Below are 54,993 nucleotides of genomic sequence, written 5' to 3' on the forward strand. Positions count from 1 at the left end.
AGCCTCCGCGAGGAACTCGCCCGGCGCCGGCTGCACGGCATCTCCCGCTTCATACCGACGACGAACACGACAGCGGCAGCCCCGAGAACGAACCGCCTGCCGTACGAGGGAAAGCAGGGTGCGTCGCCGGACCAGTCCCAGCGGTTCCGCCCGCCCGGGCGTGCGCCGTACAGAACCCGACCGCCGGGGCCGAACCGCCCGAGCCCCGCCATCAGCGCGACACCCGTCAGGATCTCCTCCGCGCTCCAGCCGGCGATGCCGAACAGCAGCCCGCCGAGCGGGCCGCCGACCAGTTCGGCGTCGTCGCAGTACGAGAGCGGGCCCGGGTGGACATGGCCGGCGCCATCAACCCGGCCGCGCAGCAACTCTCCTCACCCCTGCCCACAGGACTCAGCCCCCCAGCCACCACCGACAGCCGGGCCCCGGTGACGCGCACCCATCGCACCTGCCCGCCCCCGGCGGCGCGGGGCCTGCCCAGGGGCGGCGCTGGGCTTGCCCGCGCCCGCCGGCGGCTGGCCCTGCGCAGCGGCACAGGCACGAGAGCCAGCCGGCGGTCTCCCGCCCGGGCACGGCCTGCTCCAGCTCCCGGTCCCGGTCCTGCTCCCGGTCCCGGTCCTGCTCCCGGTCCCGGTCCTGGTCCTGGTCCTGGTCCTGGTCCTGGTCCTGGCGGATCGCGCCCCGCCAGCCTTGCCCCCAGCCGGTCCCGTGCCACTGGTCACACTCCCCGCACAGCCACAGCCACAGCCACCGCTCCGGGATCGCATTCCAGCCGACACACCCGGTCACCCCCCACCGTTCGTCCGTGCAGACGGCACCACACCCGGTGCAGACAGAGCGCCGGGTGTCGCGCCGCAAGTCGTGAGGTCCCGCCTCCGCACGCCCGCCGCGGCGCCCGGTGCTCCCACCTGCCAGCCACCGGGCCGGATGCCGGGCCGACGGCGGTAGCGCGGGCCTTCTGCCTGCAGCCGTCGCACAGGTGCGGGTGGGAGTCCTTCGCGGCTCCCCACTCCTTCGGCTGCACTGCCTGCCTCCCACCGGGCATCGGTGAACTTCGCCCCGCAGCCGGTGCAGACGGGACGGCGGGCCTCGCGCTCAGCCGCCCGCTTCGCCGCCTGCTCCTGCACTGCCCGCCGTACCTGTGCCAGGTCGTCCGCGGCAACGCCTACTCCGTGCCGGTGCGCTTCATCGGCCGACAGTTGCGGGTGCTGCTGCACGCCAACGACCTGATCGTCTACGACGGCCGCACCGTGATCACCCGGCACGAGCGTCTCGGCGGCCGGAACGGCTCCCGTCTGGTCCTGGACCACTATCTGGAAGCGCTGCTGCGCAAGCCGGGTGCCTTCCCCGGGTCGACCGCGCTGGAGCAGGCCCGTTCCGCAGGCCGTTTCACCCCTGTCCACGACAAGTGGTGGACAGCGGCGAAGGCCACCCACGGCGACGCCGCCGGCACCCGGGCGTTGATCGAAGTGCTGCTGTTGGCCCGGCACATGGACCACGAGCAGGTCGTGGCCGGGCTGGCGGCCGCCTACCGGGCGGGGGCCCTGACCGCTGATGCGGTCGTGTTGGAGGCCCGCAAGCTCGCCGAATCGGACGGGGAACCGGCGATGCCGGCCCGCCCCGGGACGAAGCAGGGGGCGGAGGAAGACGAGGGGCCGGCCGCGTCGGTGACCTTCCTCGCCGACTGGCGGCTGTCCCATCTCCCGCCCGAAACCAGGCCGCTTCCCTCGGTGGCCCACTACGACCAGCTCCTGCAACGGCCTGGCCGCACGGCCGGCGAGAGAGAAGGATCATGATGCGCAAGCGAGGTCTGACCGAAGAAGCCGCCACCGCCTCCATCGACCAGGCATGCCGCATGCTGCGGCTGCCTACCATCCGCCAGCAGTTCAAGGACCAGGCCGACGGCGCGGCCCGCGAGCAGATGTCGTATCGGGCCTTCCTCGCCGAACTGCTGATGGCCGAGTGTGACGACCGGGCCCGCCGCCGGTCCGAGCGCCGCATCCGGGCCGCGGCCTTCCCACGCGAGAAGTCGCTGCGGGCCTTCGACTTCGACGCCAACCCCAACGTCGACCCCGCCACCGTCAACACGCTCGCGACCTGCGAGTGGGTCAAGAAGAGCGAACCGCTCTGCCTGATCGGCGACTCCGGCACCGGCAAGTCCCACCTGCTGATCGCCCTGGGCACCAAGGCAGCCATGCAGGGCTTCCGCGTCCGCTACGTGCTGGCCACCAAGCTCGTCAACGAGCTGGTCGAGGCCGCCGACGAGAAGCAGCTGTCGAAGACGATCGCCCGCTACGGCCGCGTCGATCTGCTCTGCATCGACGAACTCGGCTACATGGAACTCGACCGGCGCAGCGCTGAGCTGCTGTTCCAGGTCCTGACCGAACGCGAGGAGAAGAACAGCGTGGCCATCGCCTCCAACGAGTCCTTCAGCGGTTGGACGAAGACCTTCACCGACCCCCGGCTCTGCGCGGCCATCGTCGACCGGCTCACGTTCAACGGCGCGATCATCCAGACCGGGACAGAGTCCTACCGGCTGGCTCACACCAAGGCGCTGGCCGAGCAGGCCGCCGCTGGCTGAAGCCGGGCCCCACACCCGAGGGGCCGCCCGGCTATCAGCCGAAACCCAGGGCAGGCATGGCCGGTCAAGGGTGGCCGAAGGCCATCGCCGCAGGCGACGCCGAAGGCGCCCTTGACGGGACAGGCCGGCTCTCATCATGACCAGGCGGGCGGCCCCGGCCGGTGACCTGCTCGGTCCTCACAAACCACCGAGCCGACCTCCTCTTTCGTGACATCGGCCGTGACGGTCAGCGGACAAGCGACTGAATTGGGCCGACCGCGACGCTTACAAGCGACGCAGCGGCGAGAACACCGCACGTGACCCTGACGGTCACCGGCGTCATCAGCCGGTTCACACCGACGGCGTTCGCCATGAAGCCATGGATCCGCCACGCAAGATCGCGGAAGTTGAATGACACGGCCAAAGCAGCGACCCCGAACACCAAGCCCCACGCAAGCTCAGCCCACATACTCATCCGCCCCCCTCAGACACGCTAAGTGTCCAGTATGAGGTCGGCAGCCCTGACAGGCTGCCGCAGTGACCCCAGTGACATCAATTCACATCGACATTGATCACGCCCAAGCATCGCGGGTGACTCCCGAACTCACGTCGAAACGACATCCACGGGAAGTGACACAGCCACCCCCGCACGCCGGCGAGCGCGACGGTGCGCGAGGCAGTGCGGGCCTGCTTCCGCTTCGACGGGATCTCCTTGCCGGCACGCCGGAAGGCCAGGTGGGGAGCGCCGATCCGCCGGATCTGATCAACCGTGGCCACCTTCAGCGCCCCGAGCACGCGCAGCACGTCGCCGCGGTAGCCGTTCGCCGACCCCGCCGGGTTGTCCTTACGCTTCCCCGCCATCAGCTCTGCTCCCTCGTCGCTCGCGACCGGCCGCCGGCCGACCGGCGCTGCCGGCCGCGCCCGGCCCGGGAGGGCGTCCAGGCCCCCACGAACCCGATGACCTCCTCCACTACGGACAACAAAAGGACGCGGTCGTTTCGAAGGAAGAGCATGCAGGGGTACCCCTTGACCTCCGTCCGACGATGGCCGGCGGCGGGCTGTTTCAAGACATCTCAGGGGGCTAAGAAGTCAAGCTGACCAGGTGAGACCGTAGGGCAGCTCCACTGGGTCAAGATGGTCCTGTGTCGTCTTGGATGCGCGCGTGGAGGTGTTCGTCGTGCCAGCCGTCGGCATGGAGGAGCGCGCTGCGCATCGTCCCTTCCAGGGGGAACCCGGCTTGGGTGGCAACCCTGCAGGAGGCCGTGTTGGCCACGGAGTGTGTAATACGCAGGCGATGCAGTCCGAGAGTGTCGAAGGCCCATTGGCTGACGGCACGGGTGGAGTTGACCATGGCTCCGCGTCCGCGGCCGGCGGGCAACAGCCAGTAGACGAACTCGCCGCTGCCGCCTGGCAGGTCCAGGTCGGCGAGGCCGATCAATCCGACAGGGACGTCGTCGTCCACGGGAGCGATGGCCCAGAGGGCAGCCTCCTCGTTCTGCCACCGCAGCTTCCAGCGCACAATCTTCTCCCGGGCCGTGTCGGTGGTCAGCAGGCCGGGGCGGTTCCAGTGCTGGATGTCCGGGTCGAGGCACGACTGCACCAGGACCTGTGCGTCGCTCTCCCGCCAAGGGCGCAGACGCATGCCCCCGGAGAGTGCGAGGTCGGGCTGCCGTGTCTGCTTCATACGGCCAGGCGGCACCACAGGGCCTATCGGATTGATCATCAATCCATCATGCCAAGGGGGGGCTGTCCGTTGTCGCGAGCATCGTGACAACGGCTCGAAGTGGGCGCTTTCGCCAGCGGTGGCAGACTCCCGGGTCACGCAGGTGCCTGAAGTACTGGTGCGAGGGCGCGTTCTTCGTCGAAATGCTGTCGGGTTTGAAGGCAGTGGTGGAGCTGGCCGAGGAAGCGGTTCAGCAAGTGCCGTTGTGCGGCCGCGTGCCAGTCGCCATGTTCCCGTCGGCGCCGGTAGTGCGCGTTGGCTCCTGGTGAGGCGGTGAGGGCTGCGAAGGCCCAGAGGAAGCCGGCGTTGATGAGGCGGTTGTTCTTGACGAAGCGGCGGCCGACGAAACGCTTCTTGCCAGAGGCGCGGGTGATGGGTGCGGATCCGGCGTACGACTTCAGCGCCCTGGCGTCGGCGAACCGGGCCGGGTCATCGCCCAGCTCTGCGAGCACGCGGGCGCCGAGCATGGGCCCAAGGCCCGGGAAGCTGAGCAGGATCTCGCTGTCGGCATGCTGGTGAAAGGCGGCTGTGGGCCGCCTCCGCGAGGTCGTCCGCGGCCTGGCAGGTGGCGTCCAGCTGCTTGAGCAGGGCCAGGAGCTGGTGACCGAAGGCACCGTCGACGCCGGGCAGCTGGTGGGCGTACTCGGCATGGAAGACAGCCCGCAGCCGCTCGGCTTCCGCGTCGCAGCCGCGGAGGCGGCCACTACGTTTCAGAGCGGCCCGCAACTGGTCAAGGGCGAGCCTCGCGGCCTTGGCCGGGGTCGGGGCCAAAGTGAGGACGATACGAGCATCGGACCTGGTCAGACCGCCTTGCTTGCCCTGGAAGGCCAGCAGAGCAGCGGGGTAGTACTCGCGTAGGAGCGAGCGGACCTGGTTGGCGACCTGCTGCCGGGGCCAGACCGCGTCCTGCTGGGCTCGGGCCAGGACCGTGATGGCCTGGGCGAGTTCGGAATCGGCCGGCAGGGATCGGTGGGCGTGCATGTCGGTGCGCAGGATGTTCGCGAGAACCAGGGCGTCGCCAGGGTCGGACTTCTTGCGGCTGACGCCGTGGCGGTCGCGGTAGCGGGCCGCGGCGAGCGGGTTGATCGCGAAGACCCGACGGCTGCCGGTGCGCAGGCTCGCGACCAGGAGGCCGTGGCTGGTCTCGATGGCCACCGGTATCGGATCGTCTGGGCTGTCACCGTTCTCGGCCAGGAGAGCCAAGAGCTGGTGGTAACCGGCCGCGTCGTCGGTGACACGGGCTTTGGTGAGCAGAGTGCCGGCTTCGTCGACGAGGGCGACGTCGTGGTGCCGCTCCGCCCAGTCGATGCCGCAGAACACGGTCAAGCCGTCCTCCCAAATCCGTTCGTTTGCGCAGGTCACAAGCACATGCGGGTTGCGCAGCGCCCAAATTCAAGGACTCGTTGGTCCTCCATCTCAGTAGCCGTTCGCAACACCAGCGCATTCCAGGGGCTCGATCTTCTGCAGAGCTCGCGGGCTCGCGGATGAACAAGAGGTCGACCCTGGAGCGGGCTCGCGCCGTGACGATCAACGTTTGGCAAGCCGCCGCGAGTTTCGCGGTGACCACGAAGGCGCCGGGGCTGCGCCGCTCTTGACAGAGGCCTCAAAGGCCCGGGGAAACGGAGGCATCAGCCCGGCGCCCGCGTCATCACCGCGAGCCCCGCAACGGACAGCGATGCCGCCCTTTGAGGAGGCCTTGACGACCAGGGGGGATCCAGGCATTCGCTGTCCTGTGCGAGCAGTCGGCCCAGGTCGTTGCAAGGGCCCGAGCCGTCTGCTTACACACTGGATTAGGGGAAACGCGGTGGACGCGTCCAGGCGGCGGGCCCGGACAAGGGATGAACAGCCGGGGCCGGTCTTCGGGCCGCCAGCCGGACAAGAAGGCCGGCCTTGGCCCTGGCAGCCCGGCTCGTCCCATCTCGTGGAGCGGGGGAGAAATCTCTGCCCACAGGCCCGCGGCTTGCCCCTGCTGAAGAAGTCGCCGTGACCCCGCGGTGGCCCTACGACAGGAGACAATAGTGTCCCGGAAACATACCGATGAACTGCGCGCAGCTGACCCCGGCCAGGTACAGCTCGCCTTCGACCACGTGCTGGCGGTCGACGCCGGCGACGACGCCGCGGACCGGCTCGTGGTCGAGATCCTCCCCCCACACCCGTCTGCCGGCCGCCACCGCGCAGGAGATGTCTTCCCGCCGACCGCACGGGCTCCGGACACATGAGTGGTGAGCGTCCCGCCCGACCTGAGACCTGCCGGCGCCACCCACACCATGCCGAGCCGGGACCGCGACCCCGGCGCCAGGGCATCACCGAGACGCGGCCCCTCCGCAACCGCGCCTCCGCGTGGAGGCGAACTGGTCGACAGCCCAGTCCTGCTCGACCGAACGGATCGTCACGGACCCGACAGGGGCAATCAGTACCGGCCCAGACTGCGCGCAGTTCCGGGGAGTCGGCGAACCTGATGGACCAACAGGCGATCGCAGACAGGTAGAGCCGGAGCGGATACCGGGCCGGGGCGGGATGGGGAGGTACGGGCAGCCCGTGACCACGTGCTGAAGCGTTCGCAGGCGGTCAAACCACTCCAGCCCCTTCCGGGAACGCACACGCACGAAAAGCAGCTATCCCGGGCGGCCCACACGACAGGGGCGCCAAGCCACCCGGGCATCATGACCGTCCACGATCTCGGACGGGACAACGACGACACGCTCTACCTGGTAATGAACAACGTCCCCGGCCCGGACCTGGGTGCTGTGCTGAAACAAGATGGCCTGCCGCAGGTCGCGGACACCCCGGCATGGACTGCACAGGCCGCCGACGCCCTCCACACAGCCTTCAGCGCTTCGCCCGGCACCTGAAACGCGACCTCGACGCCGTCACTGCCGGACTCTCGCAGCCGTGGAACTCCGGAGTCGTCGAAGGCCATATCAACCGGATCAAGATGCTCAAGCGCCAGATGTTCGGCCGAGCCGGCTTCGACCTCCTCCGCAAGCGCGTCCTGCTCTACTCCTGAGCTTGCCGTTCAGCCTTCGGCATCCGGCGAAAGTGGCTCGTTTTCGGCGGGGAGGGTGACCTGGGCGGTCCATGACCAGGGCTCCTGAGGTGGATCCCAGCTCACTTCCACGTCGGTGTCGTGGAAGTCACGCGCGAGTTCCGTCACCATCACCGCCGCCGCAGCCCGCGCGTCTTGCGGGTCGGTGTTGATCGGCACGTCCAGCCGCCCGCAGAGATTTCCGCTCTCGGTGACGACGCTGGTGCGCCAGCCCTCCGGCGTCGCAAACAGGAAGATCCCCTTCGGAATGCCCCAGGCGGGCCGCTTCTTCTTCTCCTTCTTACGTCTCACCATGCCGCTATCCAACATCGTCGAGTTCATGGTGATGAGTCTGGGTGGAGGATCAACCGCTGCGGCACGGTTGGGTGCCTGCCTTGCGCGGCAAGCTGGAGTCCTTCAGGACAGATCGTCGATGAGCCCGAAGCCCTCTGGGAACTCCTCCAGGAACTCACGGCAAGCGGGGTTGGTCTCGGCGGCCGCCATCTCTCCGAGCAGGGCGGTCAGCTCCTGCTGCTGATCACTCGACAGCGTGCTAACCACGTGGGCGACGCCCTCCATCACCTTGACCGCGTCGTCCTGATCCATCTGCTCGTCTTCGCTGCCGTCGATGAACCACAGGACATCGACCAACGCCTCGGCCAGAGCGCGAGTCAGGGACGGATACGAAGACGCCACAATGGTCTCCCAGCAGATCAACCGGCAGAGTCCGGCCATCCCACCACACACCACCGACATCACTTTCCGTGAGCCTCCACAGAAAGTGGACCAGAGCCCGCTCCCACCTACGAAGCCAGTGGTGGTGAGCAGCTTCTCGCGCACCACCGCACCGGCTAGGACGACGCACTCGCACTGGAGCGGGATGCGGGGTATCTCCCACTCCCCCGCGTCCTGGCCCGGGAGCCGGGGTTCGGCCGGCTCGCCGGGATCGGCCGGATGCTGCCGGTCCGGAGCGGGCGCGGGGGTAGGCGCGCGGCGGCGGTCGGGGAGGTCGGCGCGGGACCACCGGGCGGTGTAGAGGCGGTAGCCGGATTCCAGGCCGCGCACGGTGTCGGCTCGCTGATGTCCAGGTAGTGGGTGGAGATGGCGGCGGCCACGATTCTGTCGTCCAGGCCGGGGTCACAACAAACGGCCACACACGACGAGGGCGAGGTGACGGCGGGCTTCGGCGAGCAGGTGCCTGCGGTGGAAGCGGCCACCCTCGCTCATCACGAACACCGTCGCGGTGACGTCGACGGCCGCCAGCGCGACGTCTACCACGGCGGCGACCCGGGCTCCCCACGCGCTTCCACGAGTACGACGTGTTCTACGGGCTCACCGGACTCGGGGCACTGCTGCTGCGCACTCAACCGGGCAGTGCGGCGCTCGAACACGTCCTGACCTATCTGGTCGCGCCGACCCGGCCCATCGAGCACATGAGCAGCGGCTGCCGGGCTGGTGGGTGGGCCACGGTCCACACTGGCACGGCGGCGCGTTCAGAGGCTCCCCGCACCTGATTCTCGGGGTGGCGCACGGGGTCACCGGGCCGCCGCTCCTTCTGGCTCTGGCCGCCCGCAAGGGTCTGACCGTAGCCGGCCACCTCGATGCCATCCGAGCGATCAGCACCTGGCTCGGGGCCTGGCAGCAGACCGCGGAAGCAGGTGCATGGTGGCCGGAGACCATCACCCCATCGGAGCTTGCGGTCGGGCAACCCGACCAGCGAAGTCCGACGAGACCGAGCTGGTACTACGGCACTCCCGGAATCGCCCGCGCCGGACAACTCGCCGCACTCGCGCTCGACGACAGGGAGATGCAGCGAGATCACGAGCAGGCCCTGGCCGACTGCCTGAGCGATCCCGCTCAACTCCGGCAGGTCAGCGATTCCGGCCTGTGCCACGGCTGGGCCGGCCTCTACCAGACCGTCTGGCGCGCCGCCCAGGACGCTGCCATCCCCGCCTTGTCCGAGCAACTCCCGGCCCTGGGCACACGGCTGCGCGAGCACGTCGACCGCGGCCATGAGGAGAGGTCGCCCGACAGCGAGGGGTTCCTCAACGGACACGCCGGCACCGCACTCGCCCTGCTCACCCACATGACGAACCGGCCACCCGTATCCGGATGGGACGCATGCCTGCTGATCGACTGACCTCACTCGGCCTCACCCTCGAGCATCGACCGAACCTCGCCGGCGTCGAGGGCGCGGTCCTCCGGGTGCTGGCTGGAACCACCCTGACCGACGCAGCCACAGGCGCCGGACTCGACCCGTCCGGACCGCATGCCGCGGTCGCGGTGTGCCGGCAAGCCGGCCGGGATGCCCTCCGACAGCAGAGCATCCGCACCTGCTGGCAGGCATACGTCGAGTTCACCGACTGGCACACCGCAGAGGGCATCGCCGCCCGGGAGCTCGCGCCCGCACTACGCGCGGCCGAGTCCAGCGGCGCGCGCTGGTGGTTCATCCGCAAGCACCCCTGCTGGCGGCTGCGCATCCACCACGGCACCATCCGCGAGGAGGATCCTGTCGTGGTCAGCGCCGTGTTGGACGCCCTCACCGCAAGCGGAGCCGTCAGACGGTGGTGGCGCGGCGGAGACCTCCGCGTTCGGGGGCAGCCGCTCCACGGCTATCGCCCACGAACTGTTCCACGCCGACAGCCGGGCGGTCCTCGACCGGTCCGACATCGAGCCCTGGCCGCTCGGCCGCCGCGAGTTGTCCGTGCTGCTGTGCATGGCCATGTTCCACGCCGCCGGTCTCGAGTGGTACGAGATGGGTGACGTCTGGCACCTGATCGGCGAGGAACGCCCGCTCCCCCACGACCTGCCGCTCGACCGGCTGCCTCGGATGACCGACCAGATCCGCACTCTGCTCCTCGCCGACACCCAATCCGCCGGAGTTCTGTTCCAGGACGGAGGCCCCGCCGCATTCGCCGCCCCGTGGGCGGACGCGTTCCGCCGCGCCGGAATCCGCCTCGGCTCCCTGGCACGCGCCGGCGAACTTGAGCACGGCCTACCGCACGTCCTCTCCTACCACGTGATCTTCCACTGGAACCGGTTGGGCCTGGCCCCCCGCCCCCAGGCCCTCCTGGCCAAGGCCGCACGGAACGCGGTGCTCGGATCACCCGAGTGAGGGACCGATGAGGGGGAAGACCAGGGGTGATGGAGTTCCTCGGCTACCGCCGTCTCCTGGCTCGCCGAACGCACGCAGCACCGGCTCGTCCCCGTGACCCGGCGCCTCTGCCCCGCGCCGAGTCAGCCGGAAGAGACGAAGTCCTCCGACTGGTCAAGACGGAAAGGAGAACCGGGGCTCTCGGGAGTCCACCCGTTGGCGCGCGCGGTCCGAATGCCGTCACCGACATCGGACGGCAGCACAGGGTCGGCCTGTCTGCCGAGCCAGTTACTCGGGTGGGGCCGGCTGGTCTTGATGACCAGTGTGGTACCGGGGGTCTCGGCGTGTTCGACGGCATAGGTGAGGGGCGACCAGACAAGACCCTGGGTGTAGGTGGGCCTCCCACGAAGCCTCCATCGATACATGACGCCGTCCACGGTGATACGCCGCGATCCCTTCTTCACCAGTGTCACAGGCCAGCTCCCTTCTCAGGGGGAGGGTAGCCAGGGCCGCCGGCCACGTCCTGCGGGTTTCCCGCCCCGGTAGCTTCCTGGACAGGTGTCCATGTAACATGGACACCTGTCCAGGAAGTCTTCGAGCAGCAGGGAACACACTCATGGAAACAATCGCGAACGTGCTGGTCGCTCTCGTGGCCGCGCTGCACGCGTACATCCTGGTTCTCGAGATGTTCCTCTGGGAGAAGAAGCCGGGCCGCAGCCTCTCCGGCTTCGACGCGGACATGGCCCGCGCCACCGCCCCGCTCGCCGCGAACCAGGGCCTGTACAACGGATTCCTGGCCGCCGGACTGGTCTGGGGCCTGATCGCAGAGGACCCGACCGGCTTCCGGGCCCAGGTGTTCTTCCTCTCCTGTGTACTCGTCGCCGGCCTCTACGGAGGCTTCACCGCCAATCGGCGCATCTTCGTCGCCCAGGCGCTGCCCGGAGCACTGGCCCTGGCAGCCGTCCTCGCCGCCCAGTGACCGACGTACAGGCCGACCCCCGGGCGGCAAGGACCCGGGCCAAGCTGCGCCGGGCACTCCTCGACGAGTGCGCCGAACGCCCCCTGGCGGAGGTCACCGTCGCCGCACTGGTGCGCAGGGCGGGAGTCGGCCGCGCGACGTTCTACCTCCACTACGCCGACCTGGAGGCACTCGCCGTCGACGCCTGCGCCGACATCGTCCGAGAAGCCGTGGACGCCCTCCACGCCTGGCGCGGTTCACCCGATCCCACGACCCCGCCACCGGCGCTGCCGGCCTTCTTCGAGCAGCTCGCCCCGCATGCGGGCCTCTACCGGGAACTACTCTTCCCGGGAGGCAGCGGCCCCCTCGGCCGCGTCCTGCACCAGGATCTGCGCACCCGCAGCCGCGCCGAGCGCGCCCTGGCCGGAGCACCCGAGCCCGACCTCGTCGCCTCGGCCGTCGCCGCCACCTTCGCCGGGGTCCTCGCCGACTGGCTGCACGGCCTCATCGAGGCCGCCCCCTCCGAGATCGCGCAGCGAGTCTGGCGTCTGCTCGTCAATCTGCACCGCACCCCTCTGTCTTGACGGACCGCCCGTCCCGCCGGCGCAACGAGCAGAGATGCCGCCGACGGGACCACCTTCGAGCTGGGCGACTCGCTCCATACCGCGGCATCCATGCTCGGACCCCCGATCAATCCCGAGACCGGAAGCGGCCTGCGGCTGGTCGGCTTCCTGCTCCAGGACCACGCCACCGCACGCCTGGGCTCACCAGCATGCGGCCGGGGCTCGAAAAGGGGGCCCCGTGAGCCGGCGCTCGGACGGTCCCGAGGCGGCCTGACCAGCAAGATCCACCTGGCCTGCGAGGGCCGGGGGCGTCCGCTTGCCTTCGTCGTGACGGGCGGCAACACCAACGACTGCACTCAGTTCACCACAGTGATGCAAGCGATCCGGGTGCCCCGCGTCGGACCCGGGCGGCCTCGTATCCGGCCCGGTCACGTCCTGGGCGACAAGGGCTACAGCTCGAAAGCTATCCGCGCCTGGCTCCGTCGCCGCGGCATCCCGCACACGATTCCCGAGCGGTCCGACCAGGTCCGTAACCGGGCCCGGCGCGGTCGCCGGGGAGGCCGCCCGCCGGCCTTCGACCGAGAGATCTATAAGCGCCGCAACGTCGTGGAGCGGTGTTTCAACCGCTTGAAGCAGTGGCGTGGCATCGCCACCCGGTACGACAAGACTGTCCAGTCCTACGAAGCAGCCGTCACCCTGGCTGCACTCCTCATGTGGGCGTGATCTTCATACCCGTCTCCTGTGGTGCCGCCGAGGAGATGACCGCAATCAACGCGTAGCAAAACCCAGACGATTCGGGACATCGCCCATTGTGCAGAGTGCCGTGACCTGCTCCTCCAAACGGCTCAGGGCGTCCGTGAGGGAAAGCTGATCGATCCGCTCAAGATAGAGGATGTGGACATCGGCGCCGAACTCTCCCAGGGGTTGTTCAAGGTCGACATCGACCATGGCTTCGACGACGCACCCAGTAGAGGTGATGGTCACACCTGCCGAGAACCGCAGCTCACTGACATCCGAATCGCCCTCCGCGAAGAAGCCGAAGCGGTGGTAGGTCCTCAGTTCAGGTCCCGCAGCGTGTTTTTCGATCAAGATGGCAGGCACCAGCCCAGACTCATCCCCGAAGTCGTAGGCAATGTAGAGCTGAGTGGTGAAATCGTCCAGCCGCTTGTGCAGCCGATGCATCGTGGTCAGCAAGAGAGCCGTGCTTGCGGCATCGTCCGCGCCGGTGACGTTCAACATCAGTGGATCATCGCCCATGCACAGCAGCGCTGGCACGTGGGTTTCGCTGACCAGGCCGCCCCGTCCTCCACACCATTCAACCCCAACCCCACGGTCCATTTTGACGACACGACCTAGTCGTATCAACGACTCGACTGGGCGGCAGCCATGGCCAGAAGCGCGAGGGGAACGATCCACCCCTCCCTTTCCACTCTCTGCGAACCGCCCAGCGAAGACAAGACTGCAATTTTTGCTGTCAAACCAGGAAACTCGTTCCCGAGCGGAGGTCTGCACCGCTCTCCAACGGGAGGACACTCATGTCAGACGTCTGGGATCCACATGGCAGCCTGCAGCGCGCGCTGTGGATCGGCGGCGCACAGTGGTCCGGCAAGACCACCGTTGCCGAACTCATCGCCAGAAAGTACGGATTGACGGTGTATCACTACGACTACCACGACGCCCGCGGCCACCAGGATCGCCGGATCGCGCGTCGTGTCGCCCTGGGTGAGCCCGTGGAAGATCCCACCCCCGACCATGTCTGGCTGGACCAGGACCCGGAGGAGATGGCTGCCGAGACGCTGGCCGGCTTCCCGGTCCGCTTCGAGTGGGCCTTGGACGACCTGCGCGCACTGTTCACCGACCGGCCGGCGATCGCTGAAGGATGGGGGCTGCGACCGGAGCTGGTCGCGCCGCTGCTCGACTCACTCCGGCGAATGGTCGTCCTCGTCCCTACCGAGGACTTCCGTCAGCACCAACTCCGGACCCTCCCGCGCGCGGGAACCCTCAACGTCCCTGTCACTGACCCGGCCCGCTCCCAGGCCAACCGTCTCGCCCGTGACCGGCTGGTCGCCGAGGACGCAGCACGGAACGCCCGCCGCCTCGGCATCCGCGTCATCGAAGTCGACGGGACGCTCGACGCGGTGGCTGTGGCCGCAGAGGTCGCCGAGCATTTCAGCCCTTACCTCGGCGCGGCGACGGCTGCGTGATCGCTCGGCCCAAGAGGTTTCCGCTGTTGAGCGCCAGGACACTGCCCAGGACTTGTCCGGCCGATCATGTTCGGAGCCAGACGAATCCGGTCCGGCCCCGGACAGGACCGGCTTCGGCGACTTCAGTACCTGTCCCGCCCCGGTCTGCGCCAGGTCACCAGCACGACCGCGGGTCTTGTACGTGCTCTGGCGAGTGCCGGTCCTCTCCCCTGCCCAGGCCGGTCCGGACCAGGAAGCCGGGGTCCACGTCCCACGGCGGCGCAGCGATATGCACCCGCTGGGTGCCGGGGATGCCTACCTCGACGAGGACTCCGCCGCGGAACATCCACAGACCGAACAGGTCGTCGTCCTCGTCGTGCAGCAGGACCTGCACGCAGGCCGGCTCGTTCCACGACAGGGACTCCAAGTCCTTGAGCACGCCGCGGCGCCGGTCCCACCGCTCGAACTCGATGTGCCAGCCCCCTACGAACCAGGGGATCGGCACGAAACAGCCGTGCCAGGTGCGGGCCTCGTCCGGCCGCGTCAGCGGCTCCATCACCTCGTCCTCGTATCGCGCCAACACGATGACCTGCGCCATTCTGCTCATGCCCACATGTCACACCGTGCCGGATACCGAGGGCAATCGGTTGGGGACCCAGAACGTCGGGGCACGTTCCATACGCAGAGTTCGCCGCCGAGGGCTTGCCCGGGCGGTCACGTCCGCAGCCAGACGGTGACGGCTCTGCGACGGTCGCGGTGCCGGGTAGACATGACGGTGTCTGCCGTAGCGGGTAGCGACGACTGGGTGCCGCTTGAGCCGGTTGATAACCCGTTCGACGATGTTGCGTTTCCTGCACCGGTTCTCGTCAAAGGCGGGTGGGCCGTCCACGTGAGCCTTTGCGCAGGCGGGCGGCCTGGCTGCCGGGCTTCTGACGGGACCCGCCCGGCCCGAGTCGGGGGACGCGGATCTTCTCCAGCACCGGCTTGAACTGGGTGCAGTCCGCCGCGGGCACGGGGAGCAGCGCCGCCGAGCCCAAGCTCGCGCTGAAGTGCCGGAACGATCCCCACGCCTGCCGGGAGCAGAACCCGACCCTGTCGAGCGCGACAGCGACCTCGGGTCGATCCCCGCGGGCGCGGGGAGCAATCCGACTGTCCCGGCATCTTCTGCGTCGTGGTGGGGCCATCGGCTTGGCCGCAGCCGCGCAAGAAGCCGCCCCGCCGACCTGATCGGCTGCAGCGTCATGGATTTTCTCGTTGCTCCACAGCGCGGCGATGAGCTTTCGGCTCCCGGCCGGTCCAAGCTCGTGACACCCCAGGAAGGACACCGCCATGTCGGAGCTTCTCGTCGACTTCATCACCTCCCTCGACGGCCACGCATCGGGACAGGGATGGCCCGGGTTCTGGGGCCTCGAGGGCCCCGAGTACCTTGCATGGCTCGGCGAGCAGCCCGAGGCCACCTACCTGATGGGAGCGAACACCTACCGCCTGATGTCGGGCTTCGCCGCAGGCGAGGTCCCCAACGGCCAAGACGAGTTCAGGCCCGAGGAAGAGGCGTCCGTCGACGAGCTCACGCAAGCCTCCAAGGTGGTGTTCTCCTCCTCACTCGAGGAGCCTCTGACGTGGGCCAACTCCACGCTCGTCCGAGACGACGCCGTCGAGGCGGTCCGCGCCATGAAGTCGAGTGGCCCGGGGCTCCTCAGCACGATCGGCAGCCTCAGCCTGAGCCGGTCCCTGCTACGAGCCGGACTCGTCGACCGCTTCCGGGTCGTGATGTTCCCGGTGATCACCGGGGCCACCGGCGAAGAACGCATCTACGACGGCTATCCGGACGTCGCCCTCGAGATGATCGAGCACCGCACCTTCGACGGCCGCATCCAGCTGGTCGAGTACAAACCCCGCGTGCTCGAGCACCCGCCGCTCAGCGTCCCCGCGTGACGTCACCCCGTCCGCCGGTCCGGACGGCCGCCAGGCCGGCGCCGACGGGCCGGCGGCCCTCCGGCGGCGTCCGGAGCTACGCGGAGCGGCTCGACGCCCGGGTCCGGCCGCTCGGCGTTGTCGCGGGCGCCGTGGGCGTACCGCTCGGCGTCGCCCTGCACCGCACCATCCCGCCCGTCGGTCTCGACGTCTACGGCGCGTCGCTGCTCACCGGACTCGCCCTCGCCGGGGTGCTGCTCCCGGCCGACTGGGCGGCCCGTACGAACACGGTGCGGGCCTGCGCGCGGAGTGATGCCGGACGACGGCACTGGGCGGCGGCTTGCGACGGGTCACTGGGCGTCCGGGCCGCGACCAGGACACCGATCTTGTCGATGCGGTGCTCCGGGTTGCCCTGCGCGTCCCGCCAGAAGTTGCCCGCCGCGTTGTCCTCCGGGGTCGCGCACGTGGAGAGCGTGATCATCGCCTCGGTGGGGCGCTCACCGGGCGAGCCCGGCACGGCGGCCCGTTGCTCCCCGAGGGAGCGGGCGGAGCGGAAGGAGGTCGACCGGGTCTCGATGATCCGGTACTCGTAGACCCGGCCGCCCACCTCCACGAGCACCTGGTCCTCCTTCGCGACGGAGGGCAACTCCCGCAGCGGACCGCCGGCCGAGAGGCGGTGCGCCGTCACCAGGTAGTTGCCGATGTCGCCCGGCCCGGCGCCGCCCCGCTTCCCGTGCGGGCTCACCGCCATCCCGCGGTCCTGTATCCGGGTGCCGGCCCGGTCGTCGGTCGTCCCCTCGTACGGCACGACCCGCAGGCCGGAGACCCCGATCGACGGTATGTACAGCTCGGCGACCCCGAGACCGGACAGTGGGCGTCGGCGAGGGTGAGGGTTGGGGTGGCGTCGGGGGGGCCTGCCGCTTGTCCGAGACGGCGGCGGTGTCGGCCGGGGAGCTGCCCGTCAGCAGGGCGAACAGCGCCGCGACGACGACCACGACGACCTTGCGCGGGCGAGCGAGGTGAGCTGAACGGGGCATGGGCATCGACCACTGATGCCTTCGGCGGCCCGGTCGGCCACCTGGAGCCTCCGGCCTCTCCACGCCACGTGCCCCGCCGTCCGGTGCGCGCGCCCGGCGTGCCGCGTGTGCCCGAGCGCGGGCGGGATGGCACGGTCGGGCGGGAGGCCATGGGACCGGGACCCCGACCCGGACCGGAGCGGGAGCGAGACGGGAGAACGCTTGACGAGGAAAGGCGTGACGAGGGATGGCGTGACGCGACGCGGCCGGTGGAGTGCCCGGCGCGCCGAGGCCGCCGCCCGGTTGGAGCGGCTGCGGCGCGACCCGTTCATGGTGCAGACCGTCCGGTCCACAGCGGCCGCGACGCTGTCCTACGTCGTCGCGCTCTGGCTCAGCAGCGAGCCGGCACCGCTCACCGCACCGCTGACGGCGCTGCTCGTCGTGCAGGTCACCGTCTACTCGACGCTCACCACGAGCCTGCGCCGGGTGAACTCCGTGGTCGTCGGCGTGCTGATCGCCATCGCCTTCAGCGCGCTCGTCGGGCTCTCCTGGTGGAGTCTCGCCCTGATCATCCTGGCCTCCCTCGTCGTGGGGCGGCTGGTGCGGGTCGAGGAGTTCGTGCCCGAGGTCGCCATCAGCGCGATGCTCGTCCTCGGCGTCACCCAGGTCGCCCACACCGCCTGGGACCGGGTCCTGGAGACCCTGATCGGCGCGGCCGTCGGACTGCTGTTCAACCTGGTCCTCGCCCCGCCCGTGTGGGTGGAGACCGCCGGCGACTCCATCGAGGACCTGGCCCGCCGGATGCGCCGGCTGCTGATCGACGTGGCGGAGGAGTTCGGTGGTGCGCCCCCGGTCCAGCGGGCGGCGGCCCGCCTCCACGAGGCGCGGCGGCTGGACAACGACGTGGCCGACGTGGACGGCGCGCTGCGCACGGCCGAGGACAGCCTGCGGTTCAACCCGCGAGTCAAGGAGGGGCTGCTCCACCGGATCGTGCTGCGCACCGGGCTCGACACCCTGGAGATCTGCGCCGTGGTGCTGCGGGTCCTCGCCCGTACCCTCACCGACCTCGCCAAGGAGCGGGAGGGCGGGGAGCTGCTGCCCGGACCGGCCGCCCTGGCGCTCCAGGAGACGGCGCAGCACACCGCCGACGCGTTCGTCAGCTTCGCCGTCCTCGTCACGTCCTCCGGCAGCGAGGCGGCCGAGGCGGCCGAGTCCCGGCTCGCGGGCGAACTGCGCGCCGCCCGCGCCTGTCGCGGCCACGCCGCCGGTCTGCTCCTCGCCCTCGCGCTGCGGGAGCCGGTCCGCTGGCAGCTGTACGGGGCGATCCTTGCCGAAGTGGACCGCGTCCTCGACGAACTCGACCCCGAGCACCGGGGCCGGCGGCTGATGGAGGAGCTCGACCGGCACACCCGCGAGAGCCGCGAACGCCGCCGCAGACTCACCCTCCGGCACCGTCCCGGCCGCTCCCGGAAGGCCGGGCAGACCCCGCAGACCCCGCAGACCTAGTCGATCCTGACCACGTACTTGCCCCGCACACCGCCTGCCTCCAGCGCCCGGTGTGCCGCCGCTGTCTCCTCCAGCGGGAAGACCGTGTCCACCGCCGGGCGCAGTCTCCCCTCCGCCACCTGGCGGGCGAGGGCGTCGAAGAGTGCCCGCGTGGGGTTGCCGCTGAAGAAGCGCACCCGGCCGCGTCCGTGTACGGCGCTGGCGGCGATGTAGCCGAGTGAGGCGGCGGGCCGTGCCGGGTCGAAGGCGATGGCGACCATGCGTCCGCCGGGTGTCAGCAGGCGCCGGAATGACCGCAGGTCGGTGCCTGCGGTGTCGAGGACCACGTCGAACGGGCCCAGTTCCCTTGGCGGGACGGTCCGATGGTCGATGGCGTGGTGGGCGCCGAGCGTGCGGACGAAGTCGAGGTTGGCGGCGCGGGCCAGGGCCGTGACCTCGGCACCGTACGCCTGTCCGAGCTGGACGGCGGCGTTGCCGACGCCGCCCGCAGCGCCCCGTACGAGCAGTCGTTCGCCGGGGCGCAGCCTGGCCTTGTCGCGCAGCGCCGTGATGGCCGTGGTTGCCACCGGCAGCGCGGCGGCGGCCACCAGATCCAGTCCGTCGGGAACGCGGCCGAGCCGCTCGGCCCGGACTGTCACATACTCGGCGGCGCTGCCGAATCCGGAGCGGCCCACGATGCCCCACACCCGGTCGGCGACCGCGAAGTCCGTCACGCCGGCGCCGAGTGCGGCGATCTCACCGGTGAGGTCCAACCCGACGCGCTGCGGGAACTTCCGTCCGGTGAAGAGACGAAGCCGGCCGGAACGGGCCGCCAATTCGCTGCCGTTGAGGCTGAACGCCCGCACCCGCACGAGTATCTCGCCGGGCGCCGGTTCGGGGCGTGGTACCCGGCCCACGTACAGCACCTCGGGGCCGCCGAAGCGGTCGAAAAGTACTGCTCTCATCGTGCGGTCGTCCATCGTTCTCACCTTCGCCACCAGTGGCCGTGCGGGGGGGGATCTGGCCCCGAGCGTAGGCTCCTAAACGGACGACATCGTCCGTTTGGACCGGAGGTGAGAAACAGTGGTGGAGGAATCCTCTCGGATCGCGGGCCCGGCCAGGCTGCGGGCCGACGCCCGGCGTAACCAGGAGCGCATCCTCGTCGCCGCCCGTGCGGTCTTCGCCGAGCACGGGATCGATACGCCCATGGCAACCGTGGCCCGACGGGCCGGGGTCGGCGTGGCGACGCTGTACCGGCGTTTCCCGACCCGGGACGCCCTGGTGCGGGCCGCGTTCGCACAGCAGATGGAGACCTGCGGCCGGGCGCTCACCGAGGCGCTGGCCGACCCCGACCCGTGGCGGGGTTTCCAGCGGCTGGTCGAGACGGTCTGCGAACTTCAGCGGGAGGAACGGGGGTTCCCGGCCGCGTTCGTCGCGGCTTTCCCCGACAGCACGGTGGAACACGCGCGGGTACGGGAACAGGTCGAGCGGGACTTCACGATCCTGGTCCGCAGGGCCCAGGCGGCGGGTGCGCTTCGGGCCGATTTCCATCCCTCCGACCTCGCCGTGGCCCTGTTGTCCCACTGCGGTCTGGTCACTGCTCTGCCGCATGACCGTTCGGCGTCCCGGCGCCTGGTGGCGTATCTGCTCCAGTCGTTCCGTGCCGAGGCGGCCCACGGGGCACTGCCCCCGCCGAGCGCACTGTCGCTGAGCAGTCTCCCGCTCGCGGCCGACAGTTCGCGGAGACAGCAGCCTTTCAGGGCCTGATGCGAGGCGAAGCGAACCGGCGATGTCGGCCATGGACGAGAGCCCGTCCAGCGACTGGGTGCGGCTGATGCGCGGCACCGCGTCCATCGCCAGCACGGTGATCGGTCTCGCCGCGAGCGTGTCCACCAGTTCGGGGGATGGGCCGGCGCGTGTGTGAAGACCCGCGAGAGCGGAGACCAGTGGGGCGCCGTCCTTCGGCCTGCCCCCCTTCGTCCGTCGTCGGGCCGTTGACCCGGAAGACGATGCCAGGCGAGGTCGGTCGCCCGGGAGGCGGCGCCGTAGGACGTCACGTCGTCAGTGCCGACGCGGTCGCCGAGGATCGCCTGCCAGGCCAGGATGTCGGTCGCGCGGTCCCAGATGCCGATGTCGGTGATCTCGTGGCTCGAGTCGGTCGTGTTGCGGTCGTCGAGCATCGGGTCATCAGCAGTTGGAACAGCGGGGTAGCTGTTCCGCGGTCGCGGATCAGAAGGGCGGTGGCGGCGGCGATGCCCCCGCCACCGCTCCGGCCGGCCAGGCCGACCCGGGTGGTGGCGATGCCGGGTTCGGTCGCGTTGTCGCTGATCCGCCGATAGGCGGTGCAACCGTCCTCGGCGGCGCGGGGCGCTGCGGTTTCCGGGGCCAGCCGGTAGTCGACGAGGTCGTGTGGACCGGTACCGCCGCGCCGCCTGGATGCGGCGCGGGGACCGGGGGGAGGGCGTGGGAGCGGTGGCTCAGTGCGTGGTGGTCGCCGGTGCGCCGAAGTAGTGGCCCTGGGCGAGGTCGTCGACGAGACCGGGCTGGACGGGCTTCCAGCCGAGGAGGTCGCGGGTCAGCGTGCTCGAGGACGGGTTGTCGGCCTGGGCGTGGGTGCTCAGGAAGCCGAAGTGGGCCTCGGCCTCGATCGGCGGGATGCTGACTATGGGGAGGTTCAGGCCCCGGCCGATGGCCTCGGCGATCTGGCGGAAGGTGATTCCCTCGTCGTCGACGGCGTGCAGCCGTGACCCGGCCGGCGCGGATTCCAGCGCCAGCCGGTACAGGCGTGCCGCGTCGAGCGTGTGTACGGCGGGCCAGCGGTTGGCCCCGTCGCCGATGTAGGCGGAGACGCCCTTGGACCGGGCGATGGAGATGAAGGTCGGAACGAAACCGTTGTGGTCGAGCGTGCTGTGCACGGTCGGAGTGAGCCGGACGACGGACGAGCGGATGCCGCGCTCGGCGAGTGCGACCACCGCGTTCTCGGCGTCGATCCGCGGGCCTGCCTCGAGCGCGTCTGCTTCGGTGAGGGTGTCTTTGAGGCCCGCGAAGGCGAACAGCGCTGTTCCCGACGTGCCCACCAGAGGCTTGCCGGTGCCGGCGAGCGCGTTGCCGAGGGTGTCGATGGCGCGCAGATCGGCTGCGACCGCGCCCTCGAAGTCGCCGGCGAACATGGCGTCGTGCTTGAAGGCGAGGTGGATGACGCCGTCCGCAGCGGCGGCGGCCGCGGCGAGACCGTCGAGATCGTCGAGATCGCCTCGGTGGGCCTCGGCACCGGCAGCCGTCAACGCGGCGGCGGACTTGTCCGAGCGGGCCAGGCCGACGACCTGGTGTCCGGCTTCGAGGAGTTCGGGGACGACGGCGGAGCCGACGTGTCCGGATGCTCCGGTGACCAATACGCGCATGGTGTGTCTTCCTGCTGCGGGCTCCCCACCGGGGGCGGAGAGCAGTGATGTCAGTTCGTGACATCACCGTAGCGCCCATGTCAGACCCTGTCATCACTCTGATGTCAGATTCTGTCATCGGCAGGTAGGATCGGGGCATGAGCCGATGGAAACCCGACGCACGAGGCCGCCTGGAGAAGGCGGCGATGGAGCTCTACAACGACAAGGGTTTCGACGCCACCACCGTGGCGGAGATCGCCGCCCGGGCCGAGGTCACCGAACGCACCTTCTACCGGCACTTCGTCGACAAGCGGGAAGTCCTCTTCCAGCGCAACGCCCTGGCTGACGTCCTCGCGCACGCCACGGCCACCGCCGCCGACTCGCTGGCGCCACTGGAGGTGATCGCCCACGCCCTGACCGAAGCCGCTCCCGTCTTCGAAGAACGTGCAGAACTGGTACGGCAGCGGCAGGCCGTCATCGCTGCCAATCCCGAACTGCAGGAACGCGAACTGGCCAAACTGGCCGCACTCGTCTCCACCCTCGCCCACGCGCTTCGCGAACGCGGTCTGGAGGACACCACCGCGGCACTCGCGGCCGAAATCGGGATCGCTGCGTTCAAGGTCGCCTTCGAACGGTGGATCGACGGCCCCGACCAGCGCACCCTCGCCGGGCAGATCCGGGAGACCCTGGACGCCGCCAGGCACCTCACCGCACCGGCCCGGCCGGTCATGCCGTCGCAACCGACGACGTGAGCTTCCCGGCGGAACAGGAGAACGTGGCATCAATTCGGTGAGCACCCCGAGCGGGCCCGCGGGTACCCATCCTCTCCCTGGCTGCCCGTCCTCTCCGTCGCCCGTCTCGAACGCCGCCTCGATGTGTGCCCCGACGCCGGCGACGTCGACAGTGACGTCCTCGCGCAGCAGACAGAACTGAGGCCGGACGTCCATGGTGAGCCGCAGCGCCATCAGCACGTCGTGGCATGGGAAGAGGGGGCAACCCCAAGGGCGCCACAAGGTGACGTGGATCGAGATGCCGGCATCCGCGCTCGTGGCCGAGCGGCAGTCCGACCCTCACACGGTGGGGACAGCCATGCACAACCGCCACACGCTGGCGCGCTCGCGCTCCCGCTCGCTGCAGGCGCCACACCGCTTGCTCCAGCGGTCCGTCGAGCTACGACGAGTCCGTGAAGCTCTACCACGAGGCACTCGTGAGAACCCGATGCGTTGCCCGGCAGGCACCCATCTCGCTCGTCGTGGGCACCGACGGACTGCTGCACCCGCGGCAGGGGTCCCTGGACCGAGCGGGTCACTGGAACAGACCAGTCCCCCCCGTTACCTTCTTCGTGGCTCCGCAATGGGGCCTCCGGCCTTCGGGTCCGGCATGACTTCCCCCTCCTGTTGAAGTTGATGATCCGGGGGGTGGTGTCACCGGGTCCGAAGGCATCGACGGACCGCTGATGAGGGGCTTGAGCACCGGCTTCACCCGAGCCGGAAGAGCTCTCCGTAACGTGGATGTGGCAGCTCGGTGCCCTGGCAAGGCCGGACGAAAGCGTGATGGAGGGGCCTGCACGTGATCGACACCGGCGACATCGACGTCTTCCTCGGCCTGGACGTCGGCAAGGGCGAACACCACGCCACCGCCGTGACACCGGCCGGGAAGAAAGCGTTCGACAAGCGGCTGCCCAACACCGAGCCCAAGCTCCGCGAGCTATTCGCGAAACTGGAGGCCAAGCACGGAACGGTGCTGGTCGTGGTCGACCAGCCGGCCTCGATCGGTGCCCTGCCGCTGGCGGTCGCGAGGGACATGGGCTGCCCGGTCGCCTACCTGCCGGGTCTGACGATGCGGCGGATCGCCGACCTCCACCCGGGTGAAGCGAAGACGGACGCGAGGGACGCGTTCATCATCGCGGACGCGGCCCGCGCAATGCCCCACACGCTGCGGGCCATCGATGGCGAGGACGAGACCATCGCCGAGCTGGAGATGATCGTCGGGTTCGACGACGACCTTGCAGGGGAAGCGACCAGGGTCGCGAACCGGCTGCATGGCCTGATGACTCAGATCCATCCGTCGCTGGAAAGGGTGCTGGGGCCGCGGTTGCAGCACCCGGCCGTCCTCACCCTGCTGAAACGGTTCGGGTCACCGGCCCAGATCCGCAAGACCGGCCGGCGGCGGCTGGTCACCCTGCTGCGGCCGAAGGCGCCGCGGATGGCCGAGCGGCTGGTCGAGGAGATATTCGCCGCGCTGGACGAGCAGACCGTGACCGTCCCGGGGACCGAGGCGGCCGCGCTGATCGTCCCAAGCCTGGCCGGATCCCTGACGGCCGTCCTTGACCAGCGCAAACTCCTGGCCGGGCGGATCGAGGAACTCCTGGAGGCCCACCCTCTTCCCAAGGTCCTGACGTCGATGCCCGGAGTCGACGTCAGGACCGGAGCCCGGATCCTGATCGAGGTCGGTGACGGCAGCACCTTCCCCACCGCCGGCCACCTCGCCGCCTACGCCGGCCTCGCCCCTGCCACCCAGAGCCCGGGCTCCTCGATCCGCGGCGAAAAGCCCTCCAGACGGGGAAACAAGCAGCTCAAACGGGCCTTCTTCCTCTCCGCGTTCGCCGCCCTGGGCGACCCGCCATCGCGGGCCTACTACGACAAGAAGATCGCCCAGGGCAAGCACCACACCCAGGCCCTGCTCTGCCTCGCCCGCCGCAGGGCCGACGTCTTCTTCGCCATGCTCCGTGACGGAACCTTCTACGAGTCACGCCCAGCGGCAGCATCATGAGCAAGCCGGATCGTCGGCTACCGGTCCTCGCCTGCGCCAGGGACGTGAACCGCCACGTCGTAGTTGCCGATCAGGTCGGCCAAACCACGCGGACTCACGCCCTTCGCGTTCGCTCGCTCGTGATCGGCTCCGGCCGCCAGCAGCACCCGGAGCGTTGCTGGATCACCCCGGTAGTTGAACACCGCGTCGAAGAGAGCCGTGTTGCCGTTACGGTCGCCCACATCCACCATCGCGCCCGCAGCCAGAAGCAACTCGGCAGCCAGCGCGCTCTGGGACTGCGCGGCGAAGTGCAACGGCGTCATCCCCGCCTTGTCCGCAAGGCCCGGATCCGCCCCACCCGCCAGCGCCTCCCTCAAGCCTGCAGCATCTCCCTGCACGGCGCAGTAATGCACCCCCGTGCGACCCATCCAGTCCAGCCCCTGACCCACATCCGCCATGGTGCCCATCCTCTCCGAGCTTGACGAAGGAGATAGGGGCACCCCCCCAACCAACCGCCCCAACCACGCCATCCACTCCCATCAAGCTTTCGCGCCGGGCAGGCCGCTGGTGACGACGATCGCTGCGATGTCGCCGGTCTTCGTGCGCCCGAGCCAGACGATGCCGCCCGATTCGGCCCCGAAGGTGACCAGGTCCGCGTGCTGTGACGCATCGCGTACCCGCTCGCAACCGTTGGCCAGCTGCTCGGTGTTGCGCGGGGGAGGGACGCCGTCTGTGAACGTGCGAAACGGCGCGGCCAAGGCCGTCCACGCACCTGCGTCGGCAAAGCAGCCGACATTCGCGTCGGAGTAGAACCGTGGCTTATCGCCTGGCTGAAGCCGGTCGGTGTCGTCCTCGACGCCCAGGCCCATCTCCCATCCGACGACGGGTTCGTCGCTGATGCACAAGCGCGTCGCGGCGCACTCGATACCGTCACAGTGCTCGCCCATGAACTCGTACGGGCCCGCCGTCCACGCGATCTCCACCGGGTAGACCCCTGGGGGAATCTTCACCGCCAGCTCCCGCGGGGGCGGTGTCGGCAGCCCTCGCTGGTAGTTGTAGACCTCGTCGTCGTGCCAGGGCGCATCGACGACGAGCCGACCGCTGGGCACGCGGATCGTCGTGAGTTCCTCGATGCCCGTGACGACTACCGGCGTCGTCGGATCGTCGTACACCGTGCCCAGCTGAGCGCCGGGAGTGAAGGCTGCCTCCAGGTACCCGGCGGCCTCGGGCCCGGCAGCCAGCCTGGGATCCCCGACCCACTCCATCTCTCACTCCCTCCTCGCCACCCGGCCGGGTGGCGACCTGGAATCTACGCGCGGCCGCTGACAGCCTGCCGACCGCCCGACACATGCCCCAGCTCACGCCGAGTCGAGGCCCGCGGACGCGGGAGCAGTGGTCGAGGCCGGTGAGCTCCTTGCGAAGGCGGGGGCTCACGTGGCAGTCGATGTCACCTGAGCTGCACGGGAGGCTGAGACCTGCGACAGATTCCGCAGCCTGTCACAACCGTGATTCCGCCGAGGTGTGAGGCAACGCGGGCGCCTGATCTGACGTCTGCCAAGCAGAGAACGAAACGGGCGGACCGCCCCCACCGTATGAAAGGAGCCTGCTGGTGCTCATAGGACTGCTGACTGCCGTCGCCGCCTCGATCTGTTACGGCACGGGATCCGTCCTGCAGGCCGTCGGCTCCCGCAAGTCCGCCCAGCGCGAGGCGGCCGCGGCGAAGCAGGTCACCCAGCACGGCGGGCCGAGTCTGTCGTCGACCGCGAAGGCCGCGATGACCTGGGAGTTCATCGCGGGCACGATCCTGGACTTCGTCGGCTTCGGCCTCGGCGCGCTCGCCGCCCGTATGCTCCCGCTGTTCCTGTCCCAGACCGTGATCAGCGCCAACCTGGTCATCACGGCCGTCCTCAGCGTGAGGCTGCTCCGTATCCGGCTGACCCGCCCGGAGTGGATCTCGATCGGTGTGGTCTGCTCGGCCCTGGTGCTGCTGGCGAGCGCGGCGGGCCCCGAAGGCAGCGGGCGCACCCCGATCGCCACGCATTGGTGGCTGCTCGCGATCTCGCTGTTGCTGGTGGTCGGCGGCACCCTCCTCGTACGGGCACTCGGCGCCCGGGCGGCGATCCTCGCGGGCCTCCTGTCGGGGCTCGGCTTCGGCGCGCTCGGGGTCGGAGTGCGGATCCTGAACGGCATCGACCCCTTCGACGCGGGCGCGCTCCTGACCGACCCGGCGCTGTACACGATCCTCGTCGCCGGCGTCGGCGGCATGTACCTGCACACGGTCGCTCTGCAGATCGGCTCGGTGAACGGGGCGACCGCGGCACTTGTGGTCGGCGAGACCGTGCTGCCCGGGATGATCGGCGTGTGGTGGCTGGGGGACGCCTCCCGCCCGGGCTTCGCCTGGCTTGCCGTCCTCGGCTTCGTACTCGCGGTCACGGGCGCGGTGACGGTGGCGTGGTTCGGTGCCCCGGAGAGCCATGGGGCGGAGCCCGTAACCCTGCCGGAGGCCGCACGCGTTCCGGAGCCCGCACACGTTCCCTAGACGTCGCTTCTTCTGGGCGGGCTTCCCCGCGGGTCAGGCTGTTCCGGCGACGTCCGAGGTGGCGGTTCTGCGGCGCGGCCAGCCGGCGGGTACGGGTGACATTGTCTGGATGCCGGGCGTCAACACGTACTGCCTGGTGTCGATTCGCGAGCGGGGGTCGGACCGGCAGTGCTTCGGGCTTGCGGCGAATCGGAAGCCGCGGGCTACGTGCACGGGGCCAGAGATGCTCCGCACGGCCCTGGCGGTGCAGCCGAGCCGCACCAGTTGTGGCTCACCGTCAGCATCGTCGAGAACACCAGCGGGCCCTTCGCCTACACCGGGTTCACGCCGGAGCACGCAGCCCCGGTGCAGGAATCCACGGTGGGTTCCCCTCTGGCAGAACGATGACATTCCTGACGTACGAATTCCCGGAAGGCGTGACTATTCCGATGGACGCGGAGACCTGCAGCACCGGCCGGGCTCCAGCCCGCCCCGGCCATGGACCGGTGTGTCACCTGCCGTAGAGGAACGCCCGTGCGGGTACGAAGACTTCGTGCCCCTCCGGGAAGCGGACCCGTACGCCTTCTCGCGTCCACTTGGTCGACTCCACCCCCTGCTGCCCGAGGGCGGCGTCGACGTCGAGCCAGTGCCCGTAGGCGGGAGTGGGCTGCCTGCCGATGAACAATCGGAAGGTGTCGGTCCCGGACAGGGTGCTGCGGCGGACCAGGGCCAGGTGGTGCGGTGCCTCGTCCGGGTAGATCAGCGAAGACGGGGCAGCGCTGCGGTAGGTCACTTCGTCCTGCGGCCAGCGCAGAACGGTGACCAAACAGCCGGTCAGTACGACGCCGCACACCAAACCCGACAGCGCCGGCCCCAGCCAGCGCCTACGGCGAGGGCGTGCCTGCGGTGCGTTCGCGGCGGTCACGAGCATGTCGACGGCAACCTCCATAATCGAAACGGCCCGAAACCGGCCGCAAAAGCTGACTCACACAACAGACGCGGAGCCGCGGACGGCGGTTGCCGGCCTCACGCCACGATCATGTCTCCCGTACGACTGTTGCGAAAGTCCTGCTCACGTAAGGTCTGGCACCGAAAAGGGCAACAGCTCACACCATCGGAAAGCCCACGGGACCGGCCGCTCCGCCGACACCCCGTCGCCCCCCCACAGACGCGGAAACAGGTGCGTCCGGCGAGCCCGTTACGGGAGATGGGGGCATCCCCATGTCAGCGGGGAGCCATTCGGGAGAGCCGGGCGGAGACTCCGCCCGGCGCGGGGGTGTGGCGCATCCATCCGGTCACGCCGTGGATCGTCCCGCCCGTGTGTGGGCACCCGCCAGCCGGTCGGTCTGCGGTAGCCCGGGGGCTGCGAGAGCTGAAGCGGGAGTCGGAGCGGCTCGCCAGGAGGTGCGAGGAAGCGGTGCCCGATCGTGAAGGGGGCGTCAGCAGGGCTTGTAGTCGTCCCAGTAGGAACCCTTCCGGCGTCTTTCGTACGAGGCTTCAGCCCTCGCCATCCAGGCGTCGATGTCGGCGACCATCGTGGGAAACCTCTCCTTGAGGGGTTCGGCCAGTTCGACCAGCTCCTCCCAGGAGTCGGCCAGATAGGTCGTGCTCTCCAGGCCTATTGCGACCTCGACCCGGAACGGGTCGTCCGACTTCAGCCACTCCTTCCCGGTCTCGAAGATCTGTGCCCCGTCCTTGGGATCGATGATCCAGGACATGGAGAGCAACTGCTCCGCGACGTATCCAGGAGTCACGTTCGGGGCCCTGCGATCGACGAGGAAGCTCATGACGTCCTCAACCTTCACCGATGAACAACCTCCAGTAGATGCGCCACTCGAGCGTGGCGAGTCTGAAGGACGGTAACGCGCCGACGGCACGAGAAACTGCTCCCCGAGCAATGTCCTGATCGGCAGCGTCCGCAGGCTTCGCCTACGGAGACTGGGCTTGAGACTGTGTGCCGGGTCTGCGGGCTGGACGTCGGCGAGGTGTGCTTCGACGAGCACGGCCTGGCCGTGTTCGTCATCGATGGGTGCTGCGGGACCGAGTCCGGCATCGGAGGCGACCCCGTGACTCACGCACGGCACCTTCGTGACCGTTGGCTCGATGCCGGATCTGCATGGTTCGAGCCCAAGCACCGACCGGCCGGTTGGGAACTGCGCAAGGAGCTGCACCATGTTCCGCCGAGCTGGCGCTGACTTCGATGGCCTGTCAGTTCACCGTCGGAATGCGGGAAGTCCGGCGACGGAATGCGTACGAGCTGGTTAGCACTCGTATACTCGTGCCGGCTCATGCGGGGGAAGGTGGCGACAGTGAAGCTTGCCGAGGCACTGGCAGAACGTGCGGAAGCGACGCGCCGTGTAGAGCAGCTGCGAGCGCGCGTCGTCGACAGTGCGCGGTACCAGGAAGGGGAGACACCCGCCGAGGACGCGGCTCAACTGTTGGCTGAGGCCGGTGAGGTACTGGACGCTCTGGAAACGTTGATCCGGCGGATCAACCGGACCAATGCCACCGTGGAGATGGGTCCGGACGGCACGCTCACCGATGCCCTCGCACGCCGGGATGTCCTGCGGTTGCGTCACTCCGTGGTCACCGCAGCGGCGGACGCGGCGGCGGGTAAGGGCGAGCGGGGATACGGCCGGCAGCTTCGGTCCGAGCTGATGATGCTCTCCGCACTTCCGGTCGCGGAGCTGCGCGGTCAGGCGGATGCACTCGCCCGGGAGATCCGAGAGGTCGATGTGCGGATCCAGCGTACGAACTGGGAGGTCGATCTGCTGGACTGAGCAGTCCAGCCGGTTGGAACGATGTGGAGCAGGTAGCAGCTTCGGAGGCGTGCACACACCGAGGGCCGGCGGTCTTCCGGCCCACTCCTGGTGCGTGAAGGGCAACGCTGGGGTTCGACTCCCCATTAACAGTGCAGCTCAGCACCGCGTACAGGTAACGGTGCATTTCGCACAGCACATCACCACGTGCAGGTCCGAGGCGGCGAGGGCGGGTTCGGGGCTTTCCACATCGCAGCACCACCCTCTGAGCCGTCGGGCGGGTTCAGGTTGTCACCGAAGTACGGAAGCTACATCGTCACTCCGAGCCCGGTAGACGGTCACGACCCCGGCTACAGCATCGACTTCGATCGTCCGGTGATCCTCAGCCGGACAGCTCCTCTCGGTGGAGCCGGGACCATCCCCGTGGGTACGGGGAGCAGACTGCCTGACCTGCGCCGTTCCACGGCATGCGGGAACTCCTGCGAGCAGAGAAGGACGCGGGTCCTGCGCAATGCTCGCCGCCCATCCGCCGTGAGCGCTTGCCGAGTCGCCTGCGCGGGGGCCCTGTCGGGTCGGATGCCGCTCGCGTACGCCGCTGTCCGGCTCCCCCCTCTCACGCCATGCAGCGAGAGAGAGGTAGCACCACTGGACGCTTGACCCTCACGTGGCGTCATGCCGCATGGTCTGTCACGTGGAAGAGCATCTGACCGTGGGACGTGTGGCCGAGCTCGCCGGCGTGAGCGTCCGCACCCTGCATCACTATGACGAGATAGGCCTCGTCCAGCCGTCCGCGCGGACCGGGTCCGGGTACCGGGCCTACTCGGCGGCCGACGTGGAGCGTCTGCGGGAGGTGCTCGGTTACCGGCGGCTGGGCTTCGGACTGCGTGTGATCGCGGAACTCGTGGACGACCCGGCCAGCGACGCGGTCGCGCACCTGCGCCGGCTGCGCGGCCTGCTGGTGGACCAGCGCGACCGTGCTGCCGCCATGGTGACGGCCATCGACAACGAACTGGAGGCGCGGGCCATGGGGATCAGAACGTCACCCGAGGAGCAACTCAAGGCGTTCGGAGCGCAGTTGTACGAGTCCATCGGCTCCGCCTACCCCGCGACGCGGCGCACCGAGCCGCGGATCGCCGCGAGGATCTGGGAGGCGCTCGGAGACGCCCGGACCGTCCTGAACGTCGGGGCCGGCACCGGTTCCTACGAACCACCGGACCGTGAGGTCACGGCGGTGGAACCGTCGGCGGTCATGCGGGCGCAGCGTCCTGTGGGCGCGGCGCCCTGCGTGGCCGCGAGTGCGGAGCGTCTGCCGTTCGCCGACCAGTCCTTCGACGCCGCCATGGCGGTGAGCACCGTTCACCACTGGCCGGACCCGATCGCCGGGCTGCGCGAGATGCGGCGGGTCGCCCGCCGCGTGGTGGTGTTCACCTACGACGCCAGTACGACCGGTTGGCTGGAGCGGTTCTGGCTCACCCGCGACTACCTGCCCGAGTTCGCCGACCTTCTCTCGGGTTGGCCGTCGCTCGCCGACATGACCCGCGCGATCGAGGGGCGCGCGGAGCCGGTGCTCATCCCCTGGGACTGCTGCGACGGCTTCTTCGAGGCCCACTGGCGTCGGCCCGAGGCCTACCTGGACGAGCAGGTACGCCGTGGGGTGTCGGTGTGGACCAGGGTCGGGCCGCAGGCCGAGCAGCGGGCGGTGAACGGCCTCCGCGAGGACCTCGCCTCGGGCCGGTGGGCCGAACGCAACCGCGACCTCGTCGCGCTCGACGCGGCAGAGCTGGGCCTGCGTCTGCTCGTGGCCTGATCTCCCCCACCACCGGGCCCGGACGAGGATCTCTCCGCCAGACGGCAGGAGAGGGCGGAGCCCTCTTCCGACGCCTGGCCGCCTTCTTCTCTTCATCCCGCTTCCGGCAGGTGGGGTGCACTGCCGCGGTCGGCAACCCGCCTTCCGCGTCTGCTGATGGGTTCATGCACAGGCGGAGTGGGCCCGGCCGGCAGCGACCGGCCGGGCCTTCAGCGCGCGGTGGGGTTCAGGAATGGTTCTCCGTCCGTGAGGGCCGCACGCATTCGATGAGGTAGTCGCCGGTGGCGGGGTCCATGGTGACGCCATGGGTCTCGCTGTGGAAGCCGGGGAAGGCGCGGTCGAAGGCTTCGAGGGCGCCGAGGTAGCGCAGGAGTGGGCCGTCGGCGGCGCCGATGGCCTCGCCGGGCATCAGGACGGGGATGCCCGGCGGGGTGACGGTGACCATCGCGGCGGCGACGCGGCCGGCCGCCTCGGCCAGGGTCAGGCGTTCGGTCCCGCCCCGGATCAGGCGCTGGTAGCAGTGCTGCGGGGGTGCGACCGGCTCGGGAAGCTCGCGGAAGGCCGTGTCGAGGGCGTCGATCAGCTCGGACTCGGTGAGGTGTTCGTGCATGTCCTGGCACAGCTGCTTGAGGGTGAGGCCGGTGTAGCGGTGCGGATGGGCGTCCACGAGGGCGGGCAGCACCTCCTGGAGCGGAGCATCGCCGTCGTAAAGGGCCTTGAAGTCCATCAGGGCGTCCATGAGGGTGCCCCACTTGCCCTTGGTGATGCCCATGGAGAACAGGATGAGCGTGCTGTAGCTGTCGGTCTTCTCCACGACGATGCCACGGGTGGCGAGGTAGGCGGTCAGGATGCGCGCCGGGATACCCCAGTCACCGGTGTCACCGGTCGCGGTGACGCCGGGGCAGGTGAGGGTCACCTTGACCGGGTCGAGCATGCAGTAGCCCTCGGTCAGGCCCTCGAAGCCGTGCCAGTCGGCGCCGGGCTCCAGCTGCCAGCAGCGTGGGTCCGACGCGAGCAGGGAGGGCGGGGCGTCGACGAAGTCGATGCGCTCGCCGGTGGCGGGATCGGTCACGGTGTCGGGCTGCCAGACGCCGAAGAACCAGCCGGGCCGGTCGCCCGCGGCGGCGATGCGGCGGCCCGTGCGTACGACGGCCCGGCGGAAGCGGATGGCCTCGGTGATCGCCTCGTCGATCAGCGACTGTCCCTGGGGGCCGTCCATCATGGCGGTCGCGATGTCCAGCGAGGCGATCGCGGGATACAGCGGCGAGGTGGTGCCATGCATCATGAACGCCTCGTTGAACCGCTCGTGCTCGACCGGCGCGCGCGGCGAGGGTTTGACGTGCACCATCGCGGTCTGGGAGAGCGCGGCGAGCAGCTTGTGCGTGGACTGGGTCGCGAAGACCGTGGGCCGCATCGGGTCGTCGAGGGTGTCGGGGCCGACCGCCATCCCGTACCGGCCCGCGTACAGCGGGTGGAAACGGGCGTACGCGAACCACGCCTCGTCGAAGTGCAGCCGCGGCGTGCTGGGCGCCAGCGCACGGGCGACCTCGACCGTGTCGTAACACAGCCCGTCGTAGGTGGAGTTGGTGAGCACGGCGTACTGCGCCTGCGGAGAGAGGGCCTCCGCCGCAAGCGGGTGCTCGGCGATGCGTGCGGTGACCGCGTCCGCGTCGGTGCGGGCCGGGGGCAGCGGGCCCGCGAGTCCGTATCCGTTACGGGTCGGGACCAGATAGACGGGGCGTGCGCCGGAGATCACCAGGCCGTGCAGCACGGACTTGTGGCAGTTGCGGTCCACCAGGGCGATCTCGTCGCGCATCACGCTGAAGTGGCCGACCATGCGGTCGGCCGTCGAGTCCCCGTGCAGCACGAAGTACGTGCGCTCGGCGCCGAAGACGCGGGCGGCGTTGCGCTCGGCCTCACCGATCGGACCGCTGTGCTCGAACAGCGAGCCCAGGTCCCCGACCGAGATCGACAGATCCGTACGGAACAGCCGCTCGCCGTAGTAGTCGAAGAAGGCCCGGCCCGCCGCCGACTTCAAGAACGCCACCCCGCCGGCGTGCGCCGGTGTGTGCCACGAGTACTGGTGCGCGTCGTCGAAACGACGAAGCGCCTTGAAGAACGGCGGCAGCACACCGTCCCGGTACGCGCGCGCCGCGGCGGCCACCCGCCCCGCGATGAAGGCGGGCGTGTCCTCCAAGGCCCAGACATAGCCCGTGACCACCTCGGCGACCCAGAGCGGGAGCTGCTCGAACTCGCCTTCCGAGTCCTGGGGCATCAGCAGGAACACGGGCAGGTCCTTGAACCGCTGCCCGATCGCCGTCAGGACCTCCGCCCCGCCGCCTTCCGGGGTGCCGGGTGCGGCCTGCGGGTCCAGGTCCCAGGCGACGAGGGCTCCGGCGAGTCCTGCCTCCGTGCGCAGCACGGCCTGTGCGTCCCGGGCGTCGGCCGCCCACCGCACCAGTAAGCCCTGGCTCTCCAGTTCCTTGCCGATCCTCCGCAGTTGTTCACTGACCGCTCCGGCGCGCGCACCCGATTCCCGCGTCGCCAACAGAACCGTTCCTGTGCCCATGACCTGCCTTCCCTCACCATGTTGCCGATGTATGCCACGTACGTAACCGGTCAACGCGGTGCGGTGACATCGGTGTTCGAGAGAACTCACCCGATGGAGGCGGCGACGATCGACTTTCACCCGGGCCGCCTGGCGGGCCGCGGTGCGGAAGCCCGCCCGGTCAGGCCCGGTTGTCCGACTACGACGTGGAGCGGGGTCACCCTGCGGCCGCGGCAGAGCCTCCGGCCGCGTGGCACTCGCGGGCAGCGCCGGCCACAGGCGCGCCTCGTGCGCGTCGGTCGGTACGACCGGGGCGGCGCGGGCCCGGAGCCGCGACAGGGCATGGCCGGCGCGACAGCGCACGAGCCTCCCCGCGCGGAGCCAGTGCCCGCCGCCCAGCAGGACCGGGGAACGTCGACGTCGTCTCCGGCCGCGCCACCGCAGTGATCGTCATCGATCCGAGGTGCGGACCAGAGGTTTCACGATGTCATCAGCACCGTGTTCGTCCACCGGACGATCGAAGATCTGCTGGACGGTGTGCCGCTGCTTCGTCGGCGCGTCCGGATCCGCGCGGCCGCGGGTTCTCGTCGGCCAGCGGCTTGTGTGGAACACCAGCCGCACCGGCGGGGTGTAGGTCGGTGCCTGAGGAGGCACCCGCTGTTCCGAGCCAGAGGAAGGGCCGTTCGCGGGGCGATTGTTGGCCGGGCTCCGTCCTGCTCCTGCGCGGCCGGGCCTCTAGCATTCAATCGCTCCCGCTCGTACCGGCGGGGCTTCCGCAGTAGGTCCGTGACGGCCGCCCGGCTCTGTGGCGCGCCGCACCCCCCAGCCCGCGACCGGGCCGCTCCCATGCGCCCGCGCTCGCCCGGCACCGAAGCAGCACTGGATGGGAGAACCATGAGAATCCCCTCACTGGTGAGCGGAACGATCATCGCCCTGTTCGCCTCGGTCCTGCCCGCACAAGCAAGCCCCTCGTCGATCGCCGACCCGCCCCCGGACAGGATCGTCATCGACATCGCCACGGTGAACGGCTCCGGCTGTCCCCTGGGGAGCGCCGCCGTCGCCGTGTCCGAGGACAACACCGCCTTCACCGTCACCTACAGCGAGTACCTGGCGCAGGCGGGCGGCGCCTCCTCCCCCACCGCAGCCCGCAGGAACTGCCAGCTCAACCTTCTGGTGCATGTGCCCCAGGGGTTCACCTACGCCATCGCCAGCGCCGACTACCGCGGCTATGCGTCTCTCCGGCCCGGAGCGAGCAGCACCGAGAAGGCTTCGTACTACTTCCAGGGCTCGCCGAGCACCGCATCCCGGGTGCATACCTTCCGAGGCCCGTACGAGGACAACTGGCAGGCCACTGACGACACCGACTGGGCGCAGCTGGTGTGGGCGCCCTGCGGTGTGCAGCGGAACTTCAACATCAACACCGAGCTCCGGGTGAACGCCGGCACGTCCGACCCGGCCACCACCAGCTACATGACCATGGACTCCACCGACGGTGACATCAGCACCGTCTACCACCTCGCGTGGAAGGCGTGCCCCAAGGGCTGACACCGTGCCCGGCCCGGCCGGACTCGCCCTTCCCCGGCCGGGCCCCTTGCTCTGCTTCCCGAGCGCACTGCCCCGAAGACGCGGGAAACACTCCATGGTGAGCGTGGCGGACCCGGCCTTCACCACGACATCCACAAGCCGACGCCGGCCGACGAGGTCGGACTGGAAGTCGATGAGCCAGTCGCCCGTCGATCGGCTTGGATCCGGGCCCCGCGGACGCGAGAGCAAGACTCACCGGCCCTGGTCGATGAACGGCCCGCCCAACGGTTGCCCGGCAAGCTCCTTGGTCCGCTCTTCCCGTGCTCGGTCGACGTACCAGAGTTCCCGACGGCCGGGTGGGTTGCCTGGCGCGGGATCCCCCGCGAGACAACTCGGCCGCGGTGCCCACGGCATGATCCCGCCGCGCCGGCGCCGGCGATCACCAGCAGGGCCTTGCCGTAGTTGAGGAAAGCCTCCTGCGGAGCGGCCGACAGGCCGTAAAGGTCCTGGCACAGCTCGCTCATCGGCAGCATCTGCGTCGTGGCGCTCACGCCTCATCCTTCTCATTCCGGCCGGCCTCGTCTCGGATGACACCCGGCCCCCGGAAGCCGGTATCGACGGCGAAGGACTCGGTGTTGCCCCGACGCGTCACCTGAGTTCGTCCACATACCGGTCCGTTCCAGGCACCGTCGGGATGAACGGGGCCACCAGCTCGATGCGGCCGAGCCCGCCCGCGTCGAGCCCGGTGAAGTGCTCCTCCCAGCACTCGCGCGGGTCCGCCTCCAGGAACCAGAGCAGCGTGAGCCGGGTGTCGACGCCCTCGACCTGCTTCACATAGGTCATGCGGTCGCCGGGCAGCGGGGTCGGCCGGAAGACGGTCACCATCGCCGCCGGGGAGCCCGCGACCCGGCGGGGGAGCTCCCGGGAGCGCAGCCACTCCAGGAGCTCGGCCCGCTTCCCCTCGTTCTCGGCGTCGATCACCTGCAGGACGAGGCCGCGATACGGGTGGTCCAGGGCGTGGAAGTCCCGGGGGCCCGCGGCGCCGTCACGGTAGACGGTGACTTCGTGGTCCTGGAACGACGTGAAGACGTGGGTCCGGGCCTGGTGGACCCGGGCATCGCGGTTCAGCCGCTTGTTGATCCCGACCGTCCACTTCATGTGGTCGGCGTAGCGGCCCTCGGTGATCCAGTACGTGGAGATGTAGGCGCCCGCGGTGACCGGCTGGGCGACCGCGGACTTCTCGGGGTAGCGCAGCTCCTGGAGTTCGCGGGTGGCGACCCAGCGCCGGCCGGCGTACATCCAGGGCATGGCCATCGCGCCGGCGTAGTAGTGGTCGTCCTCGTACCAGCGGTTGTACGCGTACTCGTGGCCCGGATGCGGCTCCACCATGGTGATCAGCGCGTGGCCGGGGCGCACGCCGTACGGACCGACGGCGGCCAGCTCCGCGTACGTCTCGCTGTGGGTCTCCTCGCTCACTCCCGTACCCCTTCCCGTGTCTTCCCCTGTCGGTGACCACCCCCTACCCTGACGGACCGTCAGATGAATGCACAGGGCCGGGGAGGCCGCGATGCTGCTTCAGGGAAAGACGGTCGTGGTGTCGGGCGTCGGCGCCGGGCTCGGGCACCGGGTGGCCGAGACGGTGGTACGGGACGGAGGCAACGCCGTCCTCGGCGCGCGCACCGGGGCCAACCTCGCCAAGGCGGCCGCCGAGATCGACCCGGACGGCGCCAGGACCGCGTACCGGCCGACCGACATCACCGACGAGGACCAGTGCGAGGCGCTCGCCGCGCTCGCCGTGGAGCGCTTCGGCGGGATCGACGCGGTGGTGCACGTGGCCGCCTGGGACTCGTACTTCGGGGGCCTGGAGGACGCCGACTTCGGCACCTGGCAGGGCGTCCTGGACGTGAACCTGCTCGGCACGCTGCGGATGACCAGGGCCTGCCTGCCCGCCCTCAAGCGGCTGGGCGGTTCCGTGGTCCTGATCGGCACGCAGTCGGCGGTGGCGGCGCCCTCTCAGGTGCGGCAGGCGGCGTACGCGGCGTCGAAGGGGGCGCTGACCTCGGCGATGTACTCGCTGGCCCGCGAGCTCGGGCCGCACCGGATCCGGGTCAACACGGTGCTGCCGGGCTGGATGTGGGGGCCGCCGGTGCAGGCGTACGTACAGCTCACGGCGCACACCGAGCAGGTGCCGGAGACCGAGGTGCTGGCCCGGCTCACCGATCGGCTGGCGCTGCCGGACCTGGCGACGGACGGGGACGTGGCGGAGGCGGCGGCCTTCCTCGCCTCGGACCGGGCGCGGGCGATCACCGGACAGTCGCTGCTCGTCAACGCCGGGGAACTGATGCGCTGACCGACACCGCCACCCCTCGCCGTCAGACGTGCCACCCGTGGCAACATCCCCGCGCACGCGGGGAACAGGGCGGGACCGTCGAGGGCGGCGCTCGTCCGGCGGGCCTTCACCGTCTTCGGCGCCGTGCGACGATAGCGTTGATCAGGCCGGATCACCGGCCGGGTCGCGACCGGAAGGAAAGTGTCCGAGATGAGCGAGCCCCGAGTCCTCCTCGCCGGCCGCGGGCTGGTCGAGGCACCGCGCTGGCACGACGGCCGGCTGTACTTCTCCGACTGGTCGGCGGGCGAGGTCCTGGCCGTCGACCTCGCGGGTACGAGCGAGGTCATCGCACGGGTGAAGTCGCTGCCCCTGTGCAGCGCCTGGCTCCCGGACGGCCGGCTGCTCGTGGTCTCCTCACCGGACGGTCGGCTGCTCGTACGGGACGCCGACGGGTCGCTGTCCCTCTACGCCGACCTCGGCAGGCCCGGCTGGAACGACATCGTGGTGGACGGCCGCGGGAACGCCTACGTGAACCGGCTCGGCTACAACCCGATGGCCGGGGAGGAGTTCCGGCCCGGTTCGGTCGCGCTGGTCACGGCGGACGGGACGGTACGCGAGGCCGCGGGCGGCTTCGCGTTCCCCAACGGGATGGCGGTGACCCCGGACGGCTCGACGCTCATCGTGGCGGACTCCCACCGCAGCGAACTCGTGGCGTTGGACATCGGCGCCGACGGCGGCCTGTCCGGGCGGCGGGTGTGGGCGGGCCTGGACGGTGCGGCGCCGGACGGCATCTGCGCCGACGCGGAGGGCGCGGTGTGGTACGCCGACGTGCCGAACCGGCGGTGCGTGCGGGTCGCGGAGGGCGGCTCGGTTCTGCAGACGGTCGCCCTGGACCGCGGCGCCTTCGCCTGCGCCCTCGGCGGGCCTGAGCGAAGGACCCTGTTCGTGACGGCCGCCGAGTGGCGCGGCATGGGCGTCGACGAACTGGTCGCACCGGGATCCGGGCAGGTGCTGGCCGTCGAGGTCGAAGTACCGGGGGCGGGATGGCCGTGACCGGGCGCCAGGGCACGCCCGGGCCGAGGGCGATCTACCGAACCATGCCGCCGCCGAAGGGCCCCTCCCCGTCACGAGGGACACAGGCTTCCGGCTCTGCTCGACGGCCAGATGCGGCGTGGGCCGTACTCGATCGGCGCGTCACGGCACGGAACACCGGCAGCTCACTGCTCGTCCGTGAGGTCTCCCCTCCGCGGTCACGACCGTCCTACCTCGGGCGGACTCCGTCCAGGAGGTTGTTCACGAGCGCGACGACGAAGTCGTCGGTGACAGGTTCGTCGGGGATGAGCAGTCGGTGATAGACGGCGCCCCAGAGCTGGTCGACGAGGACCTGCACGTCGATGCCGGTGTGGATCTGGCCGAGTTCCTGAGCCCGGTGGAGGCGCTCCGCCGCCAGCCGGCGCCGGTGTGAGGAGTACAGCTTCCGGTAGGCGGTGGCCAGGTCCTCGTCGGTCTGTGACGCGCCGATCAGCTCGGTCAGTACGCGCCCGCCCGGGGTGTGGGTCATCACGTGGGCGAAGGCGCGGAGTTGGGTGAGCAGGTCGGCGCGGATGTCTCCGGTGTCGGGGAAGGCGAGCGTCTGCTCGACCGCGTGGAAGTAGCCGTCCAGGGCGAGCGCTCCTCTGGAGGGCCACCATTTGTAGAGGGTGGTCTTGCTGACGCCAGATGCCCTGGCGATGCGTTCGAAGGTGAGGTCGGCGATGCCTTCGGTGAGCAGGAGGTCGCCGACGGTTCGCAGGACGTCCGCCCGGACCTCGTCCGCGGGTCGGCGCCCTCGTCCGCGGCCTCTGCCCTCCTTGGCGATGGGGCCGTTCGCCTTGTCGACCATGTGTGCTCCTGCTCGGTTGCCGGGGGTGATGTCGGTTTCCGTCGAGGCCGGCGTCATGGGTGAACGCGGCGGCGCGTCGGCGTCCCTGCGGTCGGTCGCCTCGATGAACGCCTGGGGGACGGCCGGGGTTTCGATGCTGGTCATGCTGATCGCCTCGGTGGTGTCGGGCGCCAGGGCGGGACGACCGGCGTCGCTCCCCGTCCCGGGCCCGGGGTGTCAGCGCTGGACGGTGAGCAGGTCGGCGAGGTCGATGCGGGTGAGGAATTCACGGCGGATGCGGTCGGCGACCTCGGAGACCTCCTCGGATCCGTCGTCGGCGGGGTCGATGTGGACGCGGAAGGGGCGCTGTCCGGCGGGCAGGGCGACGATGCGGGCGATCTCGTCGGAGACCAGCGCCGCGGTCACGCCCTGGGGGGCGAGGGCGGCGAGTTTGGCCGCCACCTGGTCCATCAGGCCGGCGTACCTGGTCTCGTACTCGGCCTCGACGGCGGTGTCGTCGGGGCGGCCGGAGTGGGCGAAGTGGTTGGTGCCGCTGGTGAACGAGCCGGGAACGACGATCGAGGTCTCCACGCCCCAGCGGGCGAGTTCGCCGGCGTAGGACACCGCCAGGGAGTCCATGCCGGCCTTGGCGGCGAAGTAGGGGGCGAGGTAGGGCGGGGTGCCGCCCTTGACGCTGGTGCTGGACACCCAGACCACCAGTCCTTGTCCGCGCCGGCGCATGCCCGGCAGCGCGGCGCGGTTGACGCGCTGGGTGGACAGCACGTTCACGTTGTAGAGCTCGGCGAGTTGGTCGGGGGTGAACGCCTCAGCCGCTCCTGTCACCATGTGCCCGGCGTTGTGGATCAGCACGTCGATGTGGCCGTGCTCGGCCTCGATCCGCCTGATGGCGGTGTCGACCGAGTCCTGGGCATTCACGTCGAGCTCGATGGAGCGCAGGTCGACGTCGTGCTCGTGGGCGTAGTCGGCGGCGGCCCGGACCTGGGGCGCGTTGCGGCCGGCGGTCTGGCGCATGCCGGCGTAGACCGTGTGGCCTGCGTCGGCCAGCGCGCGGGCGGTCAGGGCCCCGAAACCGCTGGAGGCGCCGGTGATGACGACGACGTTGCCGGTGATGGACATGGACCTGGTTCCTTTCGACAGTGCGGGCAAGGCCGGATGATGCGGGGACACGGGGTTACGGGGATACGGGGTTACGGGGATACGGAGGTCAGGCGAGGCCGCCGTTGGTGTAGAGGATCTGTCCGTTGACCCAGCGCGCGGGGCCGGCGAGGAACGAGACGACCTCGGCGATGTCCTCGGGCCGGCCCAGCCGCTCGAGCGGGGTCGCCTTGGCGAAGTTCGCGACGGTGGCGTCGTCCTTGCCGTCCAGGAACAGCGGTGTGGCGGTGGGGCCGGGGGCGACGGCGTTGACGGTGATGTCCCGGCCGCGCAGCTCACGGGCCAGGGTGAGGGTCAGACCCTCGACCGCGGCCTTGCTCGCGACGTAGGCGCCGTAGGCCGGCAGCTGGGTGCGCACCACCGACGTCGAGAAGTTGACGATCGCACCACCCGGGCGAACACTGCGCGCCGCCTGCTGGGAGACGACGAATGTGCCGCGGATGTTCGTGCGGTGCATCCGGTCCAGGTCGGCGAGGTCGAATGTCGCGATCGGGCCCAGGATCATGATGCCCGCGGTGTTCACGACCACGTCGACGCCGCCGAAGGCCGCCTCGACCGCGTCGAACGCCGCGCGCATCGCACTCTCGTCTGCGACGTCGCCGCCCACCGCGAGGGCACTGCCACCGGCCGCGGTGATCGCGGACACGGTCTCCTCGGCCCTGGCCTTGTTGCCCGCGTACTGCACGGCGACCGCGAGACCGTCCTGGGCGAGCCGCTCGGCCACGGCACGGCCGATTCCGCCCGAGCCGCCGGTGATCAGCGCGACGCGCTTGGTGACGGGGGTACTCATGACTGTTCTCCTTCCGGTCCAACAAATGAACGACACATACATATAAGCACGTAATGAACGCACCGTCCATATCGGCGGCGGGATTCTTCAGAACGAGCGAGAACGATCCCCCCTCCTCGCCACGCCAGGACGGGAAGGGGCACGGGAAGGTTAAGGAATGGGCTAAGTTTTGGGTTAAGGAGTATCGGGTCCTGACGTGAAGGTGCAGGGGATGGCGTCCGAGGAAGAGCTGTTCGCGTCCGTCGACGCTCTGTTGAACGAGGAGCCGCAGCTCCCGCCTCCGGCGGAGCGCGCCCGGCTGCGTGAGGCCGCCGGCATCACGCAGGCCCGCCTGGCGACCGCGCTGAAGACGACGACCCAGTCGGTGAAGAACTGGGAGAACGGCCGGAGCGAGCCGAAGTCGCCGCGCCTGGATGCCTACCAGCGACTGCTGAACGGATGGGCGGCGAAATATCCCACCCGCGGTGCGGCCTCGGCTGTTACGCCGGCGGCGGCAGCGGCGTGCGATGAACCGGCGGCATCCGAGGCGGAGACGGCCGACGCCCCGCAGGCTGTCACCGTTCCGGCCACGGGGCCGGCACGTCCCACCACCCGGTCAGCACGTCCCGCCACCCGGCCGGCCGCGGCATCACAGCGTCCGGCCGCGAAGAAGGCGGCGAAGCCCGTAGCCGATCCTCGGTTCCCGCACGGCCCGCTCGCCGTCCTTGACGGTGACGGCTCCGCGTACGGCATCGACGGCATCGTGCTCGACTGCCCGGCCTCCACCGTGGTGGAGCTGGTGGAGTGGACCCTCAAGGAGTCCGGCCTCGGTGCGCCGAAACTCAACCGCCACGGCAAGGACTCCGACCCTCTGATCGTGCTCACGGCGGCGGCCGCGGTGAGGCTCGGGCTGCCGGAGCGTCTGGAAGGCCACGAGCAGCGCCGCTCCCTGCGTCTGCCGGAGGACCACCCGGTCGTCAAACAGGTGGGACGTGCGAAGTGGCAGCTCACGCAGCGCGGGTTCGGCCCGTGGGCGCGGATCTACCGCAAGGCACAGGGCCGCGAGCGGCAGTGCGTGCAGCTGGCCATCCTGTCGTGGGACGCCCTCGACGAGCGCTCCTGGCCCGACGTGAGCGGGATGGAGCCGGCCGACATCGCCCGCGTACTCGGGGTGTACGCCCAGCGGGTCATCACCCCGCGCGGATCCACGGCCGTCTCGGGCCTGGAGCTGATGACAGCACTGCGCCCGCCGACGAAGCCGGAACGCGACGAGAAGACCGGCAACTGGACCTCCGGCCACAACCCGGGTTCGCTCGGGACGGAGCCGATGGACCCGGCGCCGCCGGAGGCGCCCCCGGAGCACCCTGTCGTCGTTCAGTCCGGCTGGAGTGGCGGGTTCCTCAACGAGGAGGCGTACCAGTGGGTGCGGTCGGTGGACTCGCTCAGCGACGAGGAGTGCCTGCTGCCCTTCGCGGTCGGCCTGGACCTCAACACCGCCTTCCTCGCGGCCGCGGCCCGCCTGGTCGTCGGCCTGTCCGCCCCGGATCACTTCCACAACGTGAAGTTCAACCCGAAGATCCCCGGGAGCTGGCTGGTCGACCTCTCCTCCATCGAGCTGGACCCGCGCCTGCCCTCGCCGTTCACGCCGGACGGCTCCCGTCCGGCGGGCCCCGCCTGGTACCAGACGTACACCGTCGCCTACGCCCAGGAGCTCGGCCACGACGTCCATCCGATGGAGGCGTACCTGCGCCGCGAGACCGGGGCGTACCTGGACCCGTGGCACGACCGGCTCAAGAACGCGTACGTCGACACGCTCGCCGACCTCGGTGTCACCAAGGACCTGGACGACGCGGGGTTCCTCGCCGCGATGGAGCGGCACAAGCAGGCCGACCCGGCCCTGGCCGCCGTCCTCGCGGCCATCAAGGCCACCGTGAAGGGCGGCATCGGCAAGCTCCGCGAACGCCCGCAGGGCCGCCGCTACAAGGAGGGCGAGCGGTGGCCGGCTCTGGAGCGGCCGACCTGGCGCCCCGACATCCGGGCTGCCGTCATCTCCAAGGCACGGGTCAACATGCACCGCAAACTGCTGAACATGGCCCGGATGACGGGCCTGTACCCGCTCGCCGTGCTGTCCGACTGCGTGGTCTACCCCTCGCCGGGCGCCTCGCCGCTGGACTTCCTGCCCTACGCCGCGTCCGGCAAGATCCAGCCCGGCGGGTTCCGCCTCGGGCCCACGCCGGGCCTGGCCAAGCTGGAGGGCGTCCAGTCGATGCTCTGGGCGGTGGAACTGATGGAGCAGGGCCTGAACCCGGCCCGCCACATCAAGGGCGGCGACGCCGTCCTCGAGGACGGGGAGTAGACCATGGGCGAGATCGACGACGCCATCGAGCGCGCCGACCGCGAGGCGTTCACCAAGGCCCCGCCCAAGACGCTCAAGGGCCAGATCGGCTTCCTGATCAAGCAGTTCGGCAGCGCGAAGGCCGTCGCGGCGCAGATCGGCGTCACCGCCGACTCCGTCAACCGCTACCGGCGCGGGGCCCGCAAGCACGCCCGCCCCGACATCGCCGCGAAGATCGACGACGCCGTACGGCAACGGTGGCAGCCGCTGGTGCGCAGACGCCGGCAGAAGAAGGCCGCCACCACCGGTGGGATCACCGTGGAGACCAGGGCCCGCTTCGGCTACACCGCGCCGGTCGGCACCACCGACGACGGAAGATTCCGCCGCCTCACCGTGCACCTCCCCCCGGCTTACGCACAACGCCTGTTCGACGCCCGCGACACGGGCGCCGGCGACCAGGAGTTGCGCGGGATCATCGCCGAGGGATTCAAGGAGATCTACTTCCAGGACAGCGGCGGTCGCGCCACAGCACTCTCCGACGTCACCCTCAACGACATCGACTACCTCGACCTCGACTACTGACCCGGACAGCAGCCACCGGGCCCCAGCCCCACACCCGTTCCTGTCGCTGAGCACGTCAGTCGGCCCACGCTCATGCGCGTCGGCTCCCTGAGCGGGATGGCCGGCCCGTTCGGCTCTCGCATGGGGACGCCGATCCTGATCACGTGCCAGCGCGGCGGGGCGGTCTAGGCGTACGTGCTGGACTCCAGCTCGTTCGTACTCCTCCTCGTATAGGATCCACGCCGTTCCGGGTGTCCGAGGGGGCCGGAACGTCCCAAGCGCGCCACGTCGCGCCTTCGTCAAGGCAGCTCATCATGCACTCCCGCATCCGCGGCGCTTCACTCGCCGTCCTCAGCGTCTCCTTGATCGTCCTTGCGGCGGCGTGCGCGCCCGGTCCGTCCGCTGACGAGACCAGAGGCGCCGCGCCGTCGGCGCCGCGGTCTCCGGCTGCCCGCCCGGCCCCGGCCGCCGCGACAGCGCCCATGACCGAAGGACAGCGCCAGGCCGCCATGCTGAGCGAGGCCGACCTGCTGGCCGAGTGGCAGAGGCGCGCCCCCGGCGTGGGCCGAAGCGCCTTGGCGGTCAGCGACCCGGTGTGCCGGCCCTTGGCCGGCCTGATGGAAGACGTGCTCTGGGGGCCGGAGGCGACTTCGGGCGCGTGGTTCCGGCACGGTGCGGGTGAAGCCCATATCAGCACCCGGGTCGTGGCCTACTCGGGCTCCGGAGCAATGGACCATGTCGTCCGGGTCCGCGGCGCGCTCGACGAATGCCCCGCCTTCACCACGTCGCTGAAGGGAACCACCATGAACGTGAGCGCCTCGCGACTGCCGGCGCCACGGTTCGCGGCGGGCTCCGAAGCGTTCCGATTGTCAGCGGGGCGTCAAGGCGGGCCCCTGCACCTCCAGGCGGACGTGGTGGTGCTGTCCCACGGGACCGAGGTACTGAGTTTTCAATACACGCCGACCGACCCGTCCGGCCACAAGGACTTCGAGCCGCTGGCTCGGTTGGCAACGGACAAGTTCGTGAAGGCCACCCACGGCTGAACCTCAGCAGTCCCTGTCATCAGGTGCCGCGGGCCCAGCCGCGAGTCCGAGAACTGACGTGGGGAAGCACTCGTTCCGTGCGGCGACATCGGCGACCTCGGCCCGTTCCTCCTCGGGCGGAAGTCGCAGAGGAGGTCGTCGCTCCCCGCTGAAGGCTTCAGTATCGGCGGCGGTTGAGTACGCCGATGAGAGTGGCCAGGTCGGCGGCGCCCGCCGGATCGTCCGCATAGCGGGTGGTCTGGAGCGGGGCGACCTCCGGAAGGACGATGTCCTCGCGGCCCAGGACGTGGACCAGAGTCAGCAGGGCCGCGCGGGCATTGCCGTCGGTGAAGGGGTGGAAGAACGCCACATCGAGGTACGCGCGGGCCGCACGGGCCGCCGGCGGGAGCTCCGTTTCGGTCGCCTCGCGCAGGCAGGCGGCAAAGTCGGCCTGGGTGCGCGGCGTCAGGCCGTAGCGCTCGCGGCCCGATTTCGCGTAGGCGTCGTTCGTGCGGAACGGCGCCTCTGTTTCGCCGAGCACCTCGCATTGCCAGGAGGCCAGCAGGGCGAAGTCCAGTGGGGCTCGGCGCGTGGCATCGGATCGCGCCCGGGCATGGGCTCGGAGGAGGCGCCTCGCACGTACGGGATCGCGTCGGTGGACCGGCCCTTCGCACCAGGCCCGAAAGCCGTCCCGCACCGTCGGTTCCCGCCGCAGAGCTGGCGCGCGGTGCCAGTCGGCCTCACCTCGTACGGACAGCCAGATCGAAAGGCTGTCAGCAGCGGTCATGGAGATCCTCCAGACCTTCCCGTTCACGGTGGTCCTGGTAGGGGGCCTGACCGGTGAGTCCGACGGCGAGGTCCTCGCCGACGGATTCGATCAGCGTCCGCCCCGGGTACACCCAGCTCTCGAAGCGGCCGCCGATCGCGCTCTCCACCGCCTGCTCGGCCTCGGCCCGGCCCATGCCGGTGGTGGCAAGGAACCAGCGCAGAACCCGCGCGGCCTGCCCGTGCCAGCCTCCCTCCGCGCCCGAGTCCAGCGCGTGCGTCACGAGCCGGACACAGGCCCGCTCCAGATGCCAGCTGCGATCCTCGGGAGAGGCCTGCGGCGGTGGCGCCAGCTCCTCGAACCGCTGGGCTGTTCGCTCCAACCACGCACGCCACTCCAGCAGAGCCGCCACGACGCGACCTACGGTCTCATCAGGAGTGGTCACCGAGCTCGCCCCCGTGACCCAGCTGCCGATCGGCCCGCCGTACCGGTAACACCAGTTCCACCCCTGCGCCCAGTCCCCGTAGCGATCTCGGATGATCGCGTCCACCTGGCGTTCACACCAGTGTTCGGCCTGCCACCAGCCCGCCATGCCGGAGAGCACGGGCGGCACCCATTCACGAACCAGCGCACGCAGGTTGCCCTCCTCGTCCTCGTCCCAGTCGAAGGGATGGAGGGCCGGATCGACATCAGCCCAGCTCTCCAGTCCAGTGGCAGGCGGTACGAGGTTCTCAGGCAAGGGCAGGGTGTTCCGGTTGTACGACAGTGTCGGCCGCCCGCTCTCTCCGTCCGATGTGATCAGCCCACCAGTCTCGGCCCGCAAACCCCGGGATGGCGAACCATTTTCCGCGGGCGGTCCGCAAAGGCGGATCCCGTGCCCGCCCCACGGTGCCGAACCCGCCGGGCTCGGCGGTCGCGTCGCCTACTCGTAGACGGTGGCCGCGCTGAGGGCTTCGTGTCCTCGCCGGAGGTAGTCCTGGTGCAGGTCGCGGACGAATGCGGCGAGCTCGTCACACGTGCGTATCTCGTCATCAGGGGTGAGGTGCATGGGGGCAACCTAGCCCGTGGGGGCCCGGACGTTGGGCGAGGCGGGGGCGGACCGGGACTCCCGCTCGGCGGCGGCAGCCGGTTCAGCGGTGGCCGTGGTCCAGCAGGGCGCAGACGAATTTCTCCTCGGTGGCCCGCAGGCGGGCGAGCAGGTCCGGGTCGAGGGGGACCTGGCTGGTCACGGAGACGGTGATCGTCCGGCGGCCGTCCGGGGTGGCGGCGGCGAACTGGGTGTAGCCGGGGGTGTTGCCGGTGTGGCCGAGGACGGTGCCGCAGCGGGTGGTGTAGCGGAACAGGGCGAGGCCGGCCGCGTTGGTGCCGGGGCCGGCGGGTTCGGAAGCGCCGCCCGGCAGGAATTGGCGCTGGGCGTGGCGGGTGGGCGGGGTCAGCAGCCGGGGACCGGCGTAGCCGCCGATGAAGGTGGAGAGGTCGGCGGGGGTGGAGACGATGCCGCCCGAGGCCCAGGCGCCGGACGCGCTGATCGCCTCGCTGACGTCCTCGGGCGGCTCGCCCGGGGCGGTGGCGTAACCGTGCAGGTAGGGGTGGGGCAGGCGGTAGCCCTGAGGCAGGCTGGTTTCGCGCAGGCCGAGCGGCCGGTACACCAGGTCTCGGAGCAGCGACTCGTACGGGCGCCCTGTGGCCTGTTCGGACATCAGCGCGACCGCGATGTTGTCCGAGTTGGAGTAGGCGTAGCGGCTGCCGGGCGGAAAGGCGAGGCCCTGGTCGGCCGCGAACTCCAGCAGGCGGCGGGATTCGAAGTGGTGCCGGGGGTCGGCGCGGATGATGTCCCCGAACGCCTGGCTCTTGCTGTAGTCGGGCAGGCCGCTGGTGTGCTGGAGGAGTTGGCGCAGTGTCACCGCATGCCAGGCGGCGGGGAGGTGGGGCAGGCGTTCGCCGATCGTGTCGTCGAGGGCGAGGGCGCCGCGGTCGACCAGGCTGAGAGCCACTGCTCCGCTGAAGGCCTTGGCCGCGCTCGCGATGCGCATGTGGTCCCCGGTGCGGGGCGGGCGCCCTGTGCCCACCTCGGCTGTACCGGCCCGGTAGACCCGCCGTTCGCCGTCCCGGGTGAGTACCGCGATCGCGCCGGGCGGGCCGCCAGGCGCGGCCACCAAGTCGGCCAGGGCGCGCTGGAGACCCTTGTCGTACGTGCCGTGGGCGGCAGGGGCAGGTGCGTCGGCGGACACGTGCGTCGCCGCCACGCCCGTCAGCAGGACCCCGGCCGCGAGGGCGGTGCCGACGGCGCGCCGGGTGAGGCCGGCCGCAGGTGCGGGGACGGGGACAGTCACGTGTTGTCTCCTTCGGGCGAGGTGCGGACGGCTGCCGGACGACAGGAAGGGTCCGGTGTGCACAGCATCGGTCCCCTCCCCCGCCGGCGCAGTTGCGCCGCGCGGTCCCTACGCCATCTGGCCCCGGATCGCGGCACGACCGCACCTGACCTTCCAGGCCGACAATCCCCAGGACCCGCTGGTTCTCGCCCGGCACATCGACGTCCATCTCGCGGAGACCCGGCGCACCGCCGATTCGGCCGGCGGCGGTGCGCGGTACTCCGGGGACGGCTGAGGGGCTTCCTGCGCTCCGGGCCGGGCCCCATGTCCGTGCAGGGCCGCGAGGCCGGCCGGTGTGACAGGCGTTCACCTGCTCGGCAGGGCGCTCGGCAGTGCGGTCTCGTAGTCCTTGAGGGTGTGACCGGCCACCCACCCCTGGGATTCGGCCCTGGACACGTCCAGGACCACGGAGTGCGCCAGTTGGTCGACGGCGTAGTGGGTGAGCGGTGGCTCCGTGTGGGGGCGCAGGCGGCACAGCGCCTGGGTGGCGGACGCGGCGAAGCGGGCCAGCGGCAGGGGGATGTGGGCGATGCGGGCCCGTGTGCCGTGGGCGTGGAGGACCGTGCGGATCGCCTCGTCGCGGTCGTACGGAGCCGGGTCGGCGATGTTGTACGCGCCCGGTGGCCAGGCGGCGGCCGTCAGGCAGGCGTCGGTGAGGTTCTGGACGGCCGTCAGGCTGAGGGGGACGCTGGGGCCGGGCAGCATCAGCAGGCCGCGGCGGACGCGGGACAGCAGGCGGGGCACCAGGTGCGGGTCGCCGGGGCCGTAGACCGCGCGCGGGCGCAGGACCACGGCGCCCGCGGCGAGGGCCAGCGCCTCGCCGGCGGCCTTGGTGCGGCCGTAGGCGTTCAGGTGCCCGTGGACCGGGTGGTCCTCGGTGATGCGGGAGCGTCCGGGGCCGGGGGCGTAGACGCTGGCGCTGCTCACCCAGACCACCGGCCGGCCGGCGGCTGCCCGGAGCAGGCGCGCCGTGCCCTCGACGTTGACGGCGTGCATGCCGGCCTCGGCCGGGGAGCCGGGTACCGGGTCGCCGACGGCCGCCGCGCAGTGCACGACGAGGTCGGCGCCGGACAGGTCCGGCACCTCGCGTGCGGCGTCCCAGGGGATGTGGCGCCCGACCGGGCCGGGGCGGCGGCCGACGCACAGGACGTCGGCGCCGCGGGCGGCGGCCGCTTCGGCGACGTGAGAGCCGCAGAAGCCGCTCGCGCCGGTGACGGCGATCGTGGTCATCGGTCCTCCGGGGAGCAACGGACGGCAGTCGCCCGGACGGTGAGGGAGCGCCAGCCGGGCAGGGCCGCACCCCGGTCGGCGCGGGCGTGCCGGACGGTGGGGCGGTGAGGGGCGAGCGCGGCGAGGGTGTCGTCGAGCTGGGCACGGGCCAGGCGCGCGCCGGGGCAGGCGTGGCTGCCGGCGCCGAAGACGAGACGGGCCATGGTGGGCGGAGCGGGCCGACGGGCATCGGGTGGTTCGCTGTGGGCGCGCGCGGCGTGCCGGGCCACCAGGATCAGGCGGTCCCCGGCCCGTACCGGGCAGCCGTCCAGCTCGGCGTCGGCCGCCGCCACGCGGGGCAGCAGCGGGGAGGGGGCGATCACCCGCAGCAGTTCGTCCACCAGCGCCGGGCGCAGCCGGTCGTCCGCCGCCTGGTCCCACAACCCGGCGTCCGCGCACCAGGCGGCGGCGCGGGGCAGGGCGGCGACGGTGGTGTTGACGGCGGCGACCGCGAGCATCGCCCGCAGGGCGGTGTCCGCCGCCGCGCCGGGCCCGCCGGCCGGGGCGAGCAGGGCCTCCAGCCGTGCCGTCGCCGCAGCGGCCGCCCGGGCAGTTCCGGTCAGCCTCGGGCCGGGCAGGTGGTCGCGCACGGCGGCGGCCGCTGCCCGGGCGGCCGCCGCGGCGACGGCCTGCGGGTCGCGGGTCGTTTCCAGGAGCGCGCAGACGGTGGCCCCGGCCAGTTCGCGGGCCAGGGGTACGAGGTCGATGCCGCGGCCCTCGGCGAGCGGGGCGAGGCGGCGGGCCAGGACGTCCTGCCACACCGGGCGCAGCCGCTCCACCCCGGCCGCGCCGAGCTCGTCGGCGACGGCGCGCCGGGTGGCGCGGTGGCCGGTGCCCTCCTGGTCGAACAGGGTGCCGCCGGACAGGGCGCCGCCCGCGGACAGTTCCCGGGCGGCGCCACCGGTGGTGCCGGCGGCGGTGCGGTCCAGCGGGACACGGGTGAGGGCCTGCCGGTACGGCTCGGTGCCGTGCACCAGTACCGCGCCGCCGATACGGGTGACCGCGCGGCGGCGGGTGGCGGCGAGGAGGGCGAACAGCACGGGGTGGGAGCGGGTGTACACGCGCCGGTCGCGGCGCCGGGCGGCGCGGAGCGCGGAGGCGTCGGCAGAGGTGTCAGGGGCGGCGGTGAGGGTGGGGGTGAGCGTGGGAGGCCTGGTCACCTGATGTGCACCTGTTCTGGGTTGGTGGGTCGGTAGCGGCGGTCCCAGCACCACAGCAGGGTCCGGCAGGCGCCCCAGGCCCGCAGGCGGCGCAGGCTGGTGTGGACCACCATGCGCTCGGCCCGGGCGATCCGGGCGCTGTACGTGCGCGCCCGGTTGAGCAGGGCGACGTCCTCGGGCGGTCCCTCGAGCGGGGTGCGGGGCGTGCCTCCGCAGCGCAGGTAGAGCGCGGCCGTGATGGCGAGGTTGTGGCCGTGGCACAGCACATAGGGTGCGCGGTAGCGCGGGTGCCGGTGTTCGGTGCGGTAGCGCCCGTACAGCGCGGTCGCCCTGACGAGTGCGGGGAGCAGGTACCGCTCGGCCGGTGAGGGCGACTCGTCGTGGCGTGGCAGGCTGCGGCCGCACGCCATCTCCCTCCCCCGGGTGAACTCCCAGCGCGCGGCGGCGATCCAGCCGGCGGCGGGCAGGCAGTCGGCGTCCGTACGTACGAGGAGTTCGGCGCCGTGCGCGGCGGCGTACCGGAATCCCGTGTCGGCGGCGGCACCGGTGCCCCGTTCCTCCTCGTGGACGACGTGCACGGGGAAGGGGGCGGTGGCGGCGAAGCGGCGCACGACGGCGGCGGTCGCGTCGGTGGAGGCGTTGTCCACGACGACGAGGGTGAAGTCGGTGTCGGTCTGGGAAGCGAGTGCGGCGAGGGTGGCCCCTATACCGGCCTCCTCGTTGTAGGCGGGAACCACCGCCCACAGGCGCGGTGCGCCGCCGGGCGCGGTCATCGCCGACTCCGTTCGCTCCGTCCGGTCCGTTCGGTCCGTGCGGTCCGTTGGTGTCGTTCGGCCCGTTCGGCCAGGCGCCAGGCGGCGAGGCGGGCGGTGGCGGCGCGGTCGGGCTTCAGGGAGCGGCCCGACAGCGGGATGTCGGCGAGCAGCAGCGCGTCCGGGCGGGCGGTGCCCATCCGCTCCAGCGGCCGGTCCAGGGCCGCCCGCAGCGTGTCGCGGTCCGTCCCGGGGCTCGGCTGGACGACGGCGACGAGGCGTTCGTCGCCGTCGCCGGCCGGTACGCCCACGAGCAGGGCGAGTTCGACTCCCGGTACGTGCAGCGCCGGCTCGTACAGGCCGGGGTAGATGTTCTCCGCGTGCCGCAGGACCATGTCCTTGCGGCGGCCCTCCAGGACGATCCGGCCGCCGTCGAGGCGCGCCCGGTCGCCGGTGGCGACCCAGGGGTCCGGGTCCTCGCCCAGGTAGCGGTCGCGGGCGGCGGGGGCGGAAAGCAGCAGCTCGCCGGAGGCGTCGGTCTTGGCCGCCACCCCGGGCAGCGGCGCGCCCACCAGGTCCCCCTCGCCGGTGAAGGCGGCCTTGTCGGCCTGCTCGGCGGCCGCGGCGGGGAACAGTTCGGTCAGTGCGTAGACGCCCCAGGCCTCGTCGGCACCCGCGCGCTTGACCCGGGTGAGGAGCTCGGCACTGGCCGGGGCCGACCCGGTCCACACCCTCCCGGTGAACCGGCCGCCCTCCGCAAGGAGCCGCCTCAGCTGTGGCGGGGTCAGATAGGTGGCCTGCGGGGCGAGTCGGCGCAGCTGCCGGGACAGGACCCGCGGGGAGCGGGCGGGCAGTGCGACCGGCGCTCCGCTCGCGAGGGAGGGTACGAGGACGAAGAAGGTGCCGCCGAGGACGGGCCGCCCGGCTCGGGGCCGTACCAGATCGGCCACCGTGGTCATGCCGGCGGCGAGCGAGGAGCGGGTGTGGACCACCGCGCGGGGGCGTGAGGTGGTGCCCGAGGTGAACACGATGACGGCGTCGCCGTCCTCGTCCACCGGCGGCGGCAGCGGCGCGGTCCGCGGGCCGGTCTCCAGGGCGGGGGCGCAGCCGGGCAGCCGCGGCCCGACCGTGGCCACCGGGCCGCCGAGCTCGTCGAGGTCCGGCAGGGCCAGGCGGGCCCGGCGGGCGAGCGGGCGGGCCCAGCCGGCGACCGCCTGGGCGGTGGCGTCGGCGAGGACGAGGTCGGGGCGGGCGAGCGCGAGCCGGGCGCGCAGCACGTCCGGTCCTGCGCCGGGGTCGAGCACCGCGGCCCGGGCGCCGAGCCGGTGGACGGCGAGCATCACGGCCAGGGCCCGGGGCCCGGGCCGTACGGCGACGCCGACGGTGCTGCCGCGTCCGATGCCCCGTCCGTGGAGGGCGGCGGTGCAGTGGTCGGCGAGGTCGGCCAGGTCCCCGAAGGTGGCCTTGGTGCGTACGGCTCCGGTCCGGGTGGTGCCGAGGACGGCGGGCCGGTCGGGGTGGCGCCGCAGGGTGTGCGTGAGGGTGTCGAGCATCAGCGCGGGTCCTCCCCGTGACGGCCCGGGCCCTTGTCGAGGTACCAGCGGGCGGTGCCGACGAGGCCGTAGGCGCGCAGCCGGCGGGTGGAGTTGTCCACGACCATGTCGCGGGCGTGGACGATGGCGGTGGTGTGGCGGCGCACCCGGTTGAGGAAGAGCCGGTCGGTGGGCGAGGGGCGGCGCGGCATGCCGCCGACGGCTTCGTACAGCGCGGCGGTGATGGCCATGTTGTTGCCGGCGTGCATCCGGTACGGGGCGAGGTAGCCGTGGCGGCGGTGGTGGGCGGGGCGTACGCGGCCGAAGAAGGCCGCGACGCGGACCAGTGCGCGGAAGGCGGCGCGCCCGAGCGGCCCGTGCTCGTCGCGGCGGGCGTCGATGCGTCCGCACACCAGTCCCGCGCCGCGCCGCAGGGCGTCGCGGGCGCCGGCCGTCCAGCCGGGGTGCGGCAGGCAGTCGGCGTCGGTGCGGGCGAGCTGTGTCGCGCCGTGCTCGATCGCGTACCGGAAGCCGGTGTCGACGGCGCAGCCCACCCCCTTCTCCGGTTCGCGGAGGACATGGACGGGGAAGGGCGCCCGGCGGGCGAACGCGTGGGCGACACCCGCGGTGTCGTCGCTGGAGGCGTTGTCCACGACGACGAGGGTGAAGTCACGGTCGTGCTGGTCCGCGAGCGCGTTGAGCGTGGCGCCGATCCGCGTGGCCTCCTGGTGCGCGGGCACCACCACCCACAGGGAGTTCATGCCTTCTCCCAGACCATCGTCATGATGCTCACGCCGCCGCCGAGGCCCACGAACAGGACCCGGTCACCGGGGCGCAGGCGCTCGTGAACGCGGTCGAGCTGGACACCGAGCGTGGCGCTGGCCATGTTGCCGAGCTCGGGGACGGTGACGACGAGCCGGTCCCGGGGGACGCCGGTGAGTTCCACGAACCGGTCCAGGTACGGCACGGTGACCTGGTGCACGAGCACGTACCGGAAGTCGCTCCAGCCCAGGCCCGTGCGCTGCCGCATCCGGTCGAGCACCGAGGTGCCGACCTTCTCGAACACCTCGCGCAACTGCCCGCCGTCGCCTTGGAAGTACGTGTGCTCGTCCCCGCGCGGGTGGCGCGAACCGCCGCCGAAGATGCCGCCGACCGACCAGTGCCCGGAGTGCGTCTCGGTGTCCACGTCGCCGATCCCGCCCCGCTCCACCGCCTCCAGGACGACCGCGGCTCCCGCGTCGCCGAAGGTGTAGCCCGCGAAGCCGTCACGGAGCTGCTCGGATC

The 54,993-nt window shown here is 70.9% G+C and carries 56 protein-coding genes and 5 pseudogenes (1 of these 61 only partly in view); 26 read left to right on the plus strand and 35 right to left on the minus strand.

Annotated elements, in window-relative coordinates; genetic code table 11:
• A partial coding sequence (locus AB0C73_RS27270; RefSeq protein ID WP_362535190.1) for a hypothetical protein occupies positions 1-365 on the minus strand: 365 nt, incomplete at its 3' end.
• An 804-nt stretch (positions 366-1,169) separates the two neighbouring features.
• On the opposite strand from AB0C73_RS27270, the gene AB0C73_RS27275 reads away from it, so the two are divergent.
• Positions 1,170-1,793 (plus strand): hypothetical protein, encoded by a 624-nt coding sequence (locus AB0C73_RS27275; protein ID WP_362535193.1) that lies wholly within the window; start codon positions 1,170-1,172, stop codon positions 1,791-1,793.
• Entirely contained in the window at positions 1,790-2,578 is a 789-nt protein-coding gene (gene istB, locus AB0C73_RS27280) for an IS21-like element helper ATPase IstB (protein WP_362535196.1), read from the plus strand. Before AB0C73_RS27275 ends, istB begins: the two co-directional genes overlap by 4 nt.
• Before the next feature lie 531 nt (positions 2,579-3,109).
• On the opposite strand, the gene AB0C73_RS27285 is transcribed toward istB, so the two are convergent.
• The 3 genes and pseudogenes from AB0C73_RS27285 to AB0C73_RS27295 all read right to left on the minus strand — a co-directional run bounded on the left by AB0C73_RS27285 (position 3,110) and on the right by AB0C73_RS27295 (position 5,621).
• Positions 3,110-3,418 (minus strand): hypothetical protein, encoded by a 309-nt coding sequence (locus AB0C73_RS27285; RefSeq protein WP_362535198.1) that lies wholly within the window; start codon positions 3,416-3,418, stop codon positions 3,110-3,112.
• Between the two features lie 268 nt (positions 3,419-3,686).
• A complete protein-coding gene (locus AB0C73_RS27290; RefSeq protein WP_362535199.1) occupies positions 3,687-4,280 on the minus strand; it encodes a GNAT family N-acetyltransferase in 594 nt (197 codons plus the stop codon).
• A 95-nt stretch (positions 4,281-4,375) separates the two neighbouring features.
• Positions 4,376-5,621 (minus strand): annotated as a pseudogene (locus AB0C73_RS27295) (IS110 family transposase).
• 1,322 nt (positions 5,622-6,943) lie between these two features.
• Here AB0C73_RS27295 and AB0C73_RS27300 point away from each other — a divergent pair.
• Both AB0C73_RS27300 and AB0C73_RS27305 read left to right on the plus strand, forming a co-directional pair.
• Positions 6,944-7,132: a hypothetical protein gene (locus AB0C73_RS27300; protein WP_362535201.1), complete on the plus strand. Its 189-nt coding sequence runs from the start codon at positions 6,944-6,946 to the stop codon at positions 7,130-7,132.
• Positions 7,117-7,287 (plus strand): annotated as a pseudogene (locus tag AB0C73_RS27305) (ISL3 family transposase); the annotation flags it as partial. The gene AB0C73_RS27300 and the pseudogene AB0C73_RS27305, both read left to right, overlap by 16 nt.
• A gap of 9 nt (positions 7,288-7,296) precedes the next feature.
• Here AB0C73_RS27305 and AB0C73_RS27310 read toward each other — a convergent pair.
• From AB0C73_RS27310 to AB0C73_RS27320, 3 genes are all read right to left on the minus strand, one after another.
• Positions 7,297-7,647, minus strand: coding sequence for a hypothetical protein (locus tag AB0C73_RS27310; protein ID WP_362535203.1), 351 nt, complete (start codon positions 7,645-7,647; stop codon positions 7,297-7,299).
• A gap of 75 nt (positions 7,648-7,722) precedes the next feature.
• A complete protein-coding gene (locus tag AB0C73_RS27315; RefSeq protein WP_362535205.1) occupies positions 7,723-8,370 on the minus strand; it encodes a hypothetical protein in 648 nt (215 codons plus the stop codon).
• 72 nt (positions 8,371-8,442) lie between these two features.
• Entirely contained in the window at positions 8,443-8,583 is a 141-nt protein-coding gene (locus AB0C73_RS27320; protein WP_362535207.1) for a hypothetical protein, read from the minus strand.
• A 41-nt stretch (positions 8,584-8,624) separates the two neighbouring features.
• Here AB0C73_RS27320 and AB0C73_RS27325 point away from each other — a divergent pair, with 41 nt between their 5' ends.
• The 3 genes from AB0C73_RS27325 to AB0C73_RS27335 all read left to right on the plus strand — a co-directional run bounded on the left by AB0C73_RS27325 (position 8,625) and on the right by AB0C73_RS27335 (position 10,420).
• Entirely contained in the window at positions 8,625-8,819 is a 195-nt protein-coding gene (locus AB0C73_RS27325) for a hypothetical protein (RefSeq protein ID WP_362535210.1), read from the plus strand.
• A gap of 8 nt (positions 8,820-8,827) precedes the next feature.
• Positions 8,828-9,445: a lanthionine synthetase C family protein gene (locus AB0C73_RS27330; protein WP_362535211.1), complete on the plus strand. Its 618-nt coding sequence runs from the start codon at positions 8,828-8,830 to the stop codon at positions 9,443-9,445.
• 165 nt (positions 9,446-9,610) lie between these two features.
• A complete protein-coding gene (locus AB0C73_RS27335) occupies positions 9,611-10,420 on the plus strand; it encodes a thiopeptide-type bacteriocin biosynthesis protein (protein ID WP_362535213.1) in 810 nt (269 codons plus the stop codon).
• Between the two features lie 122 nt (positions 10,421-10,542).
• Here AB0C73_RS27335 and AB0C73_RS27340 read toward each other — a convergent pair whose 3' ends face one another.
• A complete protein-coding gene (locus AB0C73_RS27340) occupies positions 10,543-10,872 on the minus strand; it encodes a hypothetical protein (protein ID WP_362535216.1) in 330 nt (109 codons plus the stop codon).
• Between the two features lie 143 nt (positions 10,873-11,015).
• Here AB0C73_RS27340 and AB0C73_RS27345 point away from each other — a divergent pair, with 143 nt between their 5' ends.
• The 3 genes and pseudogenes from AB0C73_RS27345 to AB0C73_RS27355 form a co-directional block, all read left to right on the plus strand.
• Positions 11,016-11,378 (plus strand): DUF1304 domain-containing protein, encoded by a 363-nt coding sequence (locus AB0C73_RS27345; RefSeq protein WP_362535218.1) that lies wholly within the window; start codon positions 11,016-11,018, stop codon positions 11,376-11,378.
• A complete protein-coding gene (locus AB0C73_RS27350) occupies positions 11,375-11,941 on the plus strand; it encodes a TetR/AcrR family transcriptional regulator (protein ID WP_362535220.1) in 567 nt (188 codons plus the stop codon). The genes AB0C73_RS27345 and AB0C73_RS27350 overlap by 4 nt, the downstream gene beginning before the upstream one ends.
• Before the next feature lie 178 nt (positions 11,942-12,119).
• Positions 12,120-12,643: pseudogene (locus AB0C73_RS27355) on the plus strand (IS5 family transposase); the annotation flags it as partial.
• A gap of 45 nt (positions 12,644-12,688) precedes the next feature.
• Here AB0C73_RS27355 and AB0C73_RS27360 read toward each other — a convergent pair.
• Positions 12,689-13,195, minus strand: coding sequence for a hypothetical protein (locus AB0C73_RS27360; protein ID WP_362535223.1), 507 nt, complete (start codon positions 13,193-13,195; stop codon positions 12,689-12,691).
• 260 nt (positions 13,196-13,455) lie between these two features.
• Here AB0C73_RS27360 and AB0C73_RS27365 point away from each other — a divergent pair, with 260 nt between their 5' ends.
• Positions 13,456-14,124: a hypothetical protein gene (locus tag AB0C73_RS27365; protein WP_362535225.1), complete on the plus strand. Its 669-nt coding sequence runs from the start codon at positions 13,456-13,458 to the stop codon at positions 14,122-14,124.
• A gap of 154 nt (positions 14,125-14,278) precedes the next feature.
• On the opposite strand, the gene AB0C73_RS27370 is transcribed toward AB0C73_RS27365, so the two are convergent.
• Positions 14,279-14,710, minus strand: coding sequence for a hypothetical protein (locus tag AB0C73_RS27370; RefSeq protein ID WP_362535228.1), 432 nt, complete (start codon positions 14,708-14,710; stop codon positions 14,279-14,281).
• A gap of 722 nt (positions 14,711-15,432) precedes the next feature.
• Between AB0C73_RS27370 and AB0C73_RS27375 the strand changes: the two genes are divergently transcribed.
• Entirely contained in the window at positions 15,433-16,038 is a 606-nt protein-coding gene (locus AB0C73_RS27375; RefSeq protein ID WP_362535230.1) for a dihydrofolate reductase family protein, read from the plus strand.
• 340 nt (positions 16,039-16,378) lie between these two features.
• Here the strand turns inward: AB0C73_RS27375 and AB0C73_RS27380 are convergent.
• Positions 16,379-16,870: pseudogene (locus AB0C73_RS27380) on the minus strand (class E sortase); the annotation flags it as partial.
• A 493-nt stretch (positions 16,871-17,363) separates the two neighbouring features.
• Here AB0C73_RS27380 and AB0C73_RS27385 point away from each other — a divergent pair.
• A complete protein-coding gene (locus AB0C73_RS27385; RefSeq protein WP_362535524.1) occupies positions 17,364-18,539 on the plus strand; it encodes an aromatic acid exporter family protein in 1,176 nt (391 codons plus the stop codon).
• Here the strand turns inward: AB0C73_RS27385 and AB0C73_RS27390 are convergent.
• Complete coding sequence (locus AB0C73_RS27390) at positions 18,536-19,498, minus strand: NAD(P)-dependent alcohol dehydrogenase (protein ID WP_362535232.1); 963 nt, start codon at positions 19,496-19,498, stop codon at positions 18,536-18,538. The two genes, AB0C73_RS27385 and AB0C73_RS27390, sit on opposite strands and share 4 nt — an antisense overlap.
• 106 nt (positions 19,499-19,604) lie before the next feature.
• Between AB0C73_RS27390 and AB0C73_RS27395 the strand changes: the two genes are divergently transcribed.
• On the plus strand, positions 19,605-20,285 hold the full coding sequence (locus AB0C73_RS27395) for a helix-turn-helix domain-containing protein (RefSeq protein ID WP_362535234.1): 681 nt from the start codon (positions 19,605-19,607) through the stop codon (positions 20,283-20,285).
• A gap of 78 nt (positions 20,286-20,363) precedes the next feature.
• On the opposite strand, the pseudogene AB0C73_RS27400 reads toward AB0C73_RS27395, so the two are convergent.
• The 3 genes and pseudogenes from AB0C73_RS27400 to AB0C73_RS27410 form a co-directional block, all read right to left on the minus strand.
• Positions 20,364-20,411: pseudogene (locus AB0C73_RS27400) on the minus strand (hypothetical protein); the annotation flags it as partial.
• Between the two features lie 160 nt (positions 20,412-20,571).
• On the minus strand, positions 20,572-20,907 hold the full coding sequence (locus AB0C73_RS27405; RefSeq protein ID WP_362535526.1) for an alpha/beta hydrolase fold domain-containing protein: 336 nt from the start codon (positions 20,905-20,907) through the stop codon (positions 20,572-20,574).
• Between the two features lie 88 nt (positions 20,908-20,995).
• Positions 20,996-21,919 (minus strand): SDR family oxidoreductase, encoded by a 924-nt coding sequence (locus tag AB0C73_RS27410; RefSeq protein WP_362535236.1) that lies wholly within the window; start codon positions 21,917-21,919, stop codon positions 20,996-20,998.
• Positions 21,920-22,056: 137 nt separating this feature from the next.
• Here AB0C73_RS27410 and AB0C73_RS27415 point away from each other — a divergent pair, with 137 nt between their 5' ends.
• On the plus strand, positions 22,057-22,650 hold the full coding sequence (locus AB0C73_RS27415; RefSeq protein WP_362535239.1) for a TetR family transcriptional regulator: 594 nt from the start codon (positions 22,057-22,059) through the stop codon (positions 22,648-22,650).
• An 820-nt stretch (positions 22,651-23,470) separates the two neighbouring features.
• The gene (locus AB0C73_RS27420) at positions 23,471-24,670 is read left to right on the plus strand and encodes an IS110 family transposase (protein ID WP_362535529.1); all 1,200 of its coding nucleotides are present in this window, start codon (positions 23,471-23,473) and stop codon (positions 24,668-24,670) included.
• Positions 24,671-24,687: 17 nt separating this feature from the next.
• Here AB0C73_RS27420 and AB0C73_RS27425 read toward each other — a convergent pair whose 3' ends face one another.
• Both AB0C73_RS27425 and AB0C73_RS27430 read right to left on the minus strand, forming a co-directional pair.
• Positions 24,688-25,107 carry an ankyrin repeat domain-containing protein gene (locus tag AB0C73_RS27425; protein ID WP_362535242.1) on the minus strand — a complete coding sequence of 140 codons (420 nt, stop codon included), beginning with the start codon at positions 25,105-25,107 and terminating at the stop codon, positions 24,688-24,690.
• An 81-nt stretch (positions 25,108-25,188) separates the two neighbouring features.
• Complete coding sequence (locus AB0C73_RS27430) at positions 25,189-25,914, minus strand: DUF4241 domain-containing protein (protein ID WP_362535245.1); 726 nt, start codon at positions 25,912-25,914, stop codon at positions 25,189-25,191.
• A 344-nt stretch (positions 25,915-26,258) separates the two neighbouring features.
• Here AB0C73_RS27430 and AB0C73_RS27435 point away from each other — a divergent pair, with 344 nt between their 5' ends.
• The gene (locus AB0C73_RS27435; protein WP_362535248.1) at positions 26,259-27,188 is read left to right on the plus strand and encodes a hypothetical protein; all 930 of its coding nucleotides are present in this window, start codon (positions 26,259-26,261) and stop codon (positions 27,186-27,188) included.
• Positions 27,189-27,678: 490 nt separating this feature from the next.
• Here the strand turns inward: AB0C73_RS27435 and AB0C73_RS27440 are convergent, their stop codons facing one another.
• Together AB0C73_RS27440 and AB0C73_RS27445 are read right to left on the minus strand one after the other, a co-directional pair.
• Positions 27,679-27,993 carry a hypothetical protein gene (locus AB0C73_RS27440; RefSeq protein ID WP_362535250.1) on the minus strand — a complete coding sequence of 105 codons (315 nt, stop codon included), beginning with the start codon at positions 27,991-27,993 and terminating at the stop codon, positions 27,679-27,681.
• A 613-nt stretch (positions 27,994-28,606) separates the two neighbouring features.
• Positions 28,607-28,954 (minus strand): hypothetical protein, encoded by a 348-nt coding sequence (locus AB0C73_RS27445; RefSeq protein ID WP_362535253.1) that lies wholly within the window; start codon positions 28,952-28,954, stop codon positions 28,607-28,609.
• 522 nt (positions 28,955-29,476) lie between these two features.
• On the opposite strand from AB0C73_RS27445, the gene AB0C73_RS27450 reads away from it, so the two are divergent.
• A complete protein-coding gene (locus tag AB0C73_RS27450; RefSeq protein WP_362535256.1) occupies positions 29,477-29,947 on the plus strand; it encodes a DIP1984 family protein in 471 nt (156 codons plus the stop codon).
• Positions 29,948-30,605: 658 nt separating this feature from the next.
• On the plus strand, positions 30,606-31,733 hold the full coding sequence (locus tag AB0C73_RS27455; protein WP_362535258.1) for a MerR family transcriptional regulator: 1,128 nt from the start codon (positions 30,606-30,608) through the stop codon (positions 31,731-31,733).
• A gap of 226 nt (positions 31,734-31,959) precedes the next feature.
• On the opposite strand, the gene AB0C73_RS27460 is transcribed toward AB0C73_RS27455, so the two are convergent.
• Together AB0C73_RS27460 and AB0C73_RS27465 are read right to left on the minus strand one after the other, a co-directional pair.
• A complete protein-coding gene (locus AB0C73_RS27460; protein ID WP_362535261.1) occupies positions 31,960-34,302 on the minus strand; it encodes an Orn/Lys/Arg decarboxylase N-terminal domain-containing protein in 2,343 nt (780 codons plus the stop codon).
• 429 nt (positions 34,303-34,731) lie between these two features.
• Positions 34,732-34,902 (minus strand): hypothetical protein, encoded by a 171-nt coding sequence (locus tag AB0C73_RS27465; RefSeq protein ID WP_362535263.1) that lies wholly within the window; start codon positions 34,900-34,902, stop codon positions 34,732-34,734.
• 273 nt (positions 34,903-35,175) lie between these two features.
• Between AB0C73_RS27465 and AB0C73_RS27470 the strand changes: the two genes are divergently transcribed.
• Positions 35,176-35,826 (plus strand): DUF4360 domain-containing protein, encoded by a 651-nt coding sequence (locus AB0C73_RS27470; protein WP_362535266.1) that lies wholly within the window; start codon positions 35,176-35,178, stop codon positions 35,824-35,826.
• Positions 35,827-36,453: 627 nt separating this feature from the next.
• Here the strand turns inward: AB0C73_RS27470 and AB0C73_RS27475 are convergent.
• Positions 36,454-37,281 (minus strand): hypothetical protein, encoded by an 828-nt coding sequence (locus AB0C73_RS27475; RefSeq protein WP_362535269.1) that lies wholly within the window; start codon positions 37,279-37,281, stop codon positions 36,454-36,456.
• A gap of 91 nt (positions 37,282-37,372) precedes the next feature.
• Between AB0C73_RS27475 and AB0C73_RS27480 the strand changes: the two genes are divergently transcribed.
• Both AB0C73_RS27480 and AB0C73_RS27485 read left to right on the plus strand, forming a co-directional pair.
• Positions 37,373-38,155, plus strand: a complete 783-nt coding sequence (locus tag AB0C73_RS27480; protein ID WP_362535272.1) for an SDR family oxidoreductase — start codon at positions 37,373-37,375, stop codon at positions 38,153-38,155.
• Positions 38,156-38,344: 189 nt separating this feature from the next.
• Positions 38,345-39,187, plus strand: coding sequence for an SMP-30/gluconolactonase/LRE family protein (locus AB0C73_RS27485; protein WP_362535275.1), 843 nt, complete (start codon positions 38,345-38,347; stop codon positions 39,185-39,187).
• A gap of 208 nt (positions 39,188-39,395) precedes the next feature.
• Here the strand turns inward: AB0C73_RS27485 and AB0C73_RS27490 are convergent, their stop codons facing one another.
• The 3 genes from AB0C73_RS27490 to AB0C73_RS27500 all read right to left on the minus strand — a co-directional run bounded on the left by AB0C73_RS27490 (position 39,396) and on the right by AB0C73_RS27500 (position 41,961).
• Entirely contained in the window at positions 39,396-40,160 is a 765-nt protein-coding gene (locus AB0C73_RS27490; protein WP_362535278.1) for a TetR/AcrR family transcriptional regulator, read from the minus strand.
• A gap of 72 nt (positions 40,161-40,232) precedes the next feature.
• Positions 40,233-41,132 carry an SDR family oxidoreductase gene (locus AB0C73_RS27495; protein ID WP_362535280.1) on the minus strand — a complete coding sequence of 300 codons (900 nt, stop codon included), beginning with the start codon at positions 41,130-41,132 and terminating at the stop codon, positions 40,233-40,235.
• A gap of 88 nt (positions 41,133-41,220) precedes the next feature.
• On the minus strand, positions 41,221-41,961 hold the full coding sequence (locus tag AB0C73_RS27500) for an SDR family oxidoreductase (protein WP_362535282.1): 741 nt from the start codon (positions 41,959-41,961) through the stop codon (positions 41,221-41,223).
• A gap of 211 nt (positions 41,962-42,172) precedes the next feature.
• Here AB0C73_RS27500 and AB0C73_RS27505 point away from each other — a divergent pair, with 211 nt between their 5' ends.
• The 3 genes from AB0C73_RS27505 to AB0C73_RS27515 all read left to right on the plus strand — a co-directional run bounded on the left by AB0C73_RS27505 (position 42,173) and on the right by AB0C73_RS27515 (position 45,879).
• On the plus strand, positions 42,173-44,296 hold the full coding sequence (locus AB0C73_RS27505; RefSeq protein ID WP_362535285.1) for a helix-turn-helix domain-containing protein: 2,124 nt from the start codon (positions 42,173-42,175) through the stop codon (positions 44,294-44,296).
• A gap of 3 nt (positions 44,297-44,299) precedes the next feature.
• A complete protein-coding gene (locus tag AB0C73_RS27510; RefSeq protein WP_362535287.1) occupies positions 44,300-44,857 on the plus strand; it encodes an XRE family transcriptional regulator in 558 nt (185 codons plus the stop codon).
• A gap of 461 nt (positions 44,858-45,318) precedes the next feature.
• Entirely contained in the window at positions 45,319-45,879 is a 561-nt protein-coding gene (locus AB0C73_RS27515; protein ID WP_362535289.1) for a hypothetical protein, read from the plus strand.
• A gap of 157 nt (positions 45,880-46,036) precedes the next feature.
• On the opposite strand, the gene AB0C73_RS27520 is transcribed toward AB0C73_RS27515, so the two are convergent.
• The 4 genes from AB0C73_RS27520 to AB0C73_RS27535 all read right to left on the minus strand — a co-directional run bounded on the left by AB0C73_RS27520 (position 46,037) and on the right by AB0C73_RS27535 (position 48,855).
• Positions 46,037-46,645: a Fic family protein gene (locus AB0C73_RS27520; RefSeq protein WP_362535290.1), complete on the minus strand. Its 609-nt coding sequence runs from the start codon at positions 46,643-46,645 to the stop codon at positions 46,037-46,039.
• Positions 46,632-47,363 (minus strand): hypothetical protein, encoded by a 732-nt coding sequence (locus tag AB0C73_RS27525; protein WP_362535292.1) that lies wholly within the window; start codon positions 47,361-47,363, stop codon positions 46,632-46,634. Before AB0C73_RS27525 ends, AB0C73_RS27520 begins: the two co-directional genes overlap by 14 nt.
• 183 nt (positions 47,364-47,546) lie before the next feature.
• Positions 47,547-47,672: a hypothetical protein gene (locus tag AB0C73_RS27530; protein WP_362535295.1), complete on the minus strand. Its 126-nt coding sequence runs from the start codon at positions 47,670-47,672 to the stop codon at positions 47,547-47,549.
• 82 nt (positions 47,673-47,754) lie between these two features.
• Positions 47,755-48,855, minus strand: a complete 1,101-nt coding sequence (locus tag AB0C73_RS27535) for a serine hydrolase domain-containing protein (protein ID WP_362535532.1) — start codon at positions 48,853-48,855, stop codon at positions 47,755-47,757.
• Positions 48,856-49,012: 157 nt separating this feature from the next.
• Here AB0C73_RS27535 and AB0C73_RS27540 point away from each other — a divergent pair, with 157 nt between their 5' ends.
• Positions 49,013-49,231: a hypothetical protein gene (locus AB0C73_RS27540; protein ID WP_362535298.1), complete on the plus strand. Its 219-nt coding sequence runs from the start codon at positions 49,013-49,015 to the stop codon at positions 49,229-49,231.
• Between the two features lie 71 nt (positions 49,232-49,302).
• On the opposite strand, the gene AB0C73_RS27545 is transcribed toward AB0C73_RS27540, so the two are convergent.
• The 6 genes in view from AB0C73_RS27545 to AB0C73_RS27570 are tightly spaced (each overlapping or abutting the next) and all read right to left on the minus strand, a layout consistent with a single transcriptional unit that may run on beyond the window.
• Positions 49,303-50,226, minus strand: coding sequence for an NAD(P)-dependent oxidoreductase (locus tag AB0C73_RS27545; RefSeq protein ID WP_362535300.1), 924 nt, complete (start codon positions 50,224-50,226; stop codon positions 49,303-49,305).
• A complete protein-coding gene (locus AB0C73_RS27550) occupies positions 50,223-51,425 on the minus strand; it encodes a cytochrome P450 (protein ID WP_362535303.1) in 1,203 nt (400 codons plus the stop codon). Before AB0C73_RS27550 ends, AB0C73_RS27545 begins: the two co-directional genes overlap by 4 nt.
• Complete coding sequence (locus AB0C73_RS27555; protein ID WP_362535306.1) at positions 51,422-52,198, minus strand: glycosyltransferase; 777 nt, start codon at positions 52,196-52,198, stop codon at positions 51,422-51,424. Before AB0C73_RS27555 ends, AB0C73_RS27550 begins: the two co-directional genes overlap by 4 nt.
• The gene (locus tag AB0C73_RS27560; RefSeq protein WP_362535308.1) at positions 52,195-53,730 is read right to left on the minus strand and encodes a class I adenylate-forming enzyme family protein; all 1,536 of its coding nucleotides are present in this window, start codon (positions 53,728-53,730) and stop codon (positions 52,195-52,197) included. The genes AB0C73_RS27555 and AB0C73_RS27560 overlap by 4 nt, the downstream gene beginning before the upstream one ends.
• A complete protein-coding gene (locus AB0C73_RS27565) occupies positions 53,730-54,470 on the minus strand; it encodes a glycosyltransferase (protein WP_362535311.1) in 741 nt (246 codons plus the stop codon). Before AB0C73_RS27565 ends, AB0C73_RS27560 begins: the two co-directional genes overlap by 1 nt.
• A protein-coding gene (locus tag AB0C73_RS27570) for a ketoacyl-ACP synthase III (RefSeq protein ID WP_362535314.1) crosses the window boundary here: on the minus strand, positions 54,467-54,993 show its 3' portion. 502 nt of this gene lie beyond the right edge of the window; the window shows 527 of its 1,029 coding nt (coding positions 503-1,029); the start codon falls outside the window, past its right edge; its stop codon occupies positions 54,467-54,469. The genes AB0C73_RS27565 and AB0C73_RS27570 overlap by 4 nt, the downstream gene beginning before the upstream one ends.

It is taken from the genome of Streptomyces sp. NPDC048623 (assembly GCF_040650755.1).
In the GTDB taxonomy this organism is placed as follows: domain Bacteria; phylum Actinomycetota; class Actinomycetes; order Streptomycetales; family Streptomycetaceae; genus Streptomyces.

Coding starts and splice junctions, on each gene's coding strand:
- istB (WP_362535196.1), top strand. CDS start 1,790: ATGATGCGCAAGCGAGGTCTGACCGAAGAAGCCGCCACCGCCTCCATC.
- AB0C73_RS27285 (WP_362535198.1), bottom strand. CDS start 3,418: ATGGCGGGGAAGCGTAAGGACAACCCGGCGGGGTCGGCGAACGGCTAC.
- AB0C73_RS27290 (WP_362535199.1), bottom strand. CDS start 4,280: ATGATCAATCCGATAGGCCCTGTGGTGCCGCCTGGCCGTATGAAGCAG.
- AB0C73_RS27300 (WP_362535201.1), top strand. CDS start 6,944: ATGACCGTCCACGATCTCGGACGGGACAACGACGACACGCTCTACCTG.
- AB0C73_RS27310 (WP_362535203.1), bottom strand. CDS start 7,647: ATGAACTCGACGATGTTGGATAGCGGCATGGTGAGACGTAAGAAGGAG.
- AB0C73_RS27335 (WP_362535213.1), top strand. CDS start 9,611: ATGCCCTCCGACAGCAGAGCATCCGCACCTGCTGGCAGGCATACGTCG.
- AB0C73_RS27345 (WP_362535218.1), top strand. CDS start 11,016: ATGGAAACAATCGCGAACGTGCTGGTCGCTCTCGTGGCCGCGCTGCAC.
- AB0C73_RS27365 (WP_362535225.1), top strand. CDS start 13,456: ATGTCAGACGTCTGGGATCCACATGGCAGCCTGCAGCGCGCGCTGTGG.
- AB0C73_RS27370 (WP_362535228.1), bottom strand. CDS start 14,710: ATGAGCAGAATGGCGCAGGTCATCGTGTTGGCGCGATACGAGGACGAG.
- AB0C73_RS27375 (WP_362535230.1), top strand. CDS start 15,433: ATGTCGGAGCTTCTCGTCGACTTCATCACCTCCCTCGACGGCCACGCA.
- AB0C73_RS27385 (WP_362535524.1), top strand. CDS start 17,364: ATGGTGCAGACCGTCCGGTCCACAGCGGCCGCGACGCTGTCCTACGTC.
- AB0C73_RS27390 (WP_362535232.1), bottom strand. CDS start 19,498: ATGGACGACCGCACGATGAGAGCAGTACTTTTCGACCGCTTCGGCGGC.
- AB0C73_RS27410 (WP_362535236.1), bottom strand. CDS start 21,919: ATGCGCGTATTGGTCACCGGAGCATCCGGACACGTCGGCTCCGCCGTC.
- AB0C73_RS27415 (WP_362535239.1), top strand. CDS start 22,057: ATGAGCCGATGGAAACCCGACGCACGAGGCCGCCTGGAGAAGGCGGCG.
- AB0C73_RS27425 (WP_362535242.1), bottom strand. CDS start 25,107: ATGGCGGATGTGGGTCAGGGGCTGGACTGGATGGGTCGCACGGGGGTG.
- AB0C73_RS27430 (WP_362535245.1), bottom strand. CDS start 25,914: ATGGAGTGGGTCGGGGATCCCAGGCTGGCTGCCGGGCCCGAGGCCGCC.
- AB0C73_RS27445 (WP_362535253.1), bottom strand. CDS start 28,954: ATGAGCTTCCTCGTCGATCGCAGGGCCCCGAACGTGACTCCTGGATAC.
- AB0C73_RS27455 (WP_362535258.1), top strand. CDS start 30,606: ATGGTCTGTCACGTGGAAGAGCATCTGACCGTGGGACGTGTGGCCGAG.
- AB0C73_RS27460 (WP_362535261.1), bottom strand. CDS start 34,302: ATGGGCACAGGAACGGTTCTGTTGGCGACGCGGGAATCGGGTGCGCGC.
- AB0C73_RS27470 (WP_362535266.1), top strand. CDS start 35,176: ATGAGAATCCCCTCACTGGTGAGCGGAACGATCATCGCCCTGTTCGCC.
- AB0C73_RS27480 (WP_362535272.1), top strand. CDS start 37,373: ATGCTGCTTCAGGGAAAGACGGTCGTGGTGTCGGGCGTCGGCGCCGGG.
- AB0C73_RS27485 (WP_362535275.1), top strand. CDS start 38,345: ATGAGCGAGCCCCGAGTCCTCCTCGCCGGCCGCGGGCTGGTCGAGGCA.
- AB0C73_RS27490 (WP_362535278.1), bottom strand. CDS start 40,160: ATGACCAGCATCGAAACCCCGGCCGTCCCCCAGGCGTTCATCGAGGCG.
- AB0C73_RS27495 (WP_362535280.1), bottom strand. CDS start 41,132: ATGTCCATCACCGGCAACGTCGTCGTCATCACCGGCGCCTCCAGCGGT.
- AB0C73_RS27500 (WP_362535282.1), bottom strand. CDS start 41,961: ATGAGTACCCCCGTCACCAAGCGCGTCGCGCTGATCACCGGCGGCTCG.
- AB0C73_RS27505 (WP_362535285.1), top strand. CDS start 42,173: ATGGCGTCCGAGGAAGAGCTGTTCGCGTCCGTCGACGCTCTGTTGAAC.
- AB0C73_RS27510 (WP_362535287.1), top strand. CDS start 44,300: ATGGGCGAGATCGACGACGCCATCGAGCGCGCCGACCGCGAGGCGTTC.
- AB0C73_RS27515 (WP_362535289.1), top strand. CDS start 45,319: ATGACCGAAGGACAGCGCCAGGCCGCCATGCTGAGCGAGGCCGACCTG.
- AB0C73_RS27520 (WP_362535290.1), bottom strand. CDS start 46,645: ATGACCGCTGCTGACAGCCTTTCGATCTGGCTGTCCGTACGAGGTGAG.
- AB0C73_RS27530 (WP_362535295.1), bottom strand. CDS start 47,672: ATGCACCTCACCCCTGATGACGAGATACGCACGTGTGACGAGCTCGCC.
- AB0C73_RS27545 (WP_362535300.1), bottom strand. CDS start 50,226: ATGACCACGATCGCCGTCACCGGCGCGAGCGGCTTCTGCGGCTCTCAC.
- AB0C73_RS27555 (WP_362535306.1), bottom strand. CDS start 52,198: ATGACCGCGCCCGGCGGCGCACCGCGCCTGTGGGCGGTGGTTCCCGCC.
- AB0C73_RS27560 (WP_362535308.1), bottom strand. CDS start 53,730: ATGCTCGACACCCTCACGCACACCCTGCGGCGCCACCCCGACCGGCCC.
- AB0C73_RS27565 (WP_362535311.1), bottom strand. CDS start 54,470: ATGAACTCCCTGTGGGTGGTGGTGCCCGCGCACCAGGAGGCCACGCGG.